Genomic DNA, 57,671 nt, shown 5'->3' on the forward strand with positions numbered 1-57,671 from the left:
CTGCTGCACTAGCGCTCGCCCAATTCCGACACATCGAGCATGTTGAGTCACATACACATCATTGAGGATCAACATAGGAGCCATACGCAACGATGAAAAGCTGGGATACATTTGCACAAAGCCTAATCCAAGCCCTTGATTATCTTTGGCAATAAATATTACCGATGACTCATCTAATAATCTTGCATGAATAAACTGCTCCGCGGCCGCTACATCATCCCTGCGCCCATAAAACTGTCGGTACTCATTGAATAACACTGCAACCTCATGGGCATGAGTCACATCTGCTCGAGTTATAATGCTTGCCATGGAAATTTCCTTTTTATCGTTAGAGTGTTGGCGGTCGTTGTCGCAATCGAAATTGCAGACTGTTTTTCACTGCTGGCCACTCAGCATCAATAATGGAATACACCACAGTATCGCGAATTGTGCCGTCTTTAAGAATTTTGTGATTACGCAACACACCATCTTGCTTAGCACCCAGTCTCGCAATAGCTTGTCTGGAGGCTTGGTTATGCCAATGAGTCCGAAACTCAACGGCAATGGCATCTAAGGTTTCAAAGGCAAAGGTCAATAACAATAACTTAGCTTCGGTATTGATCCCCGTACGCTGGGCACGTTTTGCATACCAAGTGTAGCCAATCTCAAGGCGACGATTTTCAGACTCCCAGTTGCAAATTCGCGTGCATCCGACAATTTCACCGGACACTTTATCTCGTACTGCAAAAGGAAAACTCTGACCCCGCGCTTTTTCTTCGAGGGCTTTAGTCACATAGGACTTCACCTCGGCGGGTTCTGGCACACTAGTAAACCACAAACGCCAAAGTTGACCATCTGTCACAGCTAAACTCAATGCTGCCACATGGGACAGAGATAAGGGCTCAAGCACAATATACTCACCCGTTAAACAACCTAAGTTATCTTCACAGCCCACAGTCTCGCCTCCGTTAGATGATTGAAAAGTGTGTTGTTGCGCACATTTTTATCTAGCCTAACATTAAACGAGAATAAAAAAACACCCTATTTTCAGCATGATTGGACAAATTTATCCCATTGTCGGCGGCTTAGATTACCTAAAGCTTAAGAGTGTAAAAAAATTTGAAAAAATGAGTAGATGACCGTTAAATCAGATTGGAATAAATACTGCTGCGGAAGAATAAGTCACTAAATGGCCAATCAATATCCGAGAAATAGCCAACGACATTGCGCAGTCGCGATTGGTGATTGGTGATTGGTGATGACCAAAAGCGATAATCAAGAGCAAAAACACCTAAACCTGTGGGTGGCATTTAGGCGTTTAATATCAGGTTAAGTTAAAAGCTAAAGCTAGAAACTAAAGTTAAAAGCCATGCACGCTGTTACTGACCCTAAACCAACCCGCAATGCTATTACGCTGGGCCAAGGTTTTAGTCACTTCATGGGGAAAGCGCTCACTGAGAAAAATCACAAAATGGCCCATTTTAGGTGCGATGCGTTCAATCTCAATGTCAGCTTCATCATAAATAATCAACTCGCCACAATCTGCCGCTTTCCAGTCAGGATTTAAGAAAAACACTGTGGTTAGGATGCGGTTTTGACTGCCTTTTAGCGCATCGACATGTTTCTTATAGAATGCCCCAGGCTGATATACCGCATAGTGGCTTTCATAGTCGAATAACCCCATAAATAAGCGACGATTCAAGCCATTTTTGAGTTGCGTCATCAGCTCAAGATATTGGGCATCAGGCTCGTTGTGCTCTTCTAACCACTGTATTCTGTCGCGGCGAATATCGGGATTTAATTGTTGCTCGGCGCCACGACCAATAGAAGCGGCTTTTAGCTCATGTGCTTGCGTCGATTGAATTTTTTCCAATAGCACTTGGCTAATATTGTGAGGAACTAAGTCAGATAAAAAGATATAGCCTTTGTCTACCAAGGCATCAGCGATCACGTCCAGCATTGCTTCACTTAATTGCGAAACCATTATGCTACATCCAATAAAAGGGCTACGCTTTTGCTGTACTCAAGGGCTCAAGGAGGGATTAAGTGAGCCTGATTTTCGAGGGGCGTCAATAAGAGATATGATTGCCATATCTCGACAGTAAATTTTGCGGAATTTTAGAGTAAAGAACGCCGAATTACAATAAAATAAAAACCCATATAAACAATATGTTACAGCTAACTAAACAGTTCAACAGGCTCATCATCTGGGCTGAGCTGTAAACACTGCTCAAACTGTAATCCAAGTTTGTTCAACAATGCCTTTGAAGCACCATTATGGGCGCTCACAATCGCGACAATACGCTCAATACCTAAACTTTTACCTAGGTCAAAAGCGGCTTTCGCGGCTTCGAATGCATAACCCTTACCCCAATATTGCGGCAAGAATGCATAACCTATGTCGACATTATCAAGCGTCGGCCGCTTGATTAAACCGCAGATGCCAATAGTGAATCCATTCTCTGCGAGCACGACGGCGTAAAAGCCAAAACCACACTCGGCGTAACTTTTCATCGGTCCATTGAGGATATAATCCTTGGCCTGCACAAGCGTGCGTACTCCTCTGTCCCCAATATTCTCAATAAAGCCTTGGCTATTGAGCAAGACTAACATAAATGAAGCATCGGCTGGGGTTAACTGCCGCAGGATTAATCTAGGAGTACGCGCCACTTGCATAGGATTTCTCCACTAGAAATAGACAATGTTTATAAAAAAATAGCTATAAGCTTTTTCATAAATAACGGACGTATTGGCTGCCGTCCTTTTGCGGTTTTTGGGGTGCCACAACCGCTGGCGTGCCGACATACAAAAAGCCGACGATTTGATCGTGTGGCTCAAGGCCTAAGGCGGCATTCACATTGGCATCGAAGGCAAAATCACCCGTTCGCCATACAGCACCTATGCCTAAGGCAAAAGCCGCCTGTTGCATCGCCATCGTCGCGCAGCCCGCTGCAATTTGTTGTTCAAGTACGGGTACTTTAGGATGTTGCTGCGTTTTCGCCACCACGGTAATCACCATAGGCGCACGCATTGGCATGCCCTTAGCTTTATTAACGAAATCCTCGTCGGCGCCACTCGCTTTAGCCGCCTCAACAAAGATATCGGCTAAGGTGTTTAACCCTTGATCAGTGGCAATAATAAATTCCCATGGGGCTAAGGCACCATGATCTGGCACACGAATGGCGGCATCTAAGATGATTTTTAATTGAGTCGCATCGGGAGCGGGAGCGATTAATCGCGGGGTCGATTGACGGGTGAGCAAAAGTTCAATAGCGTCCAAGTTCTTATCCTAGTTCGATATAAATTGCGTTCAAGCATAGCAAATTGCTGGCAAAGAGGCATAAAAAAATCCCACCGCATGGGTGGGATTTAACGCTTTGATTGCGCTTGAAAATCCAGAGCTCTTTATAAAAGGCTTACTTAACCCCGCAGCGCTTAGCGATAAAATAATCTAGGCTAGTGTAACGACCGCCGCCTAAGGTAAAGAGTGCCAACAACATAATGAAATAAGTTGCCGCAAACTCTATCCCATTATTAAGCACAGCTAAGTTACCTGAGCTGGTTAGCCAGTCGTAATTACCGTGCTCCTGCAATATTTCTTTGGCTTTCGCCAGTTTATCCCCTGCTTCAAGCACTCTGTCGTTAGCTAGCCAAGAACTGCCATCGGCAATCGCTAACCAGCCATTTGGCCAATGCACGGTAAATGCAGCGACCAACATAGTGACCATCAAAGGGATAGATATCAGCCTCGTCGCAAGCCCAAGCAGCAATAAGATAGCGCCAAAGAACTCGGTTCCCGCCGCCAATCCAGCCATTACCGCCGGCATTGGCAGGCCTAAACCCCAATCGGGATTGGCAAACCAAGCAACCGTATCGTCAAAGTGGGCGAGCTTGTTATAACCCGCTTGCATCAACACGGGCGCAAGGTAAATCCTGAGGGCTAATGGCGCTACGCCATCGAAATAGCGACTCATATTGAGCAATTTTTGGTAAAGGGATGCAAGTGGCATAGTGTCTCTCTTTGACTAATTTATTGGCTTGCAGGAATAGACCCTAGCAAGCCAATAAATCTTTCATGGCCTAGGCTTTTTTTGCACTCGCCTCTTTTTCAATGGCTTCTTGATTAAGCTCGGTGAGATCTTGAATGAGTCCACCCAACTTTTTATAAAAATGTTTCGACTGCTTCTCCGACAAACTCGTGTTCATCGCTAACAGTAAGGTCCCAAATGCCTCAGTATTTTTGCGTAAAAACACTTTATGTTGCTCAGACTTAAGCTCATCGGGCTGCGTCATCAACAGGGTCAAACGCTCGGTTAATAGCGCTTTATCTGCCCGCTGCCCAAGAGCAACTTCAAACTGACGTAACCATTCGTGGCGGTATTCGAGCCACATATCTAAGGTGGATAAACGCTGTTGATTATACTGATGAATAAGCACTTTTTGTTCTGCACTCACACTGCCAAGCCAGTCATCAAATTGCTCTTGAAGGTTTTCGTCGGCCTCTTTTTGTAACTGCGTTGGAGTTTTGCCGGCAAACTCTTTGACGAGCTCCTGCTCATCTTCCCGTAATTTGGCGAGGATTTGCTTCACCTGTTCATCGGACAAGGACATGATGATGGGCAGTAATTCTGGCAAAGCAAACTCAAACAAACGAAACCAATGCCGCTTAGCAATCTCCACATGCTCGGCCCATAATACTGGTGTTAAGGTATTGGTTTTGATGAGGCTTTCGACTTCTGTTAATTGCACCACATAGTGGGACAATTCTTTGGATTGATGCCACAGGACAAATTTTTCAATGAGGGCGTCAAATGCCTTTTGCTGTGGTTTATCTAAGGTAACGTAGTCCTCTTGCTCCCAACCGATAGCCCAATCGAGAAAATGGTAACTGAATTTAGTGGAACAGGCGCTTAAGCCTAAGAGACACACAAGTAGCATCACGCCTTTTTTCATTCTGAATCATCCATCCTAGAACTGTTGCTAATATGACGCTTGAGCCTATATAAAGTTGCCTCTTATATCAAACAAGTTTGTCTAATAAAGGTTTTTAATATGTTAATACTTTGCCTGCTTTAAATCGCCAATCGTGCAGCTAATCGCTATGATTCTTGGGTGATGAGCGGCCAAAAACAATCAAACCATGCGAGATAGTCGGCGCTACGACTGGCCTCCGTTTGCGCTGCCATCAATAATGCCCAGTAGCAAGCAAATACCCAGTACATGTCAATGGCGGCAGGCACGGCCGCTACGGCGTGGGCCGTGACATAGAGATGTTGACTCAGATACTGTGTCACTAACTCGTTTTGCTGGATTGGCGTTAACGCATGGGTCGCTAACACTACGGCTAACTCACACAGTGGATGCGACGCCGTCGCATACTCAAAATCAATACAATACAAACGGTTGTTTTTGAGTAACAGATTGTGGGGATTAAGATCGCGATGGCAAAACTGCGGCTTAATTAAACAAGCCGCTAAGTCATCACACCAATGTTTGATGTCGATTTGGATGTTAAGCAACTTAGCGACTCGCTCACTCCAATCGTGCGTGAGCGCAAGAGATGCCTGATAGGCAAGCATCTGCTGGTGATATTCCTGCCATTGCTCTGTGATACTAATGGCATAAGAACCTGTGGGCAGTTCCCGCAATTGCAGCAATAATTCCAGCAGTAAATGCGCAGCTGAGTTGGGATGCTTATCTTGCTGTATTGGCATCAGCCAAGGCTCAGGATTAAAACTAGCTTGTTGTGAATCGCAGTGATGTAAAATGCCCAAAGACGACTGTCCCAACATAAAATCAGCGGCACTGGTTTGGCGCTCTAATGCAGGCCAATGGATGAAGCGTTTACGTTGAAAGCGTTCGCTATCAATCACATTGTGTTCAATTGCCGCCCACTCTGCTCCGCTCGCTACAGCACTTTCGATAAGGCCACTCTCGATAAAGTCACTCTCAATAAGGTCACTCTCAATAAAATCACTGAGGTAGTAGCGCTCATCTTCACTCACCCACAGCAGTGCTGGGGCAAGTTTAGCTTGGGCGAGTTGTTGCCAGTAAAAACGCTCCTGCTGGCGGGTGCAAAAACTGTCCGCCGCATCGGCATTGACCCGCAGCACATAACAGCCTGCAGGCGTAGTGATCTTATAATTATGATTACTCAAGCCGCCCGAAAGTTCGCAAATGCTCAGCACTTGCTCAAGTCCAGCTCGTTTGAGTATGGGCAAGAGTGCGTTGAATGATTCGCCTGCTGAGTATGGCTTAGCAGCGTTTACATCGAGCATTAACTGAGTAACTTCAAGGCATTGGCCTCACGGGCGTCGGCTAATGCAGTGCGCCACAGGAAATACCCTACTACTGCAAGCCCCACATAGAGTACGAATAATAGTGAGGTCAGCATCAAGCCTTTACTGAGATAAAGGTAAATCGACACTATGTCGATAACGACCCAGTAGAGCCAATTCTCAAGTACTTTCTTCGCCACTAAATAGGTCGTCATCACAGCGAAACAGGTCGTCGCCGCATCTAAATACGGGAACGCGGCTTGAGTATACGTTGCCATGCCGTGACCGACTAATAGCGAAATAACGCCTGTCACCGCGATCAGTTTCAAGTGGGTTTTCAACGGCCAAGTGGTCACTTTGACCCCTTGATGTTTATCGCCGCCTTGGGTCCAGAGCCAATATCCATAGAGCGCCATCGCCATATAATAGATATTCAGCACTGACTCCATCAATAACGACACCTTCCAAAACAACACAGTGTAAATGGCGGTACTAGCAAAGGCCGCCGCCCAGCACCAGACGCTCGCCTTCATCGCCAGCAGTAGATATGCCATGGCTAGCAATACCGCCAAGGCTTCCCATGCGGTCATCACATGGACTTCACCAAAGGCCGCATTTATACTCTCGACCAAGGTTAACCATAAATCTGTCATTGTGTTGTTCTCACTGCCTATTTATCGCGTATGTGACGGTAAAGCGTTATTCGCTGTGGGCTAAATTAAGCTCACCACCGATAAACTTACACACAAATACTGCCTTGCCCCACTTCTCATGGGCGGCTTGCATCTCGGTCGCCAGCATAGTCATCACATCTAAATAATCGCCGCACACTTGTGTTGCCATCGCATTCGTCACGCGCTCGATATGAGGATAGCTATCCACCCGGCCAATGAACCACTTAATCGGATCGAGGTAGTTCTCATTGAAGGGATACATGCTAATTTCTGCGGTCAGTTTCATTTTAATTCCTTAAATTTGAGAGAAGCTGTAGCCCTTACAGTGGACTGCAGCTTAGTCATGAGTTAACCCAATAGGCTCATAGTGACATGTGCCATTACATCAGTTTTTACATAAACTTAACGTTAAAGGTTACGCCAATCTGACGCGGATCGCCGTAACGAATATATTGCTTTTCAGCCCAGCCATTATCTGGCTCGTTACCGAAGTAGAAGCCGCGCACACCGTATTCTTCATTGAACAAATTACGGCCCCATAAATAGGCTGACCATGCACTCGCCTCATAACCCACGCGGGCATTGACGATAGTGTAGGGCTCAGAGCGGGATTCATTGCTGTCGGAATAGTAAAACTCACTCTTACCGCTCAGGTTTAGGTTAGTAAACCAGCCCGAATTGGTACGATAAGTCCCGGCAAGGCTGTAGGTTAAGTGTGGTGAATGGGCCAGATCGCGGCCAGTTAAATCGACCTCAGTGCCGTATTTATCCTGATACTGGTAATCACCGTAGGCTGTTTCTAACCAACCTAAGCTTGAGTAAATTTGTAGATTATCCGTGGCATACCAGGTCGCATCTAACTCAGCACCATAGTTATTAGAACTACCAGCGTTTTCGGTGAACAAGATAAAACGCTGAGGTTTATCAGGGTCTTGCTGGGATGCCGCCACCTGTTGATCTTGTCTGTCCATATAGAACAGCGCCAAATTAGTATCGATAAGCCCAGCTAACCAATGGGATTTAAGGCCAATTTCATAGTTATAAAGCGTCTCAGTACTAAACTCTTTTTTATCGTTCAATTCGACAGGTAAAGTCATGTTGAAACCGCCCGCCTTGTAACCGCGCGCGACACGAACATAAGCGTTGTGCGAGTCATTCAGCACTTTACTCACTGCAATATGACCGCCCCACATGGTTTCACTCGGGTCGAAATTATCGTTATTCGTATCTGAGTAATGACTGTTGCGGCGCTCCAAACGTAGGCCCACAGATAAGGCATAATCTGAGCCCAGATCCGTATCGAGCTGACCAAACAAGGCATAGTTCGTCGCTTCATACTCAGAGTCTAAGACTTCATCCGGCAAAGTATTGTATTCAGAATACAATTGGTTATCTTCTTTCAGATTCATGCCGTACACACCAAGCAACCAATCAGTACTGTCCGCAAAGATTCGGCCCTGCTCGGTAGAACTTAAGCGAAACTCTTGCGACACAGTTTTACGTTGGCCCGTTTTATCCCAAAAATAATCATATTGGCACGGCGCCAGATTGCCATCGTCATCACTGCATTGCTTAGAAGCCCAATACTCTGGGTTCGACCAATCGCCATCGTAACTGTAATGGTGATCGGTATTCGCAAAGGACGTTAACGAGGTCAACTCAAAGGTTTCAGCGCCAGAATAGGTCGCTTTAAAGCCTGCACCTGTGGTGCGCTGGCTATCGACACCCGGTTGATCCGATGTCGTCTGGGTCGGTGAATTGGTTAAACTCCACACATCATAGCCATTATCAAAATCGGCGTGCAGCACAGTTAAATCAAACTGCAAATCGTCAGTCGCATACCAGCGCAGCTTAGCGCGGCCGCTGAACTCATCGCGGCCATTGGTATCGTCACGGCCTAAATAGAGGTTGTCGTGGTAGCCATTTTGTTGATGTTGCTGCAGTGAAACGCGATAAAGCAGCTTGCCAGAATCGGTTAATGGGCCTGAACTGAAACCGCTAAACGTGCGTAAATCATCATCACCTAACGAGACTTCTGCACCATGTTCAAACACATCAGTGGGGTCGTTACTTTTCAGATAAATCAGTCCCGCTAAGGCATTCGCGCCATAACGTGTGCCCTGTGGTCCACGTAGCACTTCGACCTGTTGTAGATCGTACATGCTCGACACCATGCCAATACCGGATAAATCGATATCATCTATGATGTAACCCACAGAAGAATTTGGTGCACCTTGGTATTGCTCTTGCTCACCTACGCCGCGAATTTGAAAATACTTCGGCCGCGAACTTCCACCTGACCAGTTAAAGTTGGCGATTGAATTAAGCAGATCTTCAAAGTGCTGCGCGCTTTCATCTTGAATTTTTTGACTGTCGATAACGGTAATACTGGAGGGCATTTTTTCTAAACTTGAGCTGCGAAAATCCGCCGTCACCACCATGACTTCCATCTCAGTGCTGGGATCGGGTTTATCAATAGCATCGGTTTGTGCAAATGCAGAAGTGCTCAGCGCGGCAGCAATGGCTAATGCCAGCGGCGCTCGGGTTAAAAACAAGCTGGGCGATACGATTAAAAACGGGGAATGACGTTTTGACGTGTTACTGTTTAGCGTTTTACTGTTTAACATAGGACCTCAAATACATAGTTTGAGATCCGGCAACGAATAAGCGATTCAGAAGTGTGCTGTTGATTGGCCCATTCCTACGCCGGTATTAGCCGGATCAGGTTCTAAGGGTTCGTCAGCTGACATCTCAGTTTGCAGTAATCAACGTAAATTAATTCGCTGCAAACACCCCTTGGCGACGCCTAGTATACATGACTGATATGAAAATAGGACACTCTTATCTGATATCCTATTAATTAGCCCTAATACGATTAATACTGAACTAGCAATAAAGTTTACGGTTAAAGCAACAAGCAAATTCCTTCCATCAATTTGACCGCCTATGATGATAATGCTATAGAAGGTCGCAATTTCGAACACAGTAGCAGGATTATACTCAATGCAGCTAAAACCTTTATCAAAAGGACGTTATAGCCAGCGATGGGAGCAAGACTATCCACTTATTGAAGCGGTTGTGCTCAGCTGTATCAGTGAAATAAAAATGCTGAAAAAAGGTGCTCATCTCATGACACAAGGTGAAGCAATGCCATCACTTGTCTTGGTGAAGCAAGGACGAGTCTCGCTCGGCCATACCGCGAGGAATGGTCGATGTTTTCAATTAGGTACTATTGATTGTGATTCACAACTATTTGGTGAAATGGAGTTTTTTACTCAATACAGCTGTCAACTTGATATTATTGCTAATGAACCCCTAGAAATCCTGATGATTAGTGCGGAAAAACTACAACATTCCCTAGGTCAGCACCCTCAACTCGCGCTGTTTTTCGCCAGTGCAATTGCGATTGACTACCAAGATACTGTCGATATTTTTACTAGGCGACTGCTATATCCAATCAGTTATAACGTGGCATTTGATATTTACCATGAATATTTAAATGACTTACCCGTAGATGGCTTTAGTAAACGCTATTTAGAGGCTGAACGATTTGGTACTACCGACAGAGTCTACCGACGAGCACTACAAAATCTGGAGGAACGAGGCTTAATTGAACGGAAAAAAGATGGTATTCAAATTTGTGATCTCAACGCGCTAAAGAAATTCGTCGAAGCTGGCATATAAAAATTTAAGATATAATCCACACTCGGCTTAATTTAATAGCCGAGTGTAGCATTGATTCATCCGCAAATTAACTTGCAGAAAGCGAGTTTGGTGCCATCGCTGGTTTCATCCGACTTGAAACCATCAATAGAATAAATATCGCCGCATAAAGTAGAGGAATAACATACATCACTGTTTGTAATCCAATTATACGCTCAAAGAAAGAACTGATCGCTGGACTAAACATCGCCCCAGCACTTCCACTGATAAGAATATATGACACATTTTTACTACTGGCTTTTTTTACAAAAGACACTCCATAAGCAATAAACGCATTATAAAGAGCAGCACATGCAAAACCATAACCATAGGTTAAATAGGCTATCCAATTAAGATTATCGGTACTTACAATCGCAGCAGTGATAATCATAGCTAAAGCAATAATGCAGACTAAAAAATGGTGAATTTTTACACGAGTCACGATCACAGTCGAAATTAGGGCACCAATTAGCGCAGCGGACCAATATTGAGTAATAATATTACCCGCCTCTTCAAACGGAATATCAAATTTTTGTTTTACAAATAAAGGTGCCCAAGTTAAAAATGTATATAATGCGAGCATCCCTAAAAATAATCCAATACCCCCGCTAATAATTCCAAGATTCCACTCAGATTGTTGCTTCTCTTCTGTTGAAGAAGACTGCTCACATATAGAAAAATTAGTGAATAATGTAATAATGACGGTACCTAACGCGACCAAACCTACAGCTAAATAACTGTAACTCCATGATAATGAGCTTGTTAATGCATAAGTTGTTATCAATGGAAAAATAACACCTGCAATATTAAAAGTCGCATCCTGCACCACTAACATTGTACTTTGTAATTTCTCTTGCCACACAGACACCACAATCGTGCCAGCAATACATAGACCGATACCGCCACAAAAACCAATCAAGGTCATGGCCACCAACACAACTTGTAGGGAACTTGTTAGATGTAAAGCAAGCGCAGACAAAGCAACCAGACTGTAACTTATTAAAGTAATTCTTTTTATGCCCATTTTTTCAATAAAGAAAAATGCTGCAATCGTTCCCGCTAAAGCGCCACCATTTAGCAACGAGAATATTGACGCAACTTCATTAACATTTGCAGTAAATTTCTCAGCTATTGGTTCAATCAACATCCCGAATTGGGTCGCAAAACCGGCCATAATAAAATTGGCGAGGAAACTGATAGCAGTTAAAGTGATTTTATTATTCATTATTTCATTCCATCAGTGAAATGCTAAGGGTTCAAAGGGTGACCTTAAAACTAATTAAGGGCAGTTTCTAACGCTAGCTCGATCATATTATTAAAGGATAATTGACGCTCTTCTGCTGTTGTTTCCTCACCCGTTAAGCAGTGATCAGAGACAGTTAAAATAGCTAATGATTCAATACCTTGCTGATGTGATAATCCATAAAGCCCCGCCACTTCCATATCAATACCTAATACCCCAAAACGTTCAAGTGCTGGGATCATATCTTCATCAGGATCGTAATAAAGATCACCACTAAAGATATTGCCAACTTTTACACTAATGCCTTTCTCATTCGCTTTTGTATAAGCTTTATGTAATAAGGAAAAAGTTGCAGACGTCGCCATCTGGTAGCCACTGCTACGCTTGCTGTTAGTAGGAGAATCTGTGCCAGCTGATTGAGCTAAAATAACATCTCGCATTTGTACATGTCTTTGTGTTGCACCTAAACTGCCAATACGAATAATGCGTTTAACGCCAAAATAATTTATTAACTCATGTCCATAGAGCACCATAGATGAAATACCCATCCCGTGACCCATGACAGAAATGCGTTGTCCTTGGTAAAAACCCGTATAACCAAGCATATTGCGAACATTAGTCACCTCTATTGCATCGGTGAGATAAGTTTCAGCGATATATTTAGCACGCAGCGGATCGCCCGGCATAATCACTGTTTCAGCAAAATCGGTAGGTTGAGCATTTATATGAGCGGTCATTTTTATATCCTCAAAATTGAATACTCCGATACTAGTGCTCAATCAAAGGATACATTTAGGACTAAAGTCCGGTTCTTGTCCTGCTGTAAGTTTTTTTACTCAACAATGAGTAATTAATCGCAAATTTCAACATGACAAGGCTGAATGAACAAAGGTAAAAAATGAGAAAAGGTTGTTGGCAAATTAATCAAGACGGATAAAAATGGCTTACTCCTGAAAAAGTAAGCCATTATAGCAATCGTTTTATATCAAAAATAATTTATAAACTAAACAAAGGCGAACTCAGACTTAATTCGAAAAGGTTTCGCGCACGTACACATCAAATTTAACCGCTTGGGCATTGGGCGCCACGGCGGCGACTTGCAATTGTTGCTTGCCATGCAACTTGACCGATTTCCAGCTTGTCGCTTCATCTTCGATAGTAAAACCGCTGGCGTCGTACCAAGTGAATTTATACTGCACACGCATATCGGTAGACGATTTGCTGACAATCAGCGCAGAGCCCTGCACTAAATCGCCGACTCGGCGTGCATCCACACTTTCAACTCCAATATCTCGGGCAAAGCTGGAATTATCGACGCGGGTTTCACCGAGCGAACTCACTGAAATACCTGCGGTATGTGAGGCACAAGCACCTAAGGTCAGCGCCGCGGCCAGTAATAGTCCTGTATAAATTTGTTTCATCTCTTTCTCCCAGTCACGCGACAAAATGCGCGGCCAGCGCGCATCATTTCCCATTAAACGACAAGCTAATCGAACTGTGCTGAACTTATGCTTAACAAGACAGACTTAATCATCACTCAAACATCTGCTCAATAAAACGAGTTAATCAATCAGAAAGTGCGCCCGTGCCGTAGCGATGAGCTGCTTTCGATTGGTTTGCCAACAATCGATATTCACGTTGGCCACTCTTCGCCCCTGACGGGTAATACGACATTCAGCAAAGCTATCTTTATGCAGTCCTGCACGTAAATAGTCGATTGAAAAATCGACCACTTTAGGCACTTTGGCTGTTTGCATAAAGACCATTAACTGCACTATCGCCGACATCTCCATAAAACCTGCAATGACGCCGCCATGAATGGCGGGCAACACAGGATTACCGATATTGTCGTCCTTAGCAGGCAATTTAAAAATCAGTTCATCACCAAAACGCTCAACCTTCATACCAATAAATTTGGCATAGGGGACGTGCTCAAGTAAATGACCAAAATCGTTAAGCTCAGTCGCGCGCTTAACAATGCCTTGCACATCGATAGGCGCTTTTACTTGGGCGTGTTGAGTGGCACTGGCTGTACCAAGTTCCGAATTATTTGCGCTCATCAGTGTCTCCTATCTCAGGCTCGGCTTCACCCATCAGCGCTTGTCTAAAGGCATCACCCACCATTTCTGGGCTGATCCGCATAAAGGAACCAACAGCATGGGCAATAGGATCATCTATGCTGTCTTGATAAGCAATCGCGCGGGTAAAGGCAATATTGGAAGACAATTTGTAGCATTCCGCAAACCCAAACACAGGCTTATGGGGCTGAGCGGGCTTCATATAATCCACCCGCAAATCGAGCGTAGGTGAGATTTCTAACAATTTGAATTTATGGAATATCGCGCTAACCACAGCACTGCCACAGGCGGTATCCATTAAAGTGGTAATGACTCCGCCGTGGATAACGCCCGTATCGGGATAACCAATTAATTCAGTGCTGTAGGGCAACTCAATCAACACATGGTGCTCGCTCGCCTCCAGTACCGTTAAACCGAGACGGCGACACTGAGCGAGTTGATCCACAAACCGCTGCGCCATTTGGGTCAGCGGGAAAAAATCCGAATTTACCTTCATTTGCCTTGGCTCAACATGGGCCCCAGAGGCTCACCGCCCACAAGGTGGAAATGAATGTGATAGACTTCTTGTCCACCGTGTTGATTGCAGTTCATGATCAGTCGGTAGCCATCTTTAGCGATACCCGCTTCCGCCGCCAATTTAGCCGCAACCGTCATCATACGGCCAAGCACTGGCTCATCAGAGGCTTTCATGTCGTTCGCCGTTGGGATCAAATGATTCGGCACAATCAAAATATGGGTTGGCGCCTTAGGGGAAATGTCTCTAAAGGCAGTCACAAGTTCATCTTGATACAGAATATCCGCGGGAATTTCGCGACGAATAATTTTGCTGAAAATCGTTTCTTCGGCCATGGGGCGTCCTCCTTGGGTTAGTTGGCATAGTATATACCCAAACAACTTGAAGATGCATGATTCAGCTGGAGTTTAACGCACTTTAGGCAAGGCGGTTATTTGCGGACCTAGTGGGCTAAGTTAAAAATAACCAACAAAGCATAAAGTGCGTTAAAACCCGCCGGGACGGAGCGTCTAGGGCACTCCACTCCCGTGTTGCATCAATTCAAAAGGTGGCCGACATTCTGTCATTGATGCGCCTTGAATTGAAGCACCCTAGGCGCTCTGAACTCGTATCTTCAGGTTGCTTGGGTATATTGACAATTCAATACTTTGTGTCTGTAGATATTTTGCTTTTCATTTGCCAGTTGCAGGCATTTTTGGCAGCATGGCCACCATTAAAACACTCAGGTTTTGCAGGATAAATATGATCCATTACCAGATAATCCCCGTCGATCCGAAAGCCCATTTATTCGCAGTCACGATGACATTATCCCAGCCCAAGCCTGTGCAGGTCTTTAGCCTACCCGCTTGGCTGCCTGGCAGTTACATGGTGCGTGACTTTACCAAAAACATCATTGAACTCAAGGCACATGATGCTAATGGCCAAACGCTCAAGCTAATCCAGCTAGATAAGCAAACTTGGTCGGTTGACAATAATAGCAGCGAAATCATTTTGACTTATCAAGTGTATGCTTGGGATCTGTCGGTGCGCACTGCGCATTTGGACACAACCCACGGCTTCTTTAACGGCAGTAGCGTGTTTTTATCCGCCCACGGTTTTGAACAACAAACCCACACCGTCACTATGTTACCGCCCTCAGAGCCAACATTAGGTGACTGGCACGTTGCTACGAGTATGACCCGCATCAGTGGTGACGACTTTGCCTTCGGCCAATTTAGTGCCACAAGCTATGACGAGCTTATCGATCATCCAGTGGAAATGGGCTTATTTACCTTAGCCAGTTTCAATGCCTGCGGCGTCCAACACGATATCGTCCTCAATGGCCGCCACCGCGCTTGCATGCCAAGGCTCTGCCAAGACTTGAAAGCCATTTGCGAATATCAAATCAACCTATTTGGTACGCCTGCGCCGTTTAAACGTTATTTGTTTATGACCACAGTATTAGACAATGGCTTTGGCGGGTTAGAGCACAGAGCTTCTACCGCATTAATGTGCTCTCGCAAGGACTTACCGCTGTCCCTCAATGCGCCAATTAATAACGACTATCGCACTTATTTATCCCTGTGCAGCCACGAGTATTTCCACAGCTGGAACGTGAAGCGGATTAAGCCGGAGTGCTTTTTACCCTATAAACTTGAGGCTGAAATCTATACGCCGCAGCTATGGGCCTATGAAGGTATCACCTCTTATTATGATGACTTCCTTACCTATCGCGCCGGACTGGTAGATGAACAAAGCTATTTAGATATGCTGAGTGAGACCTTCACCCGCGTCTATCGCAGCCAAGGACGCTTTAAACAAAGTGTTAAGGACTCCAGCTTTAATGCATGGACTAAGTTCTATAAGCAGGATGAAAACGCGCAAAACGCCATCATCAGTTATTACACCAAAGGCGCGCTGTTTGCGCTGTACTTAGATTTAACCCTGCGCAGTGAAACCCAAGGCAAATACAATCTCGACCATGTTATGCAGATTTTATGGCAGGAATATGCTCTGCAAGACAAAGGCACGACTGACGGCTGTCACCAAGCGATTGTCGAGCGACTCCTAGTCCGTGATTGCCACGATTTGTTTGCCTACTTAGAGAACACCGACGATATTCCACTGGCTCCGCTACTTGCCGAATTTGGCGTCGAGTTTAACCTTCGAGCCAGCCAAGGTCCGCAGGATGTGGGCGGCGGGCAAGCGAAAGGTTATGACATTGCCTTTGGCGCGAAAACTCAAGCGGCGCCGATGGGATTGAAAGTGGTGACTGTTACCCAAGGCAGCCCTGCCCACCTTGCGGGATTAAGTGCGGGGGATATCTTAATCGCCGCCGATAACTTGCAAGTCAGCGCGCAATTTGAGTCGCAGCTACAGCAATATCCGCTGGGTGAATCCTTGACTCTACATTGGTTTAGACGGGATGAATTGATGACGGGTGAATTGATGATAACTGCCGCGCCTAAGGACACTGTCGCCCTAGCGATTAGCGACAAGACTAAACTCGCGGCTTGGTTAGGACGTTAGTTTAACGTTTTGATTAGACAGGTTTTAAGAAAAACAAAAGGGGCAAAAGCCCCTTTTATCATTTCTGAGATAACACTTAACTTAGGTACTAATCTCTAAACGCACACATCTATGTCTAGATCAGTATTCCCTTGCCAAATTAGTGTCTTCTATCAGTGCTAATACAGACTTAAACCACCACATCGTGCAAATAGGTCTGCGCCCACGCGATCGCTTGACCACGGCTCGACACACCTATCTTACGGAATACTCGGTACAAATGGGTTTTTATCGTGCTTTCACTGACAAACAACTGATTGGCAATATCTAAGTTAGTACTACCCGTTAAGAGAGCTTGTAATACTTCTCGCTCACGAATTGTCAGCGGTTCAGTATCTTCGAACAAACCAAAGTCATCGTTCACCCCATTGACGAGTTGAATTGGGATCACCCTATGGCCTCGTAAAATATTCGAGAATCCTAGGCTAATCTCAGTTAAACCCGCATCGAGATAAAACACCCCTGCGGTCGTGGCAGCTTGCATTAAAAAGCGCGCATCCACTTGTTTAGGGAATTGTAAATAGACGACTCGTACACTTGGTTGTTCACGGGCAAGTAAACGCTGAAATTGATGGGCTTTTTGAAGATCAACAGTCGCTAAATCAATCACTACCATTGAGGCATGATTATCCTTGATTTGTTCACACATCTCATCTGGGCTGACTTGAGTCAACTTAACGAGAAACTCCTGTGGCCAACGTCCTGCTAGCAGTTCCATTAATACTTGCGATCGTGACACTACAATCCAATGTAATATTTTGAACATCCTGCTCACTCCCTGTCTGATTAACGATTATTCACTTTGAGAACCTAAGATCCTCTCAATACAACTTCAACATCCGTTCAATAGACTTCCAAGTCTATCGTGGTGACGATATTAGCATTAGATAAAACAGATTAAAAAGACTTACGTGAAAAATATTTACCGTACGCAAATCAAAAACTTCTAACACTTTCGTTGAATCCACTATCAATCAGAAGTCTTAATTGAAACTGAAAAAAATTACTGAAATTTTTAGATAAAAGCGTAAGATCATATCAACACAAAAAATAAGGAAATTCCATGTCCAGCAGTAAACCCACCGCGCTTGAAGTCAAATCCTACCCTGTGTGGGACAAACCGACTCGATTATTCCATTGGATAAATGTCATTCTCGTGCTCGCACTCATCTTAGTGGGTGGCATCATGATGTATCGCACTGAGTTAGGCATCACTGAGTTAACCGGCAAAATTGGCTTAAAAACTTTACACGTGTGGATAGGATATGCGTTTGCAATCAACCTTATCATTCGCCTTGTGTGGGGTTTTGTCGGTAACAAATATGCGCGTTTCAGCCATATGTTTCCCAATGCCAATAGCAAAAATGAGTTAATGGCCTACAAGTCAGAACTGGCCGCGGGTAAAAATCCGCAGTATTTAGGCCATAATCCTAAAGGTAAATTTGCTGTCCTCGGCATTATGCTGCTGTTAGTCACTATCATGGTAACTGGGCTTTTACGCGCAGGAACAGATATTTACTACCCGCCGTTAGGTAGTGCAGTACAAAGCTATCTGGCCGATACCAATGTCGACCCTGCAAGCTTAAAACCCTATGATGCCACTGGGGTAAATACCGAAAAAGCAGATGCGCTTAAACCGCTGAAGGGACTTGCCGGTGAAGTTCACGTTTATGCGGTATATCTACTTTTGCTACTGATTTTACTGCATGTATTCGCAGTGGTTTATACCGAAGTTAAACGTCAACCTGGGATTATTTCAGCCATGTTCTCTGGCAAGAAGATCATCCAAGGTCAACCAAAAGACGAGTAATTGATTCGTTTACGGATAAAAATAACGCCAGCATTTGCTGGCGTTATTTGTTTAGACTTGAAGGCTTACGCCAACGTTTCTAATATTTTTTGATTATTTTTTCAGAATAGTCGCTGGTGTACGGCCATCATCATGGCAGCTTTCACAGGTAGGTTTTTCACCTACATTCATATCATGCACCGCATGACAATCTGCACAGACTAAATTGCCGTCATGTGGTTTATGCACAGCGTCCATCTCAGCAAGAGAACCGTGACAGCTTTGGCACTGTTCAAATTCAAAGGCACCATCCGCAGAAGGTGTACCATCTTTATGACAGCTTTCACATCCACCCGACTCAGCGTGGAAATCAGACAATTTTTGATCTGCAGCAAATGCGGTTGGCGACAGCGCTAACGCTGCGAGACTAGCCCCGAAAAGCGCACTTAATAGTTTTTTGCTCACAATAGTATCCTCCAATGGCGATTGTCAGTGGAAATTCTTGTCAGGGTGACTTCCATCTCGCAACCAAAAGTAAATAGCACGACTCGATATAACTTAGCTAAGGATGAACGAATAAGCAAACCCATGCTAAGCCCCCCAACTTTATCAACATACTCAAGGGTAAAATGTGCGCTGCATCATGTAACCACATGCTTATATAAGAGTTTTACATTTGCCTAACCTAGAGGCTACATAATGTAAATCCCTAGAGCGACTAAGGACAAAATAAAAAGCCTGAATTAGACAATATGGGCTCTATTCAAGGGACTTGAAGACAAATGACAAACCCGAAGGCAATAACGATAAACAGGAAATACAGCGAGAGATTGATGAATATGTATAATGGAGACGAAACGTGGCGCCTATATATGTGCCTAAATGTGCGCCTGAACGCCCTACTCGTCTCTGGCATTGAGTTCCATGACGGAACTCAATGCTCACAAGGACAAGCTAAGCAAACCGCTCAGCGAGTCGTCATCAACTCGCATCAAGTCCATGGAGAGTTTCAACCTCGGTTTTAGGCCAAGCGTTAATCACGGCTTTGACCAGCGAGGCCAATGGAATGGCAAAGAATACCCCCCACACGCCCCATAAACCGCCAAAGACTAACACCGCGGCTATGATGATCACCGGATGCAAATCCACCGCATCGGAGAACAAAATCGGCACGAGTAAATTACCGTCGAGCGCCTGAATAATGCCGTAACCCAACATCAAATAGCCAAATTCAGAACTAAAACCCCACTGAAAAAATGCCACTAAGGTGATCGGCAAGGTGACTAAGGTTGCACCAACATAGGGGATCAATACCGACAACCCAGTTAACACCCCGAGCAACACTGAATACCTCAGTCCCATTACGGCAAACAAGATATAGGTCGCGACGCCAACAACTACGATTTCAATCACTTTACCGCGAATATAATTGAAAATTTGCTGATGCATTTCAAACCACACTTTGCGGGCTAACTGACGATTGGCGGGGAAAAAGCGCTTACTGCCGCTGATCAGTTGGTCTTTATCCTTTAAAAAGAAAAACACCAGCAAAGGCACTAAAATCGCATACACCATCAAGACGAGCAAAGAAGCTGAGTAGCCAATTAATTGCTTAGCAATATCCAGCACATGCTGAGTATCAAGCAGCTTTTTAAGCTCTCCGACCATCAGATCTAACTGCTCTGGATTGATAAATTGCGGGTATTGATTGATCAAGGTTTGTATTGTCAGCAGCCCTTTATCTATCATGCTCGGCAGATCGGTAATTAAGCTCACGCCTTGGCGCCACACACTCGGAATTAAGCCAAACGTCAGTAGGACTACAATACCTAAAAACAACACGATAACTAAGGATGCACCAGCGGTGCGATTAATGCCCACTTTAAGCATTTGTGCCACGGGCCATTCCAATAGAAATGCCAACACCAGCGCGACTAACAAGGGGGCAAGTAAACCTGCAGCAAAATAAATCACTAACGCGAACCCAACAAGGATAGCCATTAAGGTCACCGCTTGTGGATCACTAAAGCGCTCTTGATACCAACGAGAAAAAACAGTAAACATGGATCATTCCAATAGTGATGGTTGGCTAGGCTTCCCAAACGCTCAGGAAAGTTTATTTATCATGCAGTTATTTACAACGTTACTCAATCCTACTTTCACTTCAACTTATCAGCTAAATTATAAAAACTGAGTTCACAAAGTTCAAAAATCGTATCTAAGCGCAACTCTTGCACTAATCAGGCACTCTGATCATGTGAACTCATCTGGCGCCCACATGAGGTTAAGCCGCGACTCGGACAGGATTTAAACATGAAAATCCTGAATTTATCCCTGAGATAGATCAACTTTGGTGATCATCAAGGCTAACAGACTCACATCATTACGCAACTCTTGCACGACATGACCTTGTTTTTTTAAATATTGGGGAACATCTCGCCTCGAGCCTGAGTCAGAGAGTAAGATATGCAATTGCTCGCCGTCTCGCATTGGCTTCAATGCAAGCTTCACTTTGACTAAAGGAACAGGACAGCGAAATAACGTTAAATCAATAAAAATCATAATGAACTTGCTATAGACGAACTTGGGCTATTATCCTAAGTTGCACCTCAAACTACAAGCTAAGTGCAGTATCTCTGCCTTTAGTTGAGATAATTAGAAATAAAAGGATCCGCTTGCGTAATTTGACTTTTTTGACTCGATTAAAACCTTTTGTTGCAGGCGCACTCTCTTTGATGCTGCTAACCTTCGCCGCCAAAAGCTTTGCTAACAATGACTTACCGGATTTAGGTACGGCCGCAGTTAACACCTTCAGCCTTGAAAAAGAAATGGTTTACGGTGATGCCTATATGCGCATCATTCGCTCCTCGGCGCCTATGTTAAATGATCCCGTGTTAAGTCAATATCTTACTGAGCTTGGCAACAAACTGGTCGCCCATGCCACAGGGGTAAAAACACCCTTCTATTTCTTCCTGTTACAAAATGATGAAATCAACGCCTTCGCCTTCTTCGGCGGCCATGTTGCCGTACACACAGGCTTATTTCTCAATGCAGATAACGAAAGCGAACTCGCCTCAGTACTCGGTCACGAAATAACCCACGTTACCCAACGTCACCTTGCGCGTTCGCTCGAAGCACAGCAAAAGAGCAATCCAGCGACGATTGCGGGTTTACTCGGCGCCATTTTATTAACCATCGCTGTGCCACAAGCCGGTATGGCTGCGCTGGCAACGACCCAAGCGATGGCAACGCAATCAAAAATCAACTATACCCGTTTACATGAGAAAGAAGCCGACCGCATCGGTATGCAAATTTTGGTGGATGCAGGCTTTGACCCCAACGCCGCCGCGGATTTCTTTGGTAAGTTAGCCACTCGTTATCGCTTTACCACCACACCGCCACAAATGCTGTTAACTCACCCATTACCTGAGTCGCGGATCACCGAAGCCCGTAACCGCGCCGAGCAATATCCTAAGCGTTATATTCCCGATAACCTCAATTTCCAGCTGGCGAAAGCCCGTATTCAAGTCCGTTTTTCCAGTTATAGCGACGAAGCGGTTTTAAGCATGTTTGACAGACAACTGAACAAACAGACTTACAGCTTTAAAGAGGCAGCGCTCTATGGCAAAGCGCTGGCGTTATTTAGATTGAAGAAGTTTGGTGAGTCGGAAAAAATCGTCGATGAACTGTTGAAAATTGATGATAACAACCTGTTTTATATCGATACTAAAGCCGATTTACTGACCGAACGTAAAGACTACGCGAAGGCGATTGCGATACTTGAAGCCCAGCGGAAAATGAAGCCAACATCGCAAGTGATCAACGCCAACTTAGCCAATATCTACCTAGAAGCTGACCAAGCCCCTAAGGCAATCCCTTTACTAGAAGATATGATATTCCTCGATAAGCAAAATCAGCTGCCCTATCAATTGCTGAGCGCTGTCTATAAAAAAACTGGCAATCAGGCATTGGAATATTTTTCCACCGCTGAGCTCATGGCATTAGGGGCTAACTATAAGGGCGCTATCGATCAGCTTAACTTTGCCTACCGTGCATCCGAAAGTAATCCCTTACAGCTTGCACGTATTGAAGCCCGTATTCGCCAATTCAAAATGGCCGATAAAGAGATGGAAGCACTTAAGTAATCAGTTGTTTTATAAATTGATTTAACTTAATAGCCCATTTATGCGCCCCGAACACACTGACGGGGCGCTGTTTTTTCTGTTATCATCCGCTCCATTGTTATTTCAGCCCGTATTGAGCCTCTAGCACTATGACCCAAGCGACGATTTACCATAACCCACGTTGTTCAAAAAGCCGTGAAACCTTAGCTCTACTTGAGCAACAAGGTTGCGATATTACCCTAGTGGAATACTTAAAAACGCCCCCTACGGCTGAAGTCATCGGCGATATTCTGGCTAAATTAGGCATCAGTGCTCGCGAATTAATGCGCACCAAGGAAGCGGAATATCAAGCCTTGGAACTTGCCGACACCTCGTTGACGGAGCAGCAATTGATTGAGGCCATGGTGAACACGCCTAAACTCATCGAACGCCCGATTGTGCTCGCCAATCAACGCGCTGCCATCGGCCGTCCTCCAGAGAATGTGCTCGCTATTCTTTAATCCATGATTTTAAAACAAAAATCGCTTTAATTTTAATCGTTAGGTAGACATATGACGTCCAACACCTTATTTACCCTTAGCCGTTTAGGTTACTTCGCGCTCGTTCTGCTATTAGGCGGCTGGTTTGTTGGCCAAGGGATTAGCGGTGAATACACTCTGCTATTTAGCCTATTATGGATAGTGCCATTATTACTACCTGCAAAAGGGGTTTTCCAAGGTAATCCATATACTTATGCTTGGGCGAGTTTTGTTCTGTGCCTTTATATGCTGCATGGACTGACACTGCTTTATGTCACTACCGATGCCTTCGCTTTTGCATTAATCGAAGTATTATTGATTGGTGTACTACTGATTGCCTTCCCCTTCTACGCTCGGATCCGTGGTCGTGAACTTGGACTAGGCCTAAAGAAAAAATCTAAAGAATAAGCCATTGCATATAAAGTGATTTTCGTGCCGTCTGCCTTACTGGGTATGACGGCATTTTTATATCGCAACGCCAAACTCCGCTACAGATCTGGGTTCAAATATCCCCTTCATCCTCAGTTCAATGCCCAGCTAAACGAACAGACAAACGAGCAGTTAAATAAACAGCTAAACGGACAGTTAAACCGCAGCAAAATTAACACTTAATATACTTACACTGACTTTTTGCAACTTAATCCCCGTGCTATAGTCAGTTTCTCATCATGGGGCCTTAGTATCCCGTGAGTCACAAAAAGTCTAATCGCACTGCTGAGTTAACAAGGGAGAATGCTGTAATGGGGATATCGATGCCACTGAAGCTTTTGGGATTAATGGCCTGCTCAAGCCTACTCATGGCGTGCGGAGGCGGTGGAGACAGCAACACAGATAATGGCGGAGTAACGCCCCCCTCCACCTCACTGCCACGCTGCACAGATAGCATTTCGCCACTTCTTGTTACCACATCATCCTCAATCCGTTTTCAAACTGAACCGACTTATGTGGCAGGTCAATCCAGTGCCATCATTGCCAACATCCTGAATCGCGATAGCCAAAACTTAACCTTTCGCTGGCAGCAAATCGATGGACCTATCATACAATTAGTCAGTCAAAACAGCCCGGTATTAGCCTTTGATACTCCCACTGCAGGCGGCTACCGTTTTAGCTTACATGTCACGGGAAGTAATCTAGATGTCAGCGGAGAAATCGGCATTAATGTCGATCCCGCATCGACGGGTGTACTGAACGTCCGCCAAGATCACCAAGTGGTTGAAGGTAATAATGTTAGCTTAAGGCTTGGACAACAATCAGGATTAAGCGCAGCGAATATCTCTTGGTGCGTGGCGTCTGGCCCAGATTTAATGGTCGATTTGAGCGACCCATTTAGACCTTTATTTACCGCGCCATCAGTCGCCCAAGATACAATCACTCGGCTCAAAGTGAACGCCAGCATCAACGGTAATCCACTCAGTGATGATGCTTTTGTGCTAACAACCGCCGCGCCGGCGATCAGCTCGCAGTATTTCGATACTCCAGTGGCGCGCACTCACGCCTATCGTCCCACCTCGCCTTACGCCAATGTGCTAGCGGGCTGTGTTTACTCTAATCAGCTCAATGATAGTTGCACTATCAATACCTTACCTTTGATAGGACAAACCTCAAGCGATCTAAATCGCGAGACCATTCTTAATCGTGTACTGGTTTCCCACGACTGGATGGGCGATAACTTTGCCGCCTTTTTAGCTCAGATGGACCCCAACAGCGATTTTGCTCGCCTGTTACAATCCGTCACGGCCGTGGTGATTAGCTATGACGTGCGCCCTTCCTTCTATTGGGTAGTTACAGGAGCGATTTATCTCGATCCCGACGATTTATGGCTTACGCCAAGCCAGCGTGACACCATTAATGAGGCGCCGGATTACCGCAGTAATTTCGGTGATGATCTTAACTTTGTGATGCCTTGGCGTTATGTGAAAGACAATCAATATGCGTCACTTGGCGTACCTATCGCCGTCAGAGCAGACCGAACATTAGCGCAAATCAATCCCGATCTAGCCTCCTTGCTGTATCACGAGCTAGCCCATGCCAATGACTTCTTCCCCCGCAGCGTACATGCCTCACTCACAGGGCCAAGACTGCTAGATGATTACAGTCGCCGCAATGCCAACAAGAGCCTGATATCTGATCAAGTCAGCACCAGCTATCCATTAATGAGCACTGAAATGATGGGGCTTGCCAATGTCCGTTTCCTCGGCGCTGCGGCGAATAATGTGCAAAAAGCCTATCAGCCGTCGGATGTGAGTACATTCTTTTCTACCGATATCGCCAGCGACTTCTATGCCTATTCCAGTACCCGTGAAGACACAGCTATGCTATTTGAAGAAGCCATGATGAGTTATCGCTATCAAATATTGCGTGATGTCGCCGTCACCAATAAACCTGCAGTGTTAACCGCTGATACGCTGGTTATTGATTGGGGACAAAGAGGTCGAATTGCACAAGATAGCCTAGAAAATCGCGCCGCACTGCTGATTGATGAAATTCTGCCAGAGCTTGATGGCATCAGTCTGATTGAAAGCCTACCCGAGCCGATTGCCATGACACAAGGTCAAAGCTGGCGTCAAACGCTCGCCATATCACCTGCGAATGCGCAGCTCAAAGGCCAAAACAATGCACCGGCAAACGATGTGCTGCCACGCTTTGAGCCTGAACTTCACTTAAGTGGCGACCGTCACCGACATCCTCAGCAATAGAGTGTTTAAGTTTTAGATAAACAAAAAGCCCGTCTGCATTCAGCATGACGGGCTTTTGATTTTTGGGCTTTACGCTTAATGGATAGTACAATGTTTAGCGTTTTCATCGCTCAACGCTAATTCAAAACCAACTCACAACTAACTCAAAAGAATGTTCAAAACATGCCAAAAGCCGACTCAAACCATGTCTCTATCCAATCATGCTTTTAAAGATGCAGCATCTCTTTGGCAAAGGGAATGGTGAGCTTGCGCTGGTGCACTAATGAGGCTTTATCTAACTTATCCAATACATCGAACAAGGTACGTAAATCCCGCGCCATTCGGTTCAGCAAAAAACGTCCCACGTCTTCCGGTAATTGCAGGCCACGCATGGCGGCGCGGCGTTGCAGTGCGGCAAGTTTCTCATCATCAGCCATAGGTTGCAGTTGATAATTCAAACCCCACTGCATACGTGAAACGAGATCAGGTAACAGGAAACCCGCATCCGCAGGAGACGAACTGCCACTGACCACTAAGGCACAATTTTTATGTTCGGCGACGCGATTGTAGAGATCAAAAATCGCTTCTTCCCAGACGGGGTGACCAGCGATGGCATCGACATCATCGATACAGACTAAATCTAACTGTTCTAGTCCTTCAAGCAATGCGGTCGAGATACTCGCATGTATGCCTAATGGAATATAAAAGCTGCGACGCTCTACTTCATTGGCGTGGGCGCAAGCGGCATGCATTAAATGGGTTCGACCCGATTTGACTGGGCCCCACAAATAAATGGCGGCTTCACCCTGCCCTTCGGCATTGGCTCTCAGTTTTTGAATAAGCTCATCATTACCCGCGGCAGGGTAATAACTATTAAAGGTTTCGTCGTCTGGCAAATGCACAGGTAACGAGAGTTGCAGAGGTGAGTTTAAGGGCACTCGGTCTTCTCAATATCAAATAAAAACAATGCCGTACTTAGCATGGCTAAGCACGGCCGATAACATCTTAAGGTAAACGCCATTCATACACAGGCTTGCCTGTTTGGTTAGAGACTGGGCTAAATTCCCCCGCGCTCACAGGTGCAACCACAGAAATTCGCGGCTCTAAGCTTAATAAACGTTGTAAATCCGTTTCTGAGCCAAACAAATCTAGCGAGAAGGTCACGGTATGACCTTGAATATGCGTTAACGTGGCATTTTTAATCGCGCTGAGTTGCTTCAAATATTTTTCAACTTCAACTAGTTGCGCCATTTTTTGAATATTCACAAAAGTGACACTCGCGCCTTGCTGTGTACCAGTATCAGCAATGGCATACTTAGTAAAATAGTATTCGCCTAACGCCGCCATCATGGCTTCAATCGCTTGAGTCGAATTTTCAGCGGTGCCGTTGTAACTGAATAACGGTGGCGTCAAAGAGTCAATGGTGGCCTTAGTATAGAGATTTAAACGGTAACGAACTTGGCTGCCAGCGGCATCAATCGCCACCAATGCCAAAAAGTCAGCTTGATAACGGCCAGAGACACTCGCCACGATATCGGCAAACATACCTTTGATATCGTTAGGGTTAATCCCCATCAACTCATCAAGATCTAAGATTGGCAGCAATACTGGGATACCGCGAGCATCGGAAAAATCACTAAAGAGTTTACGTTCGGCTAACGCAGACGAGTCACCCAATATCATAGTGTCGCCATCGCCTGGCATTGCGACCCAAAATAAGGTCAGCGGGCGTTGTGTTCCCCAAACGGGCAATTGCGCCTGACGCAGTAGCGCCACGATGCGACGGTGTTCAAAACTGGCAGTTAACAGTAATTGGCCATTCTGCTCGATATAACCATACTGGCTCAGCAAGGTATCAGGATTACTGAGCTGAGATTGGATCAGGCTATTGTCGAGGGATCGCGCCGTGCCAGTGTTCTTGATAATGACTTGCTCAAGCGCACTTTTTAAGGCTTTGTCGCGTTCTGCAACCGCGCGCGAAGACACAGGCACATTGGCCTCATCTAATTTACTCACCTCAACAGCATTGACGCTATTAATCGTGAACAGACAATATAGAAATGCAATTAAGCTCGGCTTCAATAGGAATTTCAGCATCTTTGAGTAGTTGAAGTAACGTCAGATGGGGCAAATTGTACCATAGTTAGCGCCTTAAGCGAGTCTTGGCAAAATTTAGCCCCATTTCCGTACCAACCATGGCACGGAAAATCCAAACAGTGATCCGAGTCGGCAAAACGGGCGATTTTCTTCTGCTCAAAATCCAACAAACTGATATCATTTGGCGGTTTACCCTAAAATTAACGAGAATAATAAATGAGACGACTCGCTATCCCCCTACAGGGCGCGCAAATGCTGTTTGTAGCCTTCGGTGCCCTAGTGCTAATGCCGCTGCTGACAGGACTCGACACCAGTGTGGCATTGTTTACCGCAGGTATCGGCACCCTACTGTTCCAATTGATCACTAAACGCCAAGTGCCTATCTTCCTTGCCTCTTCCTTCGCCTTTATCGCCCCCATACTCTATGGCGTGCAAACTTGGGGCATTCCCTCCACCATGGGCGGCATTATGGCCGCGGGCGTGGTCTACGTCATGCTCGGCGCCTTGGTCAAAGTGCGCGGCACCGACTTCATCCATAGGCTGTTACCGCCTGTGGTAGTGGGTCCTGTGATCATTATCATCGGCCTTGGCTTAGCACCTGTCGCCGTGAATATGGCCTTAGGTAAAAGTGGCGATGGTAGCTTGACCCTCGTTGACACCAATACTGCGCTATTTATTTCACTCGCATCACTCTGCACCACCATAGCAGTGGCGATTTTTGCCAAGGGCTTACTGAGAGTGATGCCAATTTTAGCGGGGATTATCGTGGGTTACGGCTTAAGCCTTGCCTTTGGTATTGTTGACTTTGCGGTTGTGACTGCCGCCAGTTGGATTGCGATTCCTAAATTTGTCGCACCCGAATTTAACTGGCATGCCATCGCCTTTATGATCCCAGTCGCAATCGCTCCGGCGGTTGAACACATTGGCGATATTCTGGCGATATCCAATGTCACAGGTAAAGATTTTATGAAAAAACCGGGACTACACCGCACGCTAACAGGTGATGGTATTGCCACAATTGCGGCGGCAGCCTTTGGTGGCCCGCCAAACACCACTTACTCAGAAGTGACAGGCGCAGTGACCTTAACGCGCAATTTTGATCCAAAAATCATGACTTGGACCGCCATTACTGCCATCACGTTGGCCTTCGTCGGCAAATTAGGTGCGCTGATGCAAACCATTCCTGTCCCAGTCATGGGCGGTATTATGTGTTTGTTATTCGGCTCAATTGCAGCCGTTGGTCTCAACACCCTTATTCGCAATCATGTGGATTTGTCTGAGCCGCGTAATTTAAGCATTGTCGGTGTCACCTTAGTATTTGGTATCGGCGGCATGGCATTTGGCATAGGTTCATTCAGTCTGACCGGTATCAGCTTGTGCGGCATTGTCGCTATTACCATGAACTTATTATTACCCGCGACCAAGCCACACGATAAACACAATGAGTCTGATATCACCCCTCACTAGTCGTTGTTTGAGGAATCGTCGTTTTATTGAAGTGTTTGTTGTCATGTTTTTTGTAGCGATTGCTCTTTGAAAAACAGCGACAAAAAAGCCGCCGTGATATTAATCATGGCGGCTTTTTCATTCATACTTATAAAAAAAGCATTAACGCTTATTCTTCAGTCTTGATCTTAGCCGCAGCGGCTTTGATCAAAGGTTGTAATTCGCCTTTTTGGAACATGTCCACGACGATATCACAGCCGCCGATCAACTCACCTTCGACCCACAATTGTGGGAAAGTCGGCCAGTTAGCAAACTTAGGTAATTCTGCGCGAATGTCTGGATGCTGAAGAATATCCACGAATGCAAACTGCTCACCGCAGTTAATCATGATCTGAGCTACCTGTGACGAGAAGCCACAGCTAGGCAACTTAGGAGAGCCTTTCATATAAACAATGATAGGGTTTTCCGTGATCTGCTGCTTAATTTTCTCTACTGTTTCCATTTTGATTCCTAAGTAGGATGACATTGACTCAATGCGACTATTGTACGTCAGCTAGAGGCAGAACAAAATCCCACAGTTTGTAAGGTTATGCCGACATTTGATTTTTCGATGGCGTCTATCTAGTCAATTAGCTAAACAATGATTCACATCACAAATTTTATCGGTACAATAGTCCTAAGTGAGCACGTTTAAAAACGATAACCTAAGACCATGGAGAGATACTAATGGCTTTCGAATTACCCGCATTACCATATGCAAAGAACGCACTAGAACCACACATTTCTCAAGAAACCATTGAATACCACTACGGCAAGCATCACAACACTTATGTTGTTAAGCTAAACGGCTTAATCGAAGGAACTGATTTCGCTGGCAAATCTTTAGAAGACATCATCAAAACTTCTACGGGTGGCGTATTCAACAACGCAGCTCAAGTGTGGAACCACACTTTCTACTGGAACTGCCTAGCACCAAATGCTGGCGGCGAGCCAACAGGCCCAGTTGCTGATGCAATCAATGCTGCTTTCGGTTCATTCGACGCATTTAAAGCACAATTTACTGATTCAGCAGTAAACAACTTCGGTAGCGCTTGGACATGGTTAGTGAAAAAAGCCGATGGCAAACTTGCTATCGTCAACACTAGCAATGCTGCAACGCCACTGACTGACAGCTCAGTAACGCCAATCATGACAGTTGACGTGTGGGAACACGCTTACTACATCGATTACCGTAACGTGCGTCCTGACTACCTTGCCCACTTCTGGCAACTAGTTAACTGGGACTTCGTTAACCAAAACTTCGCTGGTTAATTCATTTAACCTAACGTTGTCACTGCTTTAATGAGCAGTGGGTTAATCCCAGTAAAAAGAGCCCTAGTGGCTCTTTTTTTATGCCTCTCGTTTGCCGTCCATCACTTATCCCGCTGATTGCCCCACCGTAAACTACAAGTGCAATAATTGCGTTTGCAACTATTTGTTATTGTTTTATTTGATATTTTTTTGACACAGATAGTGAGTTTATGTCTAAGATTAGAGTAGGAGGCTGGCTAGCCAGTTATCCGTTCCATGACATCACTGGCGTTTCAGGGGGTTTATATGGGCATTTTCGAGCATTACCAAAAGCGCTACGAACAAAAACTCGATGAAGAATATTCTTTGCAAGAGTTTCTGGATATCTGCAAAGGAGATCGCAGCGCTTACATGTCAGCATCAGAGCGACTACTGCTTGCAATCGGTGAAGCAGAAGTCATTGATACCGCAAAAAATCCAACACTTAGCCGTATTTTTTCGAATCGACTTATTTCACGCTATCCCGCATTTAAAGATTTCTTCGGCATGGAAGATGCCATAGAGCAAATCGTGGCTTACCTAAAGCACTCGGCTCAAGGATTAGAAGAATCCAAACAAATTTTATACCTACTGGGCCCAGTGGGCGGCGGTAAGTCATCGCTCGCCGAAAAACTCAAAGCCCTCATGCAAAAAGTGCCCATTTATATTCTGAGCGCAAATGGGGTACGTAGCCCTGTCAACGATCATCCCTTCTGTCTATTCGATTTAGAAGAAGATGGTCAGCTGTTAAAAGATGAATTCAACATTCCCAACCGCTATCTCAAAACCATCATGTCGCCTTGGGCGGTAAAACGTCTGCATGAGTTTGGTGGCGATATCTCCAAATTTCGGGTGGTGAAAGTTTTTCCATCGATTCTGGACCAAGTGGCGATAGCAAAAACAGAACCCGGTGATGAAAACAACCAAGATATTTCATCCCTCGTCGGTAAAGTGGATATTCGTCAGCTTGAGCATTTCTCCCAAGATGATGCCGATGCTTACGCTTATTCGGGTGCATTGTGCCGCGCAAACCAAGGGGTGATGGAATTCGTCGAGATGTTTAAGGCACCGATTAAAGTGCTGCATCCACTACTAACTGCGACGCAAGAAGGCAACTATAACGGCACTGAAGGCTTATCGGCCCTGCCCTATAGCGGGATTATTCTGGCTCACTCAAATGAATCAGAATGGTCAACCTTCAAAAACAACAAAAACAACGAAGCCTTCCTCGACCGTGTTTACATAGTCAAAGTCCCCTACTGTTTACGGGTTTCGGAAGAACTGCAAATCTATCAAAAACTGCTGATCAACTCTGAGTTATCAAAAGCGCCCTGCGCGCCAGGTACCTTAGAAACCCTAGCGCAATTTAGTGTGTTGTCGCGCATCAAGCCACCTGAAAACTCCTCCACTTACTCTAAGATGCGGGTGTATGACGGTGAAAGCCTGAAAGATACCGATCCTAAGGCTAAGTCTTACCAAGAATACCGTGATTACGCGGGTGTCGATGAAGGCATGAATGGGCTATCCACCCGTTTCGCCTTTAAGATTTTGTCGCGGGTATTTAACTTCGACCATTCAGAAATCGCCGCTAACCCAGTGCATTTATTCTATGTGCTCGAACGGCAAATTGAACAAGAGCAGTTCCCCGGCGATACCGCCGAACGCTATCTGGAGTTTCTAAAAGGTTATTTGATCCCTAAATACGTCGAGTTTATCGGTAAAGAAATTCAAACCGCTTACTTAGAGTCTTACTCTGAATACGGCCAAAATATCTTCGACCGCTATGTCACCTACGCCGATTTTTGGATCCAAGATCAAGAATACCGCGATCCAGAAACGGGTCAGCTATTCGACCGCGCCGCCCTCAATGCTGAACTTGAGAAGATTGAGAAGCCCGCGGGGATCAGCAATCCTAAAGATTTCCGTAATGAAATCGTCAACTTTGTGCTGCGCGCCCGCGCGAACCATGAGGGTAATAATCCGCTCTGGACCAGTTACGAGAAACTTCGCACTGTGATCGAGAAGAAAATGTTCTCCAACACAGAAGATTTACTGCCTGTTATTTCCTTTAACGCCAAAACATCGAACGACGATCAACGCAAACACGATGATTTCGTCAATCGTATGATGGAGAAAGGCTATACCAAGAAACAAGTCCGACTCTTGTCTGAGTGGTATTTACGGGTTCGTAAATCTTCTTAAACTTGCGCTAACTAAGTACAGGGCTTTGGTATTGCCAAAGCCTTCGCTGGGTTTTGGGAGGTGCGTATGGCGAACTTTATCGATAGACGGTTGAATGCGAAAGGAAAAAGCACAGTAAACCGCCAACGCTTTATCAATAGATATAAGCAACAAATTAAAAAAGCCGTCAGCGATGCAGTGACTCGCCGCAGCGTAACGGATGTAGATAAAGGCGAAAAAATCAGTATCCCCACCCGGGATATCAGTGAACCTATGTTTCACCAAGGCAAAGGCGGTGTCAGGGACAGAGTGCATCCCGGTAATGACCAATTTACCCGTGGTGATAAAATTGACCGGCCACCTGGTGGAGCTGGCGGCGGTTCGGGCAAAGGTGAAGCCTCAAATTCAGGTGAAGGCGACGATGATTTTGTGTTCGAAATCTCTAAGGATGAGTATCTAGAATTATTGTTTGAGGACTTAGAACTCCCCAATCTACAAAAAAATCGCCTTAATAAACTGGTGGAATACCAAATCTACCGTGCGGGATTCACCAATGATGGCGTCCCCGCTAACATCAATATTGTCCGTTCATTACGTTCATCACTGGCACGTCGTATCGCGATGTCGGCCAGTAAAAAGAAATTGTTAAAAGAGTTAGAACAAGAACTTGCCGAACTCGAAAATATTCCAGGCACTAAGGCCGAGTTGATTTTGGATTTAAAAGCTCAAATTGAGGAGTTAAAACAAAAGATTGCCAGAGTGCCGTTTATCGATACCTTCGATCTACGCTTTAATAACTATTCCAAAAGGGAAATCCCTTCTAGCCAAGCCGTGATGTTCTGCTTGATGGATGTGTCTGGTTCTATGGATCAGGCAACTAAAGATATGGCAAAACGCTTCTATATCTTGCTGTATCTGTTTCTCACCCGTACCTATAAAAATTTAGAAGTGGTCTACATTCGCCACCACACCCAAGCCAAAGAAGTCGATGAACACGAGTTCTTTTACTCCCAAGAAACGGGCGGCACCATAGTGTCCAGTGCATTGAAATTAATGCATGAAATTCAACAAGCTCGCTACCCCGCTGATGAATGGAATATCTACGCAGCCCAAGCATCCGACGGTGATAACTGGGCCGACGATTCACCAACCTGTAGGCAATTGTTAGAACAAAAAATCTTGCCACTGGTGCGCTACTACAGCTACATCGAAATCACCAATCGCGCCCATCAAACCTTGTGGCGTGAATATGAATCCCTGCAACAGCATTACGACAACATCGCCGTGCAGCACATACGTCAAGCCGAAGATATTTACCCTGTCTTTAGGGAGCTATTCAAGAAACAAGCGGTTTAAGGGGGCACTATGGGGATAACTAAATCAACACCTTGGACACCACTGAGCGATGGTCCTGACTGGAGCTTCGAGCTACTGCAGGACTACCTCAAGGAAATTGAACGGGTAGCAGCACTGTATAAGCTCAGCACTTACCCAAATCAAATTGAAGTCATCACAGCTGAGCAGATGATGGATGCTTATGCGGGCATTGGTATGCCCATTGGTTACACCCATTGGTCCTTTGGCAAACGTTTTATCGAAACCGAGCAAGGTTACAAGCGCGGCCAAATGGGACTTGCCTACGAAATTGTGATTAATTCTAACCCCTGTATTGCCTACCTTATGGAGGAAAACACTATCACAATGCAGGCGCTGGTGATCGCTCACGCCTGTTTCGGACATAACAGCTTTTTTAAAAACAACTACTTATTTAAGACATGGACAGATGCCAGCTCGATTATTGACTACCTTGTTTTTGCTAAAAACTACATCAGTGATTGCGAGCAAAAACATGGCGTTGCACAGGTCGAAAGCGTCATCGACTCCTGCCATGCGCTAATGAACTATGGTGTCGATCGCTATAAACGCCCCTCAGAAATTTCATTCCGAGAAGAACAAGCAAGACAAAAAGATCGCGAGGCGTACCTTCAAAGCCAAGTGAATGATTTATGGCGCACCATTCCGACCCAGCAACATGAACAGTCACAATCGAAGAAACGTCGTTTCCCCGCCGAACCGCAGGAAAATATCTTATATTTCATTGAGAAAAATGCCCCTTTACTGGAACCATGGCAAAGGGAAATTATCCGCATTGTACGTAAAATGGCGCAATATTTTTACCCGCAAAAACAAACTCAAGTGATGAATGAAGGCTGGGCCACCTTCTGGCACTACACTATTTTGAATCACTTGTATGATGATGGCGTGGTCACTGACCGCTTCATGATCGAGTTTTTGCAAAGCCATACGGGCGTGGTTGCCCAACCCGACTACAACAGTCGCTATTACAGTGGCATCAATCCCTATGCTTTAGGCTTTGCGATGTTTACTGACATTCGGCGTATTTGTGAAAATCCGACCGATGAAGATAAAGCCTGGTTTCCCGACATTGCCGGCAGCAATTGGATTGAAACCTTACACTTTGCAATGCAGAACTTTAAAGACGAAAGTTTTATTAGCCAATATCTTTCACCAAAAGTCATCCGCCAATTTAAGTTGTTTGGTATCCATGATGATGAGAAACGCAATTATCTGTCGGTATCGGCGATTCACGATGAACAAGGTTATCAAGATATTCGCCAGTTATTATCGCAGCAATATAACTTGTCGAATATTGAGCCGAATATCCAAGTGCATAATGTAGAGATCAACGGTGATAGATCCTTGACCTTACGTTATGTGCCAAATAACGATATTCCCTTAGCCAGCAGCCATAAAGAAGTATTAAAGCATTTACATAGATTATGGGGTTTCACTGTCACCTTAGAGCAAAAAAATGAGGATGCGAGTGTAACAGTATTAGCATCCTGCCCTGAAGCGGCTAAACCAGAATAATAAACCGAATAAAAAAGCCGTTTCCATTGGAAACGGCTTTTATGTATTTATCGCTATTTTAATGCGACATCAATCGCAGCAATTAATTATCCTGTGCGATAGACGCGGGCATATCATCGCGTAATTGTAACCACATCTTACCGCTGTTCATGCCGTAGGTGCGCATCAGCGCAGGGACGTCGAGATAATTTTTCGCCTGAGCCAGTAGCTCTAACTCTTTGTAAAAGTTCAAAGCCAATAAACGCGCATCGGAACTAGTAAAATAATAGCGACCGACTCGGCTATACAATCCCTTAAATCCATTTAATATCAATACGTAAAGTGGATTCCCAGAGGAGAAAGCTAAAGTGTGATGCAATAAATAATCAAATTCAGCATAGGATTCAGCCGTATCTTCAAGTTGGTGAATTTTGGCGAGCACATCCACAGCCGTGTCTGGGTTATAACGCAAAGCACCGCGGAAATAGATAGCGCTGACGTTAGTACGGGCCGACAAGAGTTGGTCAACCAATACCGGAAATCCTTCGGGATTGAGATCGGCAATCGTCTCAAGAATGTTTAAGCCTGAAGTTTCCCAGAAGTTGTTCACTCGCGTTGGTTTACCGTGTTGGATTTTCAACCAACCGTCACGGGCCAAGCGCTGTAGCACTTCACGCAGAGTGGTGCGAGTCACACCTATCAATTCCGAAAGCTCACGTTCAGCCGGTAAAATGGACCCTGGAGGAAATTTATTATCCCAAATGGATCTCACAATATACTTCTCTGCAAAACTTGCAGGTCCTTTGGCATTGATAATCATCAGCCCACTTATCCAGTTGTTGTGCGTCGTAATGGTCACTGATCATACCAGAGCGGTAAAAAATGGAAACCATTCACTTAAATTCACTGTGTTATCGCCGTGTAAATGTCACACAATCGCTCAAAAAAACGACCAAGATCAAGGCAACAAACGTCAATTTTGCCGATTAGCTCCGCTTTTTGAAATGTGGGTATCAGTATCTCGTTACATTAGCTTTCTCTTTAGGCTAGACTGATTTAACAAACGCAGGTATTGATATTAAACACGTGCAATTTTTAACATAATTAGAAGAGAGGCTGCCATGCCGGCGACAATGAGTCAGGCGTTTATTGGGAACTTCTTAGGAAATTCTCCTAAGTGGTACAAAACCGCAATACTGTCATTTTTAATTATCAATCCACTACTCTTTTTCTATGTCGACCCCTTCGTGGCCGGCTGGGTATTGGTGCTTGAATTTATTTTTACCTTAGCAATGGCATTAAAATGTTATCCATTACAGCCTGGCGGATTATTAGCAATTGAAGCTGTCGCAATTGGCATGACATCGGCAAGCCAAGTCTTACATGAAATAGAAGCCAACCTCGAAGTATTATTACTCTTGGTGTTTATGGTCGCTGGTATTTATTTCATGAAGCAATTGCTGCTATTTGGCTTCACGAAAATTATTACCAAAGTGCGTTCTAAAGTTTTAGTGTCACTAATGTTTTGTTTGGCATCGGCGTTTTTATCTGCCTTCTTAGATGCGTTAACGGTTATTGCCGTGATTATCGCGGTCGCTGTGGGTTTCTATTCTATTTACCACAAGGTCGCTTCTGGAAAAGATTTCGGCGCCGATCACGATCATACCTCCGAAGGTAAAAACGCTGCGGGCGAAGATCAGTTAAACGAAGAAGAACTCGGTGCATTCCGTGGCTTCCTGCGTAATCTGTTAATGCATGCGGGTGTCGGTACTGCACTCGGCGGCGTATGTACTATGGTGGGCGAACCTCAAAACTTGATCATTGCTGCACAGGCCAACTGGCAGTTTGGTGAATTCGCCGTACGTATGTCACCTGTTACAGTCCCTGTATTGATTTCTGGTATCCTAACCTGCTACTTAGTTGAAAAGTTTGGCATTTTTGGTTATGGCGCTAAATTACCAACGGCCGTTCATCGGATCTTATGTGAATATGCCGCCCATGAAGATGCGCGCCGTACCAACAAAGACAACATGAAGTTAATCGTCCAAGCGCTAGTGGGTGTCTGGTTGATCGCAGGTCTTGCCTTGCATTTAGCTTCAGTGGGCTTGATTGGTCTTTCTGTGATTATTTTAACCACAGCCTTTAACGGCGTCACCGATGAGCATGCCCTCGGTAAAGCCTTTGAAGAAGCACTGCCTTTTACCGCATTATTAGCAGTGTTCTTTGCGGTTGTTGGCGTGATTATCGATCAACACTTATTCGCCCCCGTTATCCAATGGGCACTGGGTTATGAAGGCAATACCCAGTTAGTGATTTTCTATATCGCCAACGGATTATTGTCTATGGTGAGTGATAACGTGTTCGTCGGTACTGTGTATATCAATGAAGTGAAGGCGGCATTAATTAACGGCCAAATCACCCGTGATCAATTCGACTTACTGGCCGTTGCGATTAATACCGGAACTAACTTACCTTCGGTGGCGACACCTAATGGTCAAGCGGCGTTCTTGTTCTTACTGACGTCAGCCTTAGCACCGCTGATCCGCTTATCCTATGGCAGAATGGTATGGATGGCATTGCCCTACACTATCGTGCTATCCATTGTGGGCGTTATGGCGATCCAAACGGGATTCTTAGAACAAGCCACTCAATATTTCTATGATTCCCATACAATCATCCATCACAGTGCAAAAGAAGTGTTGGGCACAGTGTCCGGACATTAATCTTCTCTATTGACTGAACTTTATTAAATAAGTAGAGTCCAAAAAACGCCCCATGTCTGAGGGCGTTTTTTGTTGATATGGAGCTCACTTTGACTGTTATTACTCGCTTTGCCCATTCCCGTTCATCTTGGTTTATTCTCGCAGGCACAGCCCTAGGCTTAGAGTTAAGCGCACTGTATTTTCAACATATAATGAAACTCGACCCCTGTGTTATGTGTATTTATCAAAGACTTGCTGTATTTGGTATATTAGCAGCGGGCCTTATTGGCATGACGGCGCCAAAATATCGAATCGTGAGGATTCTCGCGGCCATTGTTTGGGCAGTCAGTGCGACTTGGGGATTAAAGCTAGCGCTATCGCTGGTAGACATGCAAACCAACCCATCGCCTTTCTCAACGTGTTCATTCTTACCTGAATTCCCAGCTTGGATGCCATTACACGAATGGTTCCCTTCCATTATGATGCCTACTGGCATGTGTACTGATGTGCCTTGGGTCTTTATGGGTGTGACCATGGCCGAATGGATGGTAGTGGCTTTCAGTGGCTTCCTAGTGGCTTGGTTACTCTTTATTGTGCCTATCCTGAGTGGTTCAAATAAACCTTCTCTTTATAAATAACGACTTTGAGATAAGGCAGGGATCAACCCTGCCTTTTTATTAGCGATTTTATTCACAGTTTACGACCTATCCCCGCCGCTAATCCCATTCAATCCCCGCAACTTAGACATATGCCAATAGCAAAACAGCGAGAACGCGCTACACTGGCTCAATGAAAAGTGGTGATTTGGAACCTGGTGATTATGGGAAAAAGTTCGACATCTGAGCCACACACAGCCTTAACCCAATGGCAAAACAGTTTGCCGTTCAAATTTAGCCTTATCCAACTCGTCATTGCCGCTATTTTGATTTGCAGCACAGCTTGGGTCATTCTGAGCATTCAGCGTCAACAAGTGCTTGATCAACAAGCCGTGTTAAACCAGAACTATGGCCAGTTAATCATCGCCAAACTGCAGGAAATGACTTCACAGGTCGAAACCGTGGTCGGCTCCATTTCCAGTATTGCAAAACTTTATCGCTATGATCATGAACAACTGGTGAAAACCATCCCCAGCTTGCTGACGCTCGATAACCAACAGCGTATTATCTCTGGCGGTGGCGTCTGGCCAGAACCCGGCGCGTTTAATCAGCAAAAATTTCGCGATAGCCTATTCTGGGCCCATAATGTAAACGACGAGTTAGTCGCGATTGATAGCTATAACAAGGATACGTTTCCTAGCTATCACACCGAAGAATGGTATCGCCCGACGCGCTATTTCCCTGCGGGCAAAATTTTCTGGTCAAAATCTTATTTCGATCCCACCACCCATGAGTCCATGATCACGGCCTCTGGTGCTATGTGGATGGACCATCAGTTTATTGGTGCTGCCACTGTGGATATCAGCTTAGAAAAGCTCAATGCCCTATTACGCAATGCTATGGTCGATGTCAGGGGTTATGTCATTGCCTTAGATCATCAAAACCAAGTACTCGCCTATCCCCATGGCAATAATAATCTTCAGCATCAAGCCAATACCAGCCACACCTTTGTCACTTTTAATCATCTCGTTGACCAGCAGCCAGACTTCAGCCCCATCGAAGCGGCATTACACAATGCGGATAAAGCCTTTATCGAAGAAGCCGTGGCCGAGCGCGTCTTTACCCAAGAACAGATGCAACATTTGACTCGACTAAGTCATCAAGATGAGCGCGACATGTTAGCCGCCATCGTCAATAACAATGCCTTAAACCATTTCAACACCCCCAAATTACTGACCTCAGTGACCTTAGCCCATGATCCCATTTTGAAAACGGCGTCCCTGGTTTCGGTATTTTTGATGCCCAATACTTATTGGAAAGTGTTAGTTGTCACCCCGATTTCGCCGCTGCAAGATACCGCCAAACACTTAGTTGAAAAGGTTGGTATTTATTTAGTGTGCATCCAGCTTTTAGGCTTGATCCTGTTATTCTTGCTCCAACACCGGCTGTTTATTACCCCGATTATTGAAATCGTCCAAGCCCTAAAGCGTAATGATTCCGCATCAATTGAACTTAAAGCCAAAGACAGTCACGACGAAATTGGCTTATTAGCCAAAACATTCCTGTCGCGCACTCAACAACTTGAAGTGGCCATGGCGAGTTTAGATGCCAGTAATCTTGCCCTAGAGCAACAATTGCAGAGTCAGAACCTATTCCAACTTGAATTAAAGCGCCATAAGGAACAACTAAGGGCTTTGCTGAAATTTTCCCAAAATCTTATCTATGTCAAAGATCTGCACGGCAAATATATTCTGGTGAATGACAAGTATTGTGAAATTTTAGGCATAGAACGCAGACGCATTATTGGCGCCTCGGATTTTGAGGTATTTCCCAGCCAATTTGCCCACGAGTATCAACAAAATGATCGGCGCGTACTGCACAATAACGAAGCCATTAATTTTGAAGAGGCCATCTCCTCGCCACTGGGAAATCTTATTTACATCGTGACCAAATTTAAGATCAAAGATGATGACGATACTGTGATTGCGGTCGGCGCTATCGCCTTTGATATCACGTTGAAAAAGATTAAAGAGCAAGAACAGGAAAAATTACTTTTAGGGCAAGTCGAGACGCTCAATCATCTACAAGAGCAAGTTCGCCTTATCAATCAACATAATAATGAGCTTTACCAAGAGCAAGAAGCATTAACTAAACTGCTTGAGAAGCATCATCAACTCAATCTCAGCCGTGAACAAAGCCAACAGCTAATGCAAAACTTCTTAGCTGAAATGATGACGCAGATCATGCATGAGCAAGATCAGCTACTCGCCAAAGTTTGCCAACTGCAGCAAACGGACGAGGCACATTACAGAACTCAGATCACTGAAATCATGGTGACTCAGGCAGAGAAACTGCGGCATATTGCCCAGCTGTTAACCAATCATCAAAACGATATTCGTCCATTGCACCTCGCGCAATTTATGCGCCATCTCTTAGGTTTGTTAAAAGTGCAATTAGCGAAAGCAAACGTAGAGATAGTGCTTGATTGCGAGGAAAACATCATCATCGATGGCCCTGCTTGGCAATATCTGCAACTCTTCTATCGCTTAATTACTAACACTTTGAATCATGCTTTTAAGACTCACAACGAACAGCGTGAAATCACCATCGCCATCGACAAATCGAACGACGTGCTGCAGATCAGTATTATCGATAATGGAATTGGTATGACGGAGGCGCAGCTCACGCAATTGCGACAGGAACTGGAGCAAGAACTCTGCCTCGGAACCTTAACCTGTATCAATCTGTGGCTCAAAAACGATCTTAATGGCAGCCTTACCATCAGCAGCCAGTTAAACCAAGGCACACACATACAGTGTCATTGGCCGCTTAGTACAAGCTTAGCGTCGCAATAAAGAAGTCGGCTTACTGATCAAGCCATGCTTTTGCTTGGGTTTGCTCATCGGCAGCAAATACCTTTACAGGGCACGGCAGCATGCAGGCAAGCGCATTGACCATAGCGCTTGTTTGAGCTTGGTTAGCAATCATCACCACTCTTGAGAAATCACTTAAGTGAAATAAGCCGAGTACTGCATCGTCCCACAGGGCAGCGACGGATATGCCTTCAAATTCAGGGGAAAACTCGTACCAGAGGCGAATACTGGCGTGATCTTGTAACTTAGCTTCAATGGCGGGAACCAGATAACCTTCAACATCCTCATGGTTAACACGACCGGATGCGACGACTGCTAATATGTCATGGGCATGGCCCGAAGAGATCGTTAGCATTGAACACTCCTTATCAATACATGAAGAAAATTGTTAAAGCTCACACACTAAAGATACACAGACAATGAAATAAATGCAGGAAAAGAGTGGTTTATTTTACGCTCAGCCGATTTAGTCCTCACCACTCAAGTTTTAAAATCACTCGAGCTAAGTGTCAGCCAGCAGAAAAAGTCACAAAGCGAAGTGGCAATACAAGACTAAAAAGTGATGAAAAGTGATGAAAAGTAGAATAACTCGAAGGGTAACGGATAGCAGATATAGCCTCACACCAAATGTTTTAAGCTTAACGCTAACTCGCGCAGCGACTTAAGACTAGATTCAAGGTGAGGAAACACATGGCACTCAAGCGTGGCAATCAAGCGTGGCAATCAAGCGGCAAAAACATGACGGTTAAAATAGGCCGTTAACACTAACTGTTACAACGAGCTGAAATTACACCTTAATTTTAATGCCAGCACGCTTGCCACTCAAAGCTAGAGCGCCCTTCTGACTAGGCGCTGACTTGCTGTTTAGCGATTTCTTGATCGAACAAATTCTTAATTAAACCGGAAAATTCGGTAATAAATAACGTCTGCGCGGGCGTGGCTTTATGATTGGCAACCGAAGCTAAAATCTCTTCTAAATCATATACTATCGCATCCACTTCGCGGATAATCATGTTGCGCTGCGTGAAAGACAATGACGGATTTTGACCACACACCATAATGATCTGCGCCGACAATTGCTCTTCAAATAATTCCATCACAGTATCGTCTGAAATCACCTCAGAATTTGGTGTTTCAAATAAGCCAAGATGTTCAGTTAAATACTGGACCAAATGCATGTAACCATCTTTATCTGTGACCATTTTTTACCCTTTAAACTCATTAACTTAATATCTACTGTGGTGCTATTAATACCACAATCGGAAATATCAAAGAAGCCGAAAGTTCGGCTTCTCATCGAGATCCAGCATACGCCACTTATTCAACTCTAGCCTATCTTCGATAACCGACGTATTGATCTACACCAATCTTATTGAAGTTACTGAGTTAAGGTTAGTACAAATGACACAGGAACAGCTTGGCTAATACTCGATAAACCCGCAATTTCACGTAATTTATCAATCCCAGCGACAAGATCAAACTCATTGGCATTCACAATTATCGGCTGAAAACTGTTCACTAACAGCTTGTTATCAGAAACTTTAGTGATAATAACCGAAAAAGTCTTAGTTTGCGATTTACCATGCAATGCAATTTTACCATCGATATCAACAACTTTAGTCTCGCCAATGCCAAGATCTTTTAGCATCTTAGTGTCAACTTGAGACGATAGTTTGAGCTCAGGATATAAAGCCACTTCGAACAATAAATTCTGCATCCGCTCATCACGAACATCAATACCTGTAGCCACGCCAATTAACGGAATGGTTAATTCGAATTGACCATCCTCTTTTAGCGTACCTTTGAGTTGTTTAAAGTGATGGACTTCACCAATGTCACCTTTCTTTACCGAAATAAAACTGACTCGCGAATCTTGATCCATCACTTGCCATTGCGCGGCGCAGCTAAAACTGGCCATAGCCGATAAGGCGACAATTCCCATCCATTTTTTCATCGTATCAGTCCTCAAAAAGTGAGTTTAAAAGCCATGCAGTAAAGCAAATCGACATCTGCAGCAGGCGAAAATCCTGCCCAGTTAAACGTGACCCACATCACCTAACTTAAGCTAAAGATACTCTTTTTATCCATTAGCGACCAGTAAACTATGCTTCATACTCTAACTAGCCATTTATCTAAGCTATTGGCAAAAGCCTGTTTATCCGCTTGGGAAAACGAATCCGGCCCGCCGGTATGCACACCTGAACCCCGCAAATCTTCCATAAAATCGCGCATCGTCAGCTTTTGTTTTATGTTATCGACGGTATAAAGCTCGCCGCGGGGATTGAGTGCCAAGGCGCCCTTTTCGATGATTAAAGCCGCTAAGGGAATGTCCGCGGTGATCACTAAATGCGTCGGCTCGACATGGTCGACAATGTATTGATCCGCCACATCAAAACCCGCACCAACGCGAATTTGGCTGATATAGGGCGATGGCGGTACACGGATCATTTGATTGGCCACCAGCACCAGCGGCAAAGCTTTACGCTCCGCCGCGCGGAACAGGATTTCTTTAATGGGATTAGGGCATGCGTCCGCATCAACCCAAATTTTATAATCACTCAATGTCTTTTAACTCTGTTGGTGTTAGGTTCACAGGCTTAGTTTTAGGCAATACTATGCAGAACTATGCAGAACTATGCGCGTATTATGGCGCTAAACGATCGATTTCCCACTCAGCATCATGGCGAGTATAAATAAAACGATCATGCAGCCTGTGTTCTCCACCCTGCCAAAATTCGATACTCGAAGGTCTGACTAAGTAACCGCCCCAAAAACTGGGTAAAGGCACATCGCCCTTGGCGAACTTAGCCTTCATTTCGAAGAATTTACCTTCAAGTACTTGTCTCGCGCTGAGTTTACTCGACTGCTGCGACACCCAAGCGGCAATTTGACTGTCCTTAGGACGGGTCATAAAGTATTTAAGCACTTCGGCGGTAGACAGCGCCTGCGCTTCTCCGAGCACAGATACTTGGCGCTCTAAAGGATGCCAAGGGAAATGCAAACTGACTTTATTATTGGCGGCAATTTGCTGGGCTTTGCGGCTGCCTAAGCTGGTAAAAAACACGAAGCCAGTGTCATCAAAACGCTTAAGTAACACTATCCGTTGAAAAGGTTGGCCGTGTTCGTCCACAGTCGCCACACACATGGCGGTTGGATCGCTAAGTTCCGCATCCCTCGCCTGCGTCATCCACAATTCAAACAAGTCCATCGGGTTTTGCGGTAAGTCGGCACGTCTTAAGCCGCCTTTAGCATACTCGCGGCGGATATCACTCAGATCTGTCATGGGGTTTCCTTAAACAAATGCCAAAAAATTACATGAATTCAGGGATCAGCACTTCAGCATCAAGCTGCTGATAGTGACTAAAACTAATGTCATAACCTTGCTCGGTCGTTAATGAGCCACGCCCTAAGCATAAATGGGCAGGAAATCCCTGCGTTGAGTCATAGGTATTAAAGCCGATAGTGTCCCAACTGACGGGAGAAAACAGCGCTAATAGCCGCCCCAAGAGCTCTTGCGGATACTGGGCTAAATCAAGATTCGTTTCAAAGCTCACATAGGAACTGGCGCAGGCATTCTCGCTTTGGGGCGCGATATGCAAGGTGACATAATATTTGCCCCAGAGGCCATTCATCGAAAAACCTGAGGGGTCAAATAAATGGGCGTCAATCTCAAATTCGGGGAGTAAATCGTTAAGTTCGAGTGCGGCGCAAATTTCATCTTTGCTTTGCGAGCCACCATTTAGATATTCGGCTAACTTGCCACAAATGTGGTACATCAACAGCTCACAGGTTTGATCATCCTTTGGTGCTCGATAATCACTGTCAGAGCAGAAAAAATAATGATGGTGACTGTCTAAATGCCCCACTCTCATTGCCTTACCCGCGATACGCTGACGCAACTTGCCAACATCATCGGCAAAACTGCTGGCTTGCAGGTGGGCTTGGTATTCGTTTTTACGCTGATAACTCACCAGCGCCATCGCAGATACGCCAAGCGCATCGATAAAATAACAAGCGGCATCTACTAAAGTGCTATTGCCGCAGGTGAGCATGACAAATCTGTCGTGCCATACGAATAAGCTGGATTCGCTCAACAGGTAGGCATCGCAATCAGCATTACTTATCTGCGACAAAATCTCGGCATGGGCACAATTGACTAAGGCTGACCAAAAGCTCACATCGAGTTCGCGTAAATTCGGCGCAGACGCCGCCACGATGATCTCAAGTTTCTTTTCTGAGCCTTCAAAAAACATCAAATCCTTAACCCCATTAAACGCTATGCGCCCTTGCTGTTGACATCCTTTATACCGTAATAGCTCCCACGGACGATAAATAAATATCGTCCAGAAAGCAAAAATCAGCCTAAGTTACCTTAGGCTGATTTATTTTAACACACTAAATCTTAAGAAAAATATCTTAAGAAAAATCTTCCAAGTAAGTGTAGCCTTTCAGGCCAACTTGCAGTTCTTCTAAAATTTGTGCGCGTTCATCTTCGGCAATATGCAGATTCACTAACTCTTCGTAAGTGCGCATAAAGGCCACTGCATCTAAGTTAACGTAACGCAATACGTCAGCGACAGTATCACCCGCCAATACCGATTCAATGTTAGTCACACCGTTATCTTCGATGCGAACAACCGCAGAGTTAGTATCACCAAACAGGTTATGCATATCACCCAAGATTTCTTGGTATGCGCCCACAAGGAAGAAACCAATCAGGTACGGGCTATCCGCACTCCAGGCTGGTACTGGCAATGTGGTTTCAATCCCTTGACCATCAACGTATTGATCGACAATACCGTCAGAGTCACAGGTGATATCAAGCATCACAGCACGGCGCTCAGGGGCTTTATCTAAACCCGATAACGGCAATACTGGGAACACTTGGTCAATACCCCAAGCATCGGGTAATGACTGGAATAATGAGAAGTTAACAAAGAACTTATCGGCTAACTTTTCATTGAGTTCATCAATGATAGGTCTGTGATAACGGTTCTTCGCACTCAATAGCCCTTGCACTTCATGGCAAACACGCAGGTTAGCTTGTTCAGCCCAAGCACGTTCTGCCAAGCTCAATTGACCAAGAGCAAATAGCGAATGCGCTTCTTGTAAGTCACTTTGGCTATCGTGATAAATCTCAATCAAAGCACGTTGATCAGCGCGACCACTAAGCTCAGACCATGAATGCCACATGTTATGCAATAACTGTGGTGACTCTTCTGCTGGCGGTTGAATATCTTCAGGCTGATAAGCTTCAGTACCGATAACATCGGTGATAAGCACAGCGTGATGCGCGGTTAAGTAACGGCCAGACTCTGAAATAATACGTGGCATAGGTTGCTCGTATTCATTACAGATGTCGGTCAATACATTAACGATATTGTTGGCGTATTCAGTCAGGCCATAGTTCATCGAGTTATTACTTTGGCTACGTGTGCCATCGTAATCCACCGCTAAACCACCACCGACGTCGAAGCAGTTAACGCTTGCGCCTAATGCACGTAATTCACAATAGAAACGACCCGCTTCACTCACACCTTGGCGAATATCACGAATGTTAGCGATTTGCGAACCTAAGTGGAAATGCAGCAATTGCAGCGAATCTAGCATATCGTTTTGCTTAAGTTGTTCAACAACTAGCAAAATTTGTGCAGCTGATAGACCGAACTTAGACTTCTCACCGCCGCTCGCCTGCCATTTGCCTTTGCCTTGGAACGCTAAACGCGCACGCAGACCTAAACGCGGTGTCACACCAAGACGCTTAGATTCAGCTAACACCATTTTCAGTTCAGACAGTTTTTCTAAAACAATGTAAACCTTGTGGCCTAACTTTTCACCAATCAATGCTAAACGGATATATTCATTATCTTTATAACCATTACACACAATGACTGAACTGGCTTTTTGCGCCATGGCTAACACAGCCATCAGCTCAGGCTTACTGCCTGCTTCTAAACCCAGTTGTGGTACTTCTTTTGATGCCTGACTCGCCAGGATCTCTTCCACCACAGTTTGCTGTTGGTTTACTTTAATGGGGTAAACCAGCAAATAGTCCGCCTGATACTCGTACTTCTGTATCGCTTGGTCGAATGCTTGGCACAAACTGTTCACTCTGTGGTGCAGGATCTGCGGAAAACGAACTAGTACAGGTAAAGCGACGCCCGCTTTAACCATGTCTTTGGCTAGCTCATTTAAGCCAATCTTGTAATCAGGATTTTTTGGATCCGGTGACACTGTCACCTCACCGTGATCGCTGATCCCATAAAAACCTTGGCTCCAGTGAGTAACATTGTACCCAGCACGAGCATCATCAATAGACCAATCATTCATTATTATTTAGCCCGTCTATTAAAAAATGGGTTAAACGGTTATGACTAAATAGCACAACCGCCCGTTCGACAAACCCAGGCAAAGGGACACCTTACCTGACATACACGAAGGTGGATTTACCTTCTACTTAATGCCGCAACGTCACGCTAGTGTAAGTGACATTGCCGCGATTTTCATTAATAGCGCAAGAGACAACTCATCTTAGCGCACTACATCCTATCATATTGACGGCAAAGCTGATTCCCTTACCCCAGTAAAGCTATCTTTACTTGCCCCACTTGTATCTATCTTGAGGCTAAAGGGCGTTAATACCGCCAAAAAGCCGAATGAAGTCCTGAGTCGCATCCTTAAAACATCAAGCTAATAAGCAGCTTAAAGACGTTCGAAAGAAGTTAAGACCTTCAGAAACCGATAACACAAGTAGAAAACGAAAACCGATAACACCGAACTAGCGAAAACGCCAAACCAGCTTATCTCTAGGCAAGATTATTTTAACAGGGGACTATTGGCTTCTTCGCGGCCAGAATTGATGCGGATCAACGTGAGATGCTTAAGGCCAGTATCATCGTATGGCACGACAATCGAGCGTTGGCATTGTGACACTTTTAGGCAAAGTGCAAAAAATGGATGCTTGTGCATTAGCTAATAAAAACCCTCTTAACCCCATGTAATTCGATATGTTGTCAATTACACGGTTAATGACTGCTGAACCATAAAACCTTTACTACTCACGTAATATTTGTAATGTCTCTAACGAGCGAAGTCGTTGAACGGCGCAATTAAACCGCGCAATGTCACAGAATGCAAGCAAGAATCTCATTTAATATTTTGCATTAAAATATAATAAACACTCGCTTAACAATCACTCACCTTACATTAGGATTAAGCTGAATAATATTAGCCAGTTAGCGCATGAACACCGCACTCATCTGTTCAATATTTTTTAATAGCCTTTGTAACTTTTTTGACATTTATCCCTATAAATACCCCTGAATTTTGTGTGTCACTTGCGCCCCGCCCATGTGCTGCGATTGATTAAAGCCGAGCGCTCAATATCACAGTGCAAAATTCAGCATCAATAAGCCGTAAACCAAGGTGCAAATGCCGCCTCTAACTTAGACCCAATGCTAGATACAATCCAATATACCTACATGGGTTCAGTCCTAGTCATATTGCTAGCCGCATTTCTAGTCACAGCTCTAGCCACAATCCGAGGTAAAAGCGGCGATGATTAACGGCTGAGTCGCCACTAAGATAAAACCCAAAGACAATAATGCTGCAGTTTCAGCACCGAAGTGTATAATCGCAGCCGAATCACATTTAATTATGCACAGAGAGATCCATGGTACAGATAGGTAAAACCTGCAAACTTGAGGTTGTAAAACAAGTCAGCTTTGGCGTGTATTTAAACGCCCACGAATTAGGGCAAGTACTGCTGCCAAACAAAGTCACCCCCAAAGACTGCCAAGTCGGTGATCTACTTGACGTGTTTCTGTATCTAGATTCTGAAGATATCGTGATTGCCACCACGCGCCGTCCATTGGCACAAGTAGGCGAATTTGCCTATTTAAAAGCCGTTGCAACTGGTCCTTACGGCGCCTTTTTAGACTGGGGCTTAGATAAAGACTTATTGCTGCCCTTTGGTGAGCAACACAAGCCTATCGAAGAAGGTCGCTCTTATCTGGTTTATGTGCATGCTAATCGCGCCGATGAACGCATCATGGCCTCATCAAAAATCGATAAATTCCTCGATAAGACAGAGCCTGAGTACACTGTTGGTGAGCAGGTCGATTTATATATCGGCGGCACCACAGATTTAGGCTACAAAGCCATTATTAATCACGCCCATTGGGGCGTGATTTACGAAAACGAAGTGTTCCAAAAACTACGTTTCGGCCAAAGACTCAAAGGTTTTATCAAACAAGTGCGCCGCGATGGCAAAATCGATCTTGTGCTGCAACAAGGCAGTAAACAAGAGTTAGATAAGCATGCCCACATTATCCTGATCAAACTCAAACAGGCTGGCGGCTTCTTAGCCCTGACCGATAAAACCGATGCTGAAATCATTTACGATCAGCTTGGTATGAGCAAAAAAGCCTTTAAAAAAGCCATAGGTGGCTTATTTAAGAATGGGCAACTGAGCATAGATAATGATGGTCTGCGTTTAACTGAAACCGCAGAATAATCAACTCTATTCAGGACTTAGTGTTAAAGTTGTACAGTTTGCCGCCACTAAGGTAGAGTTTGACTGACAACTCCTAGGATATTAAGCATGGCTCTGTTATAAACAAAGCCATGCTTTTTTCTTTGGAGCTTATATGGAACTCACGTTACACGAAGCCAGAGTCATCGGATGCCTGCTTGAGAAAGAAATCACCACCCCTGAGCAATATCCACTCTCGCTAAACTCTTTGACCTTAGCCTGCAATCAAAAAACCAGCCGCGAGCCGGTACTCGAACTTAGCGAAACCCAAGTGCAAATCGCCGTTGACTCCCTTAATCGGAAACGTTTGATCAGCGAACAGTCGGGATTTGGCAGCCGCGTCGTTAAATACAAGCACAGATTCTGCAATACCGAATTCAGCGAACTTCAACTGTCCCCCGCCGCACTCGCCATCGTCTGTTTGTTGCTATTACGTGGCCCACAAACGCCGGGAGAATTGCGCACCCGCAGCAATCGCCTACACGAGTTTAAAGACGTGATCGAAGTGGAAGATTGCATCCGCCAATTGATGAACCGCGAAAAGCCTTTCTTAAAACAATTGCCCAGAGAAGCCGGCCGCCGCGAATCCCGTTATGTGGAATTATTCTCTGCCGCCTCATCGCAACTCGAAACTGCGCAGCACGAAAGTGCGAGCCATACCGTCGCCCATGTCGCTGTGTCTTTGGATGCTGAGCCGCTTGAATTGACTAAAAGAGTGACCGAGCTTGAGCAACAAGTGGCTGAACTGACGCAAAAGCTTGATGAGTTAATTGCCTCTTTGAGCTAATCGCTTTTTTAAGCGAATCGTAGCGTCGTTTAACTCGCTTTAATGCTGGAACCTAGTCTGTATGTTATAGCAGGATGCTTTGATCATATGTTTGAGAGCATCAATAGGAAGCCGAAAACCGATTGAATACAGTGCCATTTGGGCAAAATGGCACTTATGGACTAATTCACTGTCTACCCAAGGGTGAGAAACTTAACTGCCCCAGAATCATAGCGCCAAGAATAATAGAGACAGCACATGACCAATAATCCACCAAGCAGTTTCAACAACATGCTTATCATCGCCATGTTTGAACTGCGCAAATTTTTATTTAATACCCGAGGGATCATCGCCTTGGTCGCCTTTGGTTTAGTGTGGGGCGTACTCCTGCTTTATCCTATTCAAAGCGCATCGGCGATGTTATTGCAGCCAAATGTGAAAGATGTCATCGACAGCTTATTTGGGGCCAATACCCTCAATGTGCTCTTTGAGTGGCCCGTGGCCGAAATGGCGGTGTTTTGGTGCTTTGCGCTGTACTTATTTCCTATGTTCAGCATTTTGATCGCCGCCGATCAGTTCTCCTCCGATAAAACCCGTGGCACGCTGCGTTTTTTAACCATACGCACTAGCCGTGACAGCTTATTGTTCGGGCGTTTTCTCGGCCAAATCCTGATCCAAGGCTTGCTGATCCTATTGACGATTATCGCCACTGTCGCCCTCGCACTCAGCCGTGACAGCCAGCTCTTTTTGCCGGCGTTAACCTCTGGCGCCTTAGTTGGCCTTAACCTCATCATAGTGATCTTGCCCTATACGGCAGTGATGACCTTATTGTCCCTGTATGCGCGCACTGCACGCCAAGCTATGGTGTTTGCGACCATTTTATGGACAGTGATTTCCATCGCCATCATGGTGTTAGGCAGCCAATCTAGCGTATTGGCACAGCTGCAATGGGTATTACCCGGTGCTCAGCTGTCGGACATGCTCAATACAAATGGACTCAACAGCTTAGCTTATGCACCTATTCCACTGATCCAAACCGCTGCGGCCCTCTTGCTCGGCAGAATTTATATGCAAAGGAGCTCGCTATGAGTCTGATCCAATGCCAAGGGCTGTCGCAACTTTACGGCAGCAAAAAGGCGCTGAATGATGTTAACTTCAGCCTAGAAGCGGGTGCGCCCATCGCCCTTGTCGGTCCAAATGGCGCGGGTAAAACCACGCTTTTTAGTCTGTTATGCGGCTATTTATCGCCAAGTGCAGGGACAATAACTCTGCTCGGTGAAGCGCCCAATAGCCCTAAACTTTTAGGCAAAATTGCCGCTTTACCCCAAGATGCGGTGCTCGATCCCAATTTGACCATTGTCAGCCAGTTAAGCTTTTTTGCGCGTTTGCAGGGAATGGGCGTTGAACAAGCCAGACAAGAGGCCATTCGCGTATTGACCTTAGTCGATTTGGCGGATGTCGCCGAGCAAAAACCACCAAGCCTCAGCCACGGTATGAGTAAGCGCGTGTCGATTGCGCAGGCGTTGATTGGCTCGCCAGAGTTAGTGTTATTGGATGAGCCGACCGCGGGGCTCGATCCTGCCAACGCGAAAAAAGTCCGCGAACTGGTCAAATCCTTATCGCCCACCACAACTTTTATGATCAGCTCCCATAATCTCGATGAGCTCGAAAAGCTGTGCGATCAGGTGTTGTATTTAGACAAGGGACAACTGAGCCAAGCCGTGTCTATGCATGCATCAACCGACAGTGATTATCTGACGTTAACCATGCAAAGCTGTGACAGTGATTTGCTGCAAGCGGAAGTGACGAAACTGGCGGGCGTGGTGAACGTCAGCTCAAAACAGAACAAGGTGTTTATTATTAAGCTCGCAACGGATGAAGAAAAAGCACAGAGCAGCAATATTGAAATGCGCCTATTTACCCTGTTTAACCAACATAAGTGGCAATACAAGATGCTGCTGAAAGGCCGTACCTTGGAAGAAACGCTCTTTTCATAGGCGAGCTTTAAAGAGCTGGCTTCTCATCAGCCAGCTGTTAAATAGTGCTACTCATGGCTTAAGCGCAACACGCCTTGCGCTTAAGCCTTTTAACTCAGTCTTTAGGCCACTCAATACTGACAAACTGCTGCCCACTTTCGCAACGCTCAGCCACCAAAAGCATCACAAGTCTGTCAATAAAACACCAATCAACCGCGCTAAGCTAGCTATGACTTTCAATCTTAAGGCGAGCTTGTTATAACTCCCCTTCGATTGAACCTAAGCTGACTTCAGAGGTATCTATGAACAAAGCACAACTTATCCAACGTATTGCCGCCGAGCTCAATGCATCGCAAGCGAGCACTAAACCTGTGGTTGAGCAGATATTGCAACAGATCCACGTCGCCTTAAGCGAAGGCGAGAAAATTTTCCTGCCGCAATTTGGCACCTTTGAACTGAGATACCATGTCGCTAAAACGGGCCGTAATCCACAAACGGGCGAAGCCATAGAAATCGACGGTTACAATCAGCCCAGCTTTAAAGCCTCAACGGCATTGAAGCAACAGATCAATAGCTGATAGCAACGCTTAGCTTTAATGTGCAGTCACTCATTTGCGAACATTAATCAGCAGCCTTGATATAAATAAGCCTCAACGTAATGTGAGGCTTATTTTTTGTCTAAAGACATTAGCGGTAACGCTTAGCGGAAAACATTAAGCCGCTCAGCGGCTAAACATTAGTTAGGCACTGCCTATGCATTAGCCTCTGTGCTTTGAAAAAGCGGTGAAGTATCAAGGTAATCGGCGGCATTTTCAGCACTGGGATCATCAAGAAAAGGCACACAGCCGAGGAAAGGCGCTGACATCATAGCTTTAAGACTCGCCAAGTTTTCCTCAAACATACTCATATTAGGGTCGACACAGTTAGCGACCCAACCAGCAATCTTAAGTCCATCGGCCAGTATTGCCTCTTGAGTGAGCAGTGCGTGATTTAAGCAACCGAGCTTCATGCCCACCACGAGTATCACTGGCAGTTCTAATCTCTGTACCACTTCCGATAAATATCGGCCCTCGCCTAAGGGCAAACGCCAGCCACCCGCGCCCTCAATCAGACAAAAATCCGCTTGAGCAAATGCCGCTAAATCCAAACTTTCGATAATGGCTTCAGGTGCTAAGCTCACGCCCACTTGGGCGGCAGCAATATGCGGCGCAATCGCAGGTTCAAAGGTAAAAGGATTAATGACAGGATAAGTAAGTTTCAGCGACGATGAAGTCATCAACTGCAGTGCATCGGCATTACGCAAGCCTTCGGAGGTTTGTGCGCAGCCCGAGGCGATGGGCTTAACGCCTAAGGTCGACAGCGTGTTAGACGCTAAAATACTCACAGCCGAGTCAGCACTGGCGATCGCGCCCAAACGGTTCACCGCGGTTAACAGCGCCGATGAGACTAAGGTTTTACCACTGTCGGTATCTGTACCTGTTACAAAAAACATATTAGATCCTTATCTGTCGCTATTGAGTGCACTTTTGTGAAGTGCACTCTCCATAAAGCTAAAACGCAAACCTGTAGACCTTTAAATCCACAAGTCCACAAATCAAAGTCCCTATCGTTAACCAATGCTAAACATGTGTACATCAATACTGCTGTAGCTAGAACATAATGTGCAACAGTTACATCCTGCGCCGAGCACGTATCTGCACTATCTGGTAGGTTAATGGCAAACCTTGGGGTACACGTAAGGATTCGGCTTTGGCCTGCATTGCCAGCCAATCTTGGCGACCGCGCAATCGCAGAGCAGGTTCTGCAGCTGCTGTTGCGCCAGCAACCTCTCCTGCTGACTGAATAGTTGAACTATCTAAACTGATTGAATTGGCTGAATGGGTTGCACTGGCCGATTGCACCGAGGCACCCACCCCTTTGATGGAATAGAGCAATGCTTTGAGAGTATCAAAATGCACTGTCATAGGAATGAGCTGCACCTCTAAGAACTGCCATGTATCGAGTTTAAATGACGCTTTTAGCGCCTCCAGCGTCGAAAAGTCATTTACTCTTAAGCCTAATTCGGCCAATTGATTCAAACTCCCCTGCGCCACTAGGCTCAAATGACACTCGCCATTCGGCTTGAGCACCCGTGCCATTTCGGCTACCGCGGCGGGAAAATTCGCACACCACTGCAAAGCCAGATTCGAATAAATCACATCGATGCAACCATCGACAAAGGGTAAACACTCGGCATCGGCACAAACGCCGTGATAATCGGGATAAGATTGTTTTAGCTTATGCAACATGCCAAGGGCGATATCCACAGCAAACACAGTTGTCGGTGGATTTTGTATCGAACCATGCTCAGATTGATGCGCACAGTGATACGCCGAAAAATCGGTCCCAGGGCCTGCGCCAATGTCCAACAGATGACCTTGGGCGGTAAACTCACTGAGTAAACTGGCGGCGCTCAGACGCTGTAACTGATTATGGTCTTGATAACTATGGGCCGCTGCAGAGAATCGTTCAGCAATCTGAGCACCGTGAACATTGGATTCTTTGTCAATTGCTTTTTTTCCAACAGCTAGTTTTTCAATCGCTTGTTTTTCAAATGCTTGCATTACAGCAGATTCGCTCACACTCAACTCGTAAGGTGTTGACTCGCAAGATTTGGACTCACTGGACTGGAGCGCGTTAGAGCTTGGTTCACTCGCGTTGGGCTTGCTGGATTTAATCGGGCTTGGCATTGCAGTTAACACTCAACCATAAAAACTTAAAATTCAATAGAATAACGCGTTCTATAGTGTACATTTATCTGTGATCATCCGCAGCTTGTCGTTCAGTCACAAGCGGCACAACGACGCGACTGAGCACTTGAGCTAATTGCGCAACACACGCCGTAATATCTTCGGCGGCATGGGCTGCCGTTAAGGTGATGCGTAAACGCGCTGAGCCCACAGGCACGGTCGGCGGGCGAATTGCGCCAACCCAAATCCCTGCAGCCCTTAACTCCTCGGCTACTTGCAATGTTTGCCGCGCATCCCCAATGATCAGCGGCTGAATCGCGGTATCTGAACCTAAAAGGGGCACATTAGCCTCACGGCATAACTGTTTGAATAGCGCAATATTCTCAAGCAGTTTTTGCTGTAACTCGGGATGTGCTGTGCTGTACTGAGTCGCGGCTAAGGCCAGCGCTGCATTGGCGGGCGATAAAGCGGTCGAGTAAATGTATTCGCGGGCGTTACTGACCAAAAAATCGATCAGCGCCTGACTCCCCAACACGGCCGCGCCTTGGCAACCTAAGGCTTTACCAAAGGTCACCACTTGCACATCGATAAGCTTGGCGGCATCTGCATTGTTATAGCCATCGAGCACCGCAAAACCATGGGCATCATCGACAATCAACCAAGTATGATGTTGGCGACAAAGCGCCGATAACTCAGAAATCGGCGCGCAATCTCCGTCCATGCTAAACACGCTTTCAGTGATTAACGCCGATGTCTGATTTCGAGCGAGTAACCGCTCAGCGCTTTCTAAGGAATTGTGTAAAAAACGTTTCAGCTGCGCGCCGCTATCTTGCAAACCATCGATAATGGAGGCATGTACGAGTTTGTCGGCAACCACAATATCGTGTTGATCAAAAAGGGTTTTCATCAGCGCCGTATTAGCACTAAAGCCCGAGCAAAATAACAATGCAGCTTCATGTCCCGTTAAGTCGCAAAGCTCACGCTCCAGCGCCAAATGTGCGTCACTGTAACCTGTCACTAAGGGTGATGCGCCGCTGCCCACGCCGTAGGTTTGCGCGCCAAGGTGCAAGGCCTCAGCGAGTTCTGGTACGCGGGATAAACCTAAATAATCATTACTGCTGAAATTGACATAGGCGCGACCTTCGAAAACAAAACGCGGGCTCGAAGTCGATGCGTTGGTATTAAGGGGGCGATCGACACTCAGCACTTTACGTTGTCGCAGTAATCCTTGTTCACGCAAAGCGTGCTGACGGGCGGCAATTTTAGTCTCAAGCAGAGAACTCATCGATGTAGCCTCAAGCATGACTGTCTCAAATATGACTGTTTCAACAATGGTCTCAACAATGATTGCCCTATGAGTGTTCAATTTAAGACGGTTGCCTTAGAAATAGAGCACATTTAATAAGCCTGTCGGCCGCAGTCAAAACAGACTACGACCAACAGGATTGACC

56 protein-coding genes and 1 riboswitch (1 of these 57 running past the window's edge) are annotated in these 57,671 nt (G+C 45.4%); of the genes, 20 read left to right on the forward strand and 36 right to left on the reverse strand.

The annotated features are described in order from the left end of the window. The 11 genes from KV201_RS08920 to KV201_RS08970 form a co-directional block, all read right to left on the reverse strand. Positions 1-309: the 5' portion of an N-acetyltransferase gene (locus KV201_RS08920; protein WP_006086352.1), read on the reverse strand. 156 nt of this gene lie to the left of the window's left edge; the window shows 309 of its 465 coding nt (coding positions 1-309); the start codon lies at positions 307-309; the stop codon falls past the left edge of the window. Positions 310-328: 19 nt separating this feature from the next. Continuing rightward, positions 329-934, reverse strand: a complete 606-nt coding sequence (locus KV201_RS08925) for a GNAT family N-acetyltransferase (protein WP_226059108.1) — start codon at positions 932-934, stop codon at positions 329-331. A 405-nt stretch (positions 935-1,339) separates the two neighbouring features. After that, positions 1,340-1,963, reverse strand: coding sequence for a 2OG-Fe(II) oxygenase (locus KV201_RS08930; RefSeq protein WP_012587854.1), 624 nt, complete (start codon positions 1,961-1,963; stop codon positions 1,340-1,342). Positions 1,964-2,157: 194 nt separating this feature from the next. Then, a complete protein-coding gene (locus KV201_RS08935) occupies positions 2,158-2,655 on the reverse strand; it encodes a GNAT family N-acetyltransferase (RefSeq protein WP_006081314.1) in 498 nt (165 codons plus the stop codon). Positions 2,656-2,710: 55 nt separating this feature from the next. Beyond that, entirely contained in the window at positions 2,711-3,259 is a 549-nt protein-coding gene (locus tag KV201_RS08940) for an NAD(P)H nitroreductase (RefSeq protein ID WP_226059109.1), read from the reverse strand. A gap of 136 nt (positions 3,260-3,395) precedes the next feature. Continuing rightward, positions 3,396-3,989, reverse strand: coding sequence for a DoxX family protein (locus tag KV201_RS08945; protein ID WP_011846585.1), 594 nt, complete (start codon positions 3,987-3,989; stop codon positions 3,396-3,398). A gap of 70 nt (positions 3,990-4,059) precedes the next feature. Then, entirely contained in the window at positions 4,060-4,932 is an 873-nt protein-coding gene (locus KV201_RS08950) for a DUF6279 family lipoprotein (RefSeq protein ID WP_226059110.1), read from the reverse strand. A 146-nt stretch (positions 4,933-5,078) separates the two neighbouring features. Next, positions 5,079-6,257 carry a phosphotransferase gene (locus tag KV201_RS08955; protein ID WP_226059111.1) on the reverse strand — a complete coding sequence of 393 codons (1,179 nt, stop codon included), beginning with the start codon at positions 6,255-6,257 and terminating at the stop codon, positions 5,079-5,081. Next, complete coding sequence (gene pnuC, locus KV201_RS08960) at positions 6,257-6,910, reverse strand: nicotinamide riboside transporter PnuC (protein ID WP_006086345.1); 654 nt, start codon at positions 6,908-6,910, stop codon at positions 6,257-6,259. Before pnuC ends, KV201_RS08955 begins: the two co-directional genes overlap by 1 nt. Before the next feature lie 46 nt (positions 6,911-6,956). Beyond that, positions 6,957-7,217, reverse strand: coding sequence for a hypothetical protein (locus KV201_RS08965; RefSeq protein ID WP_006081308.1), 261 nt, complete (start codon positions 7,215-7,217; stop codon positions 6,957-6,959). 106 nt (positions 7,218-7,323) lie between these two features. Then, positions 7,324-9,558, reverse strand: a complete 2,235-nt coding sequence (locus tag KV201_RS08970; RefSeq protein WP_226059112.1) for a TonB-dependent receptor — start codon at positions 9,556-9,558, stop codon at positions 7,324-7,326. Positions 9,559-9,612: 54 nt separating this feature from the next. Then, positions 9,613-9,738, reverse strand: a riboswitch (TPP riboswitch). 196 nt (positions 9,739-9,934) lie between these two features. Here KV201_RS08970 and KV201_RS08975 point away from each other — a divergent pair. Further along, positions 9,935-10,615, forward strand: a complete 681-nt coding sequence (locus KV201_RS08975) for a Crp/Fnr family transcriptional regulator (protein ID WP_226059113.1) — start codon at positions 9,935-9,937, stop codon at positions 10,613-10,615. A gap of 67 nt (positions 10,616-10,682) precedes the next feature. Here the strand turns inward: KV201_RS08975 and tsgA are convergent, their stop codons facing one another. From tsgA to hinT, 6 genes are all read right to left on the reverse strand, one after another. Continuing rightward, a complete protein-coding gene (gene tsgA / locus KV201_RS08980) occupies positions 10,683-11,858 on the reverse strand; it encodes an MFS transporter TsgA (RefSeq protein ID WP_226059114.1) in 1,176 nt (391 codons plus the stop codon). Positions 11,859-11,908: 50 nt separating this feature from the next. Further along, positions 11,909-12,613 (reverse strand): purine-nucleoside phosphorylase, encoded by a 705-nt coding sequence (gene deoD / locus KV201_RS08985; protein ID WP_226059115.1) that lies wholly within the window; start codon positions 12,611-12,613, stop codon positions 11,909-11,911. Positions 12,614-12,901: 288 nt separating this feature from the next. Further along, positions 12,902-13,297, reverse strand: coding sequence for a YcfL family protein (locus KV201_RS08990; RefSeq protein ID WP_226059116.1), 396 nt, complete (start codon positions 13,295-13,297; stop codon positions 12,902-12,904). A gap of 141 nt (positions 13,298-13,438) precedes the next feature. Next, on the reverse strand, positions 13,439-13,936 hold the full coding sequence (locus tag KV201_RS08995) for a PaaI family thioesterase (protein WP_006086342.1): 498 nt from the start codon (positions 13,934-13,936) through the stop codon (positions 13,439-13,441). After that, positions 13,923-14,450, reverse strand: a complete 528-nt coding sequence (locus tag KV201_RS09000) for a PaaI family thioesterase (protein ID WP_226059117.1) — start codon at positions 14,448-14,450, stop codon at positions 13,923-13,925. The genes KV201_RS08995 and KV201_RS09000 overlap by 14 nt, the downstream gene beginning before the upstream one ends. Further along, entirely contained in the window at positions 14,447-14,803 is a 357-nt protein-coding gene (gene hinT, locus KV201_RS09005) for a purine nucleoside phosphoramidase (RefSeq protein ID WP_006081303.1), read from the reverse strand. The genes KV201_RS09000 and hinT overlap by 4 nt, the downstream gene beginning before the upstream one ends. A gap of 406 nt (positions 14,804-15,209) precedes the next feature. Between hinT and KV201_RS09010 the strand changes: the two genes are divergently transcribed. Beyond that, on the forward strand, positions 15,210-16,976 hold the full coding sequence (locus KV201_RS09010; RefSeq protein ID WP_226059118.1) for a M61 family metallopeptidase: 1,767 nt from the start codon (positions 15,210-15,212) through the stop codon (positions 16,974-16,976). A 169-nt stretch (positions 16,977-17,145) separates the two neighbouring features. On the opposite strand, the gene KV201_RS09015 is transcribed toward KV201_RS09010, so the two are convergent. Next, positions 17,146-17,781: a LuxR C-terminal-related transcriptional regulator gene (locus KV201_RS09015; protein WP_006081301.1), complete on the reverse strand. Its 636-nt coding sequence runs from the start codon at positions 17,779-17,781 to the stop codon at positions 17,146-17,148. 297 nt (positions 17,782-18,078) lie between these two features. Between KV201_RS09015 and KV201_RS09020 the strand changes: the two genes are divergently transcribed. Beyond that, positions 18,079-18,825, forward strand: coding sequence for a cytochrome b/b6 domain-containing protein (locus KV201_RS09020; protein ID WP_226059119.1), 747 nt, complete (start codon positions 18,079-18,081; stop codon positions 18,823-18,825). 93 nt (positions 18,826-18,918) lie between these two features. On the opposite strand, the gene KV201_RS09025 is transcribed toward KV201_RS09020, so the two are convergent. From KV201_RS09025 to KV201_RS09035, 3 genes are all read right to left on the reverse strand, one after another. Further along, positions 18,919-19,269, reverse strand: a complete 351-nt coding sequence (locus tag KV201_RS09025) for a cytochrome c3 family protein (RefSeq protein WP_006081299.1) — start codon at positions 19,267-19,269, stop codon at positions 18,919-18,921. A gap of 516 nt (positions 19,270-19,785) precedes the next feature. After that, positions 19,786-20,868: an AI-2E family transporter gene (locus KV201_RS09030; RefSeq protein WP_226059120.1), complete on the reverse strand. Its 1,083-nt coding sequence runs from the start codon at positions 20,866-20,868 to the stop codon at positions 19,786-19,788. Positions 20,869-21,132: 264 nt separating this feature from the next. Beyond that, on the reverse strand, positions 21,133-21,366 hold the full coding sequence (locus KV201_RS09035) for a sulfurtransferase TusA family protein (RefSeq protein ID WP_006081297.1): 234 nt from the start codon (positions 21,364-21,366) through the stop codon (positions 21,133-21,135). A 113-nt stretch (positions 21,367-21,479) separates the two neighbouring features. Between KV201_RS09035 and KV201_RS09040 the strand changes: the two genes are divergently transcribed. From KV201_RS09040 to KV201_RS09055, 4 genes are all read left to right on the forward strand, one after another. Beyond that, positions 21,480-22,949: a M48 family metalloprotease gene (locus KV201_RS09040; RefSeq protein WP_226059121.1), complete on the forward strand. Its 1,470-nt coding sequence runs from the start codon at positions 21,480-21,482 to the stop codon at positions 22,947-22,949. Positions 22,950-23,077: 128 nt separating this feature from the next. Continuing rightward, positions 23,078-23,428 (forward strand): arsenate reductase (glutaredoxin), encoded by a 351-nt coding sequence (gene arsC / locus KV201_RS09045; RefSeq protein ID WP_006086336.1) that lies wholly within the window; start codon positions 23,078-23,080, stop codon positions 23,426-23,428. A gap of 51 nt (positions 23,429-23,479) precedes the next feature. Then, positions 23,480-23,854, forward strand: coding sequence for a DUF2069 domain-containing protein (locus KV201_RS09050; protein WP_006081294.1), 375 nt, complete (start codon positions 23,480-23,482; stop codon positions 23,852-23,854). A 332-nt stretch (positions 23,855-24,186) separates the two neighbouring features. Beyond that, positions 24,187-26,142 carry a hypothetical protein gene (locus KV201_RS09055; RefSeq protein WP_226059122.1) on the forward strand — a complete coding sequence of 652 codons (1,956 nt, stop codon included), beginning with the start codon at positions 24,187-24,189 and terminating at the stop codon, positions 26,140-26,142. A 206-nt stretch (positions 26,143-26,348) separates the two neighbouring features. Here KV201_RS09055 and hda read toward each other — a convergent pair whose 3' ends face one another. After that, entirely contained in the window at positions 26,349-27,059 is a 711-nt protein-coding gene (gene hda, locus KV201_RS09060; RefSeq protein ID WP_006081292.1) for a DnaA inactivator Hda, read from the reverse strand. A gap of 67 nt (positions 27,060-27,126) precedes the next feature. Beyond that, positions 27,127-28,218, reverse strand: coding sequence for a DUF2066 domain-containing protein (locus tag KV201_RS09065; RefSeq protein ID WP_012088917.1), 1,092 nt, complete (start codon positions 28,216-28,218; stop codon positions 27,127-27,129). Between the two features lie 216 nt (positions 28,219-28,434). Here KV201_RS09065 and KV201_RS09070 point away from each other — a divergent pair, with 216 nt between their 5' ends. Beyond that, on the forward strand, positions 28,435-29,685 hold the full coding sequence (locus KV201_RS09070; protein ID WP_226059123.1) for a uracil-xanthine permease family protein: 1,251 nt from the start codon (positions 28,435-28,437) through the stop codon (positions 29,683-29,685). Between the two features lie 148 nt (positions 29,686-29,833). Here KV201_RS09070 and grxD read toward each other — a convergent pair whose 3' ends face one another. After that, a complete protein-coding gene (gene grxD / locus KV201_RS09075) occupies positions 29,834-30,166 on the reverse strand; it encodes a Grx4 family monothiol glutaredoxin (protein WP_006081289.1) in 333 nt (110 codons plus the stop codon). A gap of 224 nt (positions 30,167-30,390) precedes the next feature. Here grxD and sodB point away from each other — a divergent pair, with 224 nt between their 5' ends. The 4 genes from sodB to KV201_RS09095 all read left to right on the forward strand — a co-directional run bounded on the left by sodB (position 30,391) and on the right by KV201_RS09095 (position 36,066). Further along, positions 30,391-30,975 (forward strand): superoxide dismutase [Fe], encoded by a 585-nt coding sequence (sodB, locus tag KV201_RS09080; RefSeq protein WP_226059124.1) that lies wholly within the window; start codon positions 30,391-30,393, stop codon positions 30,973-30,975. A 285-nt stretch (positions 30,976-31,260) separates the two neighbouring features. Beyond that, a complete protein-coding gene (locus tag KV201_RS09085; RefSeq protein ID WP_006081287.1) occupies positions 31,261-33,195 on the forward strand; it encodes a PrkA family serine protein kinase in 1,935 nt (644 codons plus the stop codon). Between the two features lie 66 nt (positions 33,196-33,261). Next, the gene (locus KV201_RS09090; protein WP_226059125.1) at positions 33,262-34,530 is read left to right on the forward strand and encodes a YeaH/YhbH family protein; all 1,269 of its coding nucleotides are present in this window, start codon (positions 33,262-33,264) and stop codon (positions 34,528-34,530) included. Positions 34,531-34,539: 9 nt separating this feature from the next. Then, positions 34,540-36,066, forward strand: a complete 1,527-nt coding sequence (locus KV201_RS09095; RefSeq protein ID WP_126492163.1) for a SpoVR family protein — start codon at positions 34,540-34,542, stop codon at positions 36,064-36,066. An 82-nt stretch (positions 36,067-36,148) separates the two neighbouring features. Here KV201_RS09095 and fadR read toward each other — a convergent pair whose 3' ends face one another. Further along, on the reverse strand, positions 36,149-36,865 hold the full coding sequence (gene fadR / locus KV201_RS09100) for a fatty acid metabolism transcriptional regulator FadR (RefSeq protein ID WP_006081284.1): 717 nt from the start codon (positions 36,863-36,865) through the stop codon (positions 36,149-36,151). 301 nt (positions 36,866-37,166) lie between these two features. Here fadR and nhaB point away from each other — a divergent pair, with 301 nt between their 5' ends. From nhaB to KV201_RS09115, 3 genes are all read left to right on the forward strand, one after another. Then, positions 37,167-38,768: a sodium/proton antiporter NhaB gene (gene nhaB / locus KV201_RS09105; RefSeq protein WP_006081283.1), complete on the forward strand. Its 1,602-nt coding sequence runs from the start codon at positions 37,167-37,169 to the stop codon at positions 38,766-38,768. A gap of 89 nt (positions 38,769-38,857) precedes the next feature. Then, the gene (gene dsbB, locus KV201_RS09110) at positions 38,858-39,385 is read left to right on the forward strand and encodes a disulfide bond formation protein DsbB (RefSeq protein ID WP_071939277.1); all 528 of its coding nucleotides are present in this window, start codon (positions 38,858-38,860) and stop codon (positions 39,383-39,385) included. A 182-nt stretch (positions 39,386-39,567) separates the two neighbouring features. Next, entirely contained in the window at positions 39,568-42,198 is a 2,631-nt protein-coding gene (locus KV201_RS09115) for a PAS domain-containing protein (protein WP_226059126.1), read from the forward strand. Positions 42,199-42,208: 10 nt separating this feature from the next. Here the strand turns inward: KV201_RS09115 and KV201_RS09120 are convergent, their stop codons facing one another. The 8 genes from KV201_RS09120 to KV201_RS09155 form a co-directional block, all read right to left on the reverse strand. Continuing rightward, positions 42,209-42,571: an STAS/SEC14 domain-containing protein gene (locus KV201_RS09120; protein ID WP_006086327.1), complete on the reverse strand. Its 363-nt coding sequence runs from the start codon at positions 42,569-42,571 to the stop codon at positions 42,209-42,211. 490 nt (positions 42,572-43,061) lie between these two features. After that, positions 43,062-43,418, reverse strand: a complete 357-nt coding sequence (locus KV201_RS09125) for a DUF3802 family protein (protein ID WP_006081279.1) — start codon at positions 43,416-43,418, stop codon at positions 43,062-43,064. A gap of 176 nt (positions 43,419-43,594) precedes the next feature. Then, positions 43,595-44,170: a YceI family protein gene (locus tag KV201_RS09130; RefSeq protein ID WP_226059127.1), complete on the reverse strand. Its 576-nt coding sequence runs from the start codon at positions 44,168-44,170 to the stop codon at positions 43,595-43,597. Between the two features lie 155 nt (positions 44,171-44,325). Then, a complete protein-coding gene (locus tag KV201_RS09135) occupies positions 44,326-44,778 on the reverse strand; it encodes a YaiI/YqxD family protein (RefSeq protein WP_006081277.1) in 453 nt (150 codons plus the stop codon). Positions 44,779-44,860: 82 nt separating this feature from the next. After that, positions 44,861-45,499 (reverse strand): pyridoxamine 5'-phosphate oxidase, encoded by a 639-nt coding sequence (gene pdxH, locus KV201_RS09140; protein ID WP_226059128.1) that lies wholly within the window; start codon positions 45,497-45,499, stop codon positions 44,861-44,863. Between the two features lie 28 nt (positions 45,500-45,527). Beyond that, entirely contained in the window at positions 45,528-46,469 is a 942-nt protein-coding gene (locus tag KV201_RS09145; protein ID WP_226059129.1) for an S-adenosylmethionine decarboxylase proenzyme, read from the reverse strand. Between the two features lie 163 nt (positions 46,470-46,632). Beyond that, complete coding sequence (gene speA / locus KV201_RS09150) at positions 46,633-48,546, reverse strand: biosynthetic arginine decarboxylase (RefSeq protein ID WP_006081274.1); 1,914 nt, start codon at positions 48,544-48,546, stop codon at positions 46,633-46,635. 486 nt (positions 48,547-49,032) lie between these two features. Further along, positions 49,033-49,185, reverse strand: a complete 153-nt coding sequence (locus KV201_RS09155) for a hypothetical protein (protein ID WP_011846564.1) — start codon at positions 49,183-49,185, stop codon at positions 49,033-49,035. Between the two features lie 703 nt (positions 49,186-49,888). Here KV201_RS09155 and KV201_RS09160 point away from each other — a divergent pair. The 5 genes from KV201_RS09160 (at position 49,889) to KV201_RS09180 (ending at position 54,069) form a co-directional block, all read left to right on the forward strand. Continuing rightward, positions 49,889-50,731, forward strand: coding sequence for a S1 RNA-binding domain-containing protein (locus KV201_RS09160; protein ID WP_006086322.1), 843 nt, complete (start codon positions 49,889-49,891; stop codon positions 50,729-50,731). Positions 50,732-50,864: 133 nt separating this feature from the next. Then, positions 50,865-51,536, forward strand: a complete 672-nt coding sequence (locus tag KV201_RS09165) for a YceH family protein (RefSeq protein WP_226059130.1) — start codon at positions 50,865-50,867, stop codon at positions 51,534-51,536. A gap of 237 nt (positions 51,537-51,773) precedes the next feature. Then, a complete protein-coding gene (locus KV201_RS09170; RefSeq protein ID WP_006086320.1) occupies positions 51,774-52,604 on the forward strand; it encodes an ABC transporter permease subunit in 831 nt (276 codons plus the stop codon). Beyond that, complete coding sequence (locus KV201_RS09175; protein WP_226059131.1) at positions 52,601-53,512, forward strand: ABC transporter ATP-binding protein; 912 nt, start codon at positions 52,601-52,603, stop codon at positions 53,510-53,512. Before KV201_RS09170 ends, KV201_RS09175 begins: the two co-directional genes overlap by 4 nt. Positions 53,513-53,793: 281 nt before the next feature. Continuing rightward, positions 53,794-54,069 carry an HU family DNA-binding protein gene (locus KV201_RS09180; RefSeq protein ID WP_012587876.1) on the forward strand — a complete coding sequence of 92 codons (276 nt, stop codon included), beginning with the start codon at positions 53,794-53,796 and terminating at the stop codon, positions 54,067-54,069. Positions 54,070-54,242: 173 nt separating this feature from the next. Here the strand turns inward: KV201_RS09180 and bioD are convergent, their stop codons facing one another. From bioD to KV201_RS09195, 3 genes are all read right to left on the reverse strand, one after another. Next, positions 54,243-54,983 carry a dethiobiotin synthase gene (bioD, locus tag KV201_RS09185; protein WP_107404757.1) on the reverse strand — a complete coding sequence of 247 codons (741 nt, stop codon included), beginning with the start codon at positions 54,981-54,983 and terminating at the stop codon, positions 54,243-54,245. Positions 54,984-55,161: 178 nt separating this feature from the next. Continuing rightward, positions 55,162-56,220, reverse strand: a complete 1,059-nt coding sequence (locus KV201_RS09190; protein WP_226059132.1) for a methyltransferase domain-containing protein — start codon at positions 56,218-56,220, stop codon at positions 55,162-55,164. A gap of 64 nt (positions 56,221-56,284) precedes the next feature. Further along, complete coding sequence (locus KV201_RS09195; RefSeq protein ID WP_226059133.1) at positions 56,285-57,505, reverse strand: 8-amino-7-oxononanoate synthase; 1,221 nt, start codon at positions 57,503-57,505, stop codon at positions 56,285-56,287. Positions 57,506-57,671: the final 166 nt, after the last annotated feature.

Origin of the sequence: Shewanella sp. SR1 (genome assembly GCF_020447145.1) — a bacterium.
Lineage (GTDB): Bacteria > Pseudomonadota > Gammaproteobacteria > Enterobacterales > Shewanellaceae > Shewanella > Shewanella baltica.

Excerpts from the sequence above, each read along its gene's own strand:
- KV201_RS08930 (WP_012587854.1), bottom strand. The coding sequence starts at position 1,963 with ATGGTTTCGCAATTAAGTGAAGCAATGCTGGACGTGATCGCTGATGCC.
- KV201_RS08935 (WP_006081314.1), bottom strand. The coding sequence starts at position 2,655 with ATGCAAGTGGCGCGTACTCCTAGATTAATCCTGCGGCAGTTAACCCCA.
- KV201_RS08945 (WP_011846585.1), bottom strand. The coding sequence starts at position 3,989 with ATGCCACTTGCATCCCTTTACCAAAAATTGCTCAATATGAGTCGCTAT.
- KV201_RS08950 (WP_226059110.1), bottom strand. The coding sequence starts at position 4,932 with ATGAAAAAAGGCGTGATGCTACTTGTGTGTCTCTTAGGCTTAAGCGCC.
- KV201_RS08955 (WP_226059111.1), bottom strand. The coding sequence starts at position 6,257 with ATGCTCGATGTAAACGCTGCTAAGCCATACTCAGCAGGCGAATCATTC.
- pnuC (WP_006086345.1), bottom strand. The coding sequence starts at position 6,910 with ATGACAGATTTATGGTTAACCTTGGTCGAGAGTATAAATGCGGCCTTT.
- KV201_RS08965 (WP_006081308.1), bottom strand. The coding sequence starts at position 7,217 with ATGAAACTGACCGCAGAAATTAGCATGTATCCCTTCAATGAGAACTAC.
- KV201_RS08970 (WP_226059112.1), bottom strand. The coding sequence starts at position 9,558 with ATGTTAAACAGTAAAACGCTAAACAGTAACACGTCAAAACGTCATTCC.
- KV201_RS08975 (WP_226059113.1), top strand. The coding sequence starts at position 9,935 with ATGCAGCTAAAACCTTTATCAAAAGGACGTTATAGCCAGCGATGGGAG.
- tsgA (WP_226059114.1), bottom strand. The coding sequence starts at position 11,858 with ATGAATAATAAAATCACTTTAACTGCTATCAGTTTCCTCGCCAATTTT.
- deoD (WP_226059115.1), bottom strand. The coding sequence starts at position 12,613 with ATGACCGCTCATATAAATGCTCAACCTACCGATTTTGCTGAAACAGTG.
- KV201_RS08990 (WP_226059116.1), bottom strand. The coding sequence starts at position 13,297 with ATGAAACAAATTTATACAGGACTATTACTGGCCGCGGCGCTGACCTTA.
- KV201_RS08995 (WP_006086342.1), bottom strand. The coding sequence starts at position 13,936 with ATGAGCGCAAATAATTCGGAACTTGGTACAGCCAGTGCCACTCAACAC.
- KV201_RS09000 (WP_226059117.1), bottom strand. The coding sequence starts at position 14,450 with ATGAAGGTAAATTCGGATTTTTTCCCGCTGACCCAAATGGCGCAGCGG.
- hinT (WP_006081303.1), bottom strand. The coding sequence starts at position 14,803 with ATGGCCGAAGAAACGATTTTCAGCAAAATTATTCGTCGCGAAATTCCC.
- KV201_RS09010 (WP_226059118.1), top strand. The coding sequence starts at position 15,210 with ATGATCCATTACCAGATAATCCCCGTCGATCCGAAAGCCCATTTATTC.
- KV201_RS09015 (WP_006081301.1), bottom strand. The coding sequence starts at position 17,781 with ATGTTCAAAATATTACATTGGATTGTAGTGTCACGATCGCAAGTATTA.
- KV201_RS09020 (WP_226059119.1), top strand. The coding sequence starts at position 18,079 with ATGTCCAGCAGTAAACCCACCGCGCTTGAAGTCAAATCCTACCCTGTG.
- KV201_RS09030 (WP_226059120.1), bottom strand. The coding sequence starts at position 20,868 with ATGTTTACTGTTTTTTCTCGTTGGTATCAAGAGCGCTTTAGTGATCCA.
- KV201_RS09035 (WP_006081297.1), bottom strand. The coding sequence starts at position 21,366 with ATGATTTTTATTGATTTAACGTTATTTCGCTGTCCTGTTCCTTTAGTC.
- arsC (WP_006086336.1), top strand. The coding sequence starts at position 23,078 with ATGACCCAAGCGACGATTTACCATAACCCACGTTGTTCAAAAAGCCGT.
- KV201_RS09050 (WP_006081294.1), top strand. The coding sequence starts at position 23,480 with ATGACGTCCAACACCTTATTTACCCTTAGCCGTTTAGGTTACTTCGCG.
- KV201_RS09055 (WP_226059122.1), top strand. The coding sequence starts at position 24,187 with ATGGGGATATCGATGCCACTGAAGCTTTTGGGATTAATGGCCTGCTCA.
- KV201_RS09065 (WP_012088917.1), bottom strand. The coding sequence starts at position 28,218 with ATGCTGAAATTCCTATTGAAGCCGAGCTTAATTGCATTTCTATATTGT.
- KV201_RS09070 (WP_226059123.1), top strand. The coding sequence starts at position 28,435 with ATGAGACGACTCGCTATCCCCCTACAGGGCGCGCAAATGCTGTTTGTA.
- grxD (WP_006081289.1), bottom strand. The coding sequence starts at position 30,166 with ATGGAAACAGTAGAGAAAATTAAGCAGCAGATCACGGAAAACCCTATC.
- sodB (WP_226059124.1), top strand. The coding sequence starts at position 30,391 with ATGGCTTTCGAATTACCCGCATTACCATATGCAAAGAACGCACTAGAA.
- KV201_RS09085 (WP_006081287.1), top strand. The coding sequence starts at position 31,261 with ATGGGCATTTTCGAGCATTACCAAAAGCGCTACGAACAAAAACTCGAT.
- KV201_RS09090 (WP_226059125.1), top strand. The coding sequence starts at position 33,262 with ATGGCGAACTTTATCGATAGACGGTTGAATGCGAAAGGAAAAAGCACA.
- KV201_RS09095 (WP_126492163.1), top strand. The coding sequence starts at position 34,540 with ATGGGGATAACTAAATCAACACCTTGGACACCACTGAGCGATGGTCCT.
- fadR (WP_006081284.1), bottom strand. The coding sequence starts at position 36,865 with ATGATTATCAATGCCAAAGGACCTGCAAGTTTTGCAGAGAAGTATATT.
- nhaB (WP_006081283.1), top strand. The coding sequence starts at position 37,167 with ATGCCGGCGACAATGAGTCAGGCGTTTATTGGGAACTTCTTAGGAAAT.
- KV201_RS09115 (WP_226059126.1), top strand. The coding sequence starts at position 39,568 with ATGGGAAAAAGTTCGACATCTGAGCCACACACAGCCTTAACCCAATGG.
- KV201_RS09120 (WP_006086327.1), bottom strand. The coding sequence starts at position 42,571 with ATGCTAACGATCTCTTCGGGCCATGCCCATGACATATTAGCAGTCGTC.
- KV201_RS09125 (WP_006081279.1), bottom strand. The coding sequence starts at position 43,418 with ATGGTCACAGATAAAGATGGTTACATGCATTTGGTCCAGTATTTAACT.
- KV201_RS09130 (WP_226059127.1), bottom strand. The coding sequence starts at position 44,170 with ATGAAAAAATGGATGGGAATTGTCGCCTTATCGGCTATGGCCAGTTTT.
- pdxH (WP_226059128.1), bottom strand. The coding sequence starts at position 45,499 with ATGACAGATCTGAGTGATATCCGCCGCGAGTATGCTAAAGGCGGCTTA.
- KV201_RS09145 (WP_226059129.1), bottom strand. The coding sequence starts at position 46,469 with ATGTTTTTTGAAGGCTCAGAAAAGAAACTTGAGATCATCGTGGCGGCG.
- speA (WP_006081274.1), bottom strand. The coding sequence starts at position 48,546 with ATGAATGATTGGTCTATTGATGATGCTCGTGCTGGGTACAATGTTACT.
- KV201_RS09155 (WP_011846564.1), bottom strand. The coding sequence starts at position 49,185 with ATGCACAAGCATCCATTTTTTGCACTTTGCCTAAAAGTGTCACAATGC.
- KV201_RS09160 (WP_006086322.1), top strand. The coding sequence starts at position 49,889 with ATGGTACAGATAGGTAAAACCTGCAAACTTGAGGTTGTAAAACAAGTC.
- KV201_RS09165 (WP_226059130.1), top strand. The coding sequence starts at position 50,865 with ATGGAACTCACGTTACACGAAGCCAGAGTCATCGGATGCCTGCTTGAG.
- KV201_RS09170 (WP_006086320.1), top strand. The coding sequence starts at position 51,774 with ATGACCAATAATCCACCAAGCAGTTTCAACAACATGCTTATCATCGCC.
- KV201_RS09175 (WP_226059131.1), top strand. The coding sequence starts at position 52,601 with ATGAGTCTGATCCAATGCCAAGGGCTGTCGCAACTTTACGGCAGCAAA.
- KV201_RS09180 (WP_012587876.1), top strand. The coding sequence starts at position 53,794 with ATGAACAAAGCACAACTTATCCAACGTATTGCCGCCGAGCTCAATGCA.
- bioD (WP_107404757.1), bottom strand. The coding sequence starts at position 54,983 with ATGTTTTTTGTAACAGGTACAGATACCGACAGTGGTAAAACCTTAGTC.
- KV201_RS09190 (WP_226059132.1), bottom strand. The coding sequence starts at position 56,220 with ATGCCAAGCCCGATTAAATCCAGCAAGCCCAACGCGAGTGAACCAAGC.
- KV201_RS09195 (WP_226059133.1), bottom strand. The coding sequence starts at position 57,505 with ATGAGTTCTCTGCTTGAGACTAAAATTGCCGCCCGTCAGCACGCTTTG.